The 53,484-nt window shown below is 42.6% G+C and carries 52 protein-coding genes and 1 pseudogene; 26 read left to right on the top strand and 27 right to left on the bottom strand.

From position 1 onward, the window contains the following. Positions 1–273: 273 nt before the first annotated feature. Positions 274–1,128: a phosphate/phosphite/phosphonate ABC transporter substrate-binding protein gene (locus V7K85_RS02490; protein ID WP_334811082.1), complete on the bottom strand. Its 855-nt coding sequence runs from the start codon at positions 1,126–1,128 to the stop codon at positions 274–276. A 181-nt stretch (positions 1,129–1,309) separates the two neighbouring features. Here V7K85_RS02490 and V7K85_RS02485 point away from each other — a divergent pair, with 181 nt between their 5' ends. Next, on the top strand, positions 1,310–2,224 hold the full coding sequence (locus V7K85_RS02485) for a Tll0287-like domain-containing protein (RefSeq protein WP_334811081.1): 915 nt from the start codon (positions 1,310–1,312) through the stop codon (positions 2,222–2,224). Between the two features lie 194 nt (positions 2,225–2,418). On the opposite strand, the gene V7K85_RS02480 is transcribed toward V7K85_RS02485, so the two are convergent. Then, positions 2,419–3,798, bottom strand: a complete 1,380-nt coding sequence (locus V7K85_RS02480; protein ID WP_334811080.1) for a serine/threonine-protein kinase — start codon at positions 3,796–3,798, stop codon at positions 2,419–2,421. Between the two features lie 309 nt (positions 3,799–4,107). Between V7K85_RS02480 and V7K85_RS02475 the strand changes: the two genes are divergently transcribed. Both V7K85_RS02475 and V7K85_RS02470 read left to right on the top strand, forming a co-directional pair. Next, positions 4,108–5,778, top strand: coding sequence for an ABC transporter ATP-binding protein (locus V7K85_RS02475; RefSeq protein ID WP_334811079.1), 1,671 nt, complete (start codon positions 4,108–4,110; stop codon positions 5,776–5,778). A 266-nt stretch (positions 5,779–6,044) separates the two neighbouring features. Then, positions 6,045–6,824 carry a DUF3598 family protein gene (locus tag V7K85_RS02470; RefSeq protein WP_334811078.1) on the top strand — a complete coding sequence of 260 codons (780 nt, stop codon included), beginning with the start codon at positions 6,045–6,047 and terminating at the stop codon, positions 6,822–6,824. 238 nt (positions 6,825–7,062) lie between these two features. Here V7K85_RS02470 and V7K85_RS02465 read toward each other — a convergent pair whose 3' ends face one another. The 5 genes from V7K85_RS02465 to V7K85_RS02445 form a co-directional block, all read right to left on the bottom strand. Beyond that, positions 7,063–7,440, bottom strand: coding sequence for a type II toxin-antitoxin system VapC family toxin (locus V7K85_RS02465; protein WP_334811077.1), 378 nt, complete (start codon positions 7,438–7,440; stop codon positions 7,063–7,065). A 3-nt stretch (positions 7,441–7,443) separates the two neighbouring features. Next, positions 7,444–7,698, bottom strand: a complete 255-nt coding sequence (locus V7K85_RS02460; protein WP_334811076.1) for a hypothetical protein — start codon at positions 7,696–7,698, stop codon at positions 7,444–7,446. Between the two features lie 141 nt (positions 7,699–7,839). Continuing rightward, a complete protein-coding gene (locus tag V7K85_RS02455) occupies positions 7,840–8,088 on the bottom strand; it encodes a DUF4926 domain-containing protein (RefSeq protein WP_334811075.1) in 249 nt (82 codons plus the stop codon). Positions 8,089–8,107: 19 nt separating this feature from the next. Further along, positions 8,108–8,455 carry a DUF6883 domain-containing protein gene (locus V7K85_RS02450; protein ID WP_334811074.1) on the bottom strand — a complete coding sequence of 116 codons (348 nt, stop codon included), beginning with the start codon at positions 8,453–8,455 and terminating at the stop codon, positions 8,108–8,110. Between the two features lie 205 nt (positions 8,456–8,660). After that, on the bottom strand, positions 8,661–9,176 hold the full coding sequence (locus V7K85_RS02445) for a hypothetical protein (RefSeq protein ID WP_334811073.1): 516 nt from the start codon (positions 9,174–9,176) through the stop codon (positions 8,661–8,663). Between the two features lie 239 nt (positions 9,177–9,415). Here V7K85_RS02445 and V7K85_RS02440 point away from each other — a divergent pair, with 239 nt between their 5' ends. The 11 genes from V7K85_RS02440 (at position 9,416) to V7K85_RS02390 (ending at position 19,803) form a co-directional block, all read left to right on the top strand. Further along, positions 9,416–10,267 (top strand): ABC transporter ATP-binding protein, encoded by an 852-nt coding sequence (locus tag V7K85_RS02440; RefSeq protein ID WP_334811072.1) that lies wholly within the window; start codon positions 9,416–9,418, stop codon positions 10,265–10,267. Further along, complete coding sequence (locus tag V7K85_RS02435) at positions 10,224–11,078, top strand: ABC transporter permease (protein ID WP_334811071.1); 855 nt, start codon at positions 10,224–10,226, stop codon at positions 11,076–11,078. The genes V7K85_RS02440 and V7K85_RS02435 overlap by 44 nt, the downstream gene beginning before the upstream one ends. A gap of 129 nt (positions 11,079–11,207) precedes the next feature. Next, positions 11,208–11,681: a MarR family winged helix-turn-helix transcriptional regulator gene (locus V7K85_RS02430; protein WP_334811070.1), complete on the top strand. Its 474-nt coding sequence runs from the start codon at positions 11,208–11,210 to the stop codon at positions 11,679–11,681. Further along, the gene (locus V7K85_RS02425) at positions 11,647–12,915 is read left to right on the top strand and encodes an MFS transporter (protein WP_334811069.1); all 1,269 of its coding nucleotides are present in this window, start codon (positions 11,647–11,649) and stop codon (positions 12,913–12,915) included. Before V7K85_RS02430 ends, V7K85_RS02425 begins: the two co-directional genes overlap by 35 nt. Before the next feature lie 188 nt (positions 12,916–13,103). Further along, positions 13,104–13,340 carry a hypothetical protein gene (locus V7K85_RS02420; RefSeq protein ID WP_334811068.1) on the top strand — a complete coding sequence of 79 codons (237 nt, stop codon included), beginning with the start codon at positions 13,104–13,106 and terminating at the stop codon, positions 13,338–13,340. Between the two features lie 237 nt (positions 13,341–13,577). Next, complete coding sequence (efeU, locus tag V7K85_RS02415) at positions 13,578–14,411, top strand: iron uptake transporter permease EfeU (RefSeq protein WP_334811067.1); 834 nt, start codon at positions 13,578–13,580, stop codon at positions 14,409–14,411. A 31-nt stretch (positions 14,412–14,442) separates the two neighbouring features. Then, positions 14,443–15,630 carry an iron uptake system protein EfeO gene (efeO, locus tag V7K85_RS02410; RefSeq protein WP_334811066.1) on the top strand — a complete coding sequence of 396 codons (1,188 nt, stop codon included), beginning with the start codon at positions 14,443–14,445 and terminating at the stop codon, positions 15,628–15,630. A 29-nt stretch (positions 15,631–15,659) separates the two neighbouring features. Continuing rightward, complete coding sequence (efeB, locus tag V7K85_RS02405; RefSeq protein WP_334811065.1) at positions 15,660–16,928, top strand: iron uptake transporter deferrochelatase/peroxidase subunit; 1,269 nt, start codon at positions 15,660–15,662, stop codon at positions 16,926–16,928. 779 nt (positions 16,929–17,707) lie between these two features. After that, positions 17,708–18,154, top strand: coding sequence for a hypothetical protein (locus V7K85_RS02400; RefSeq protein WP_334811064.1), 447 nt, complete (start codon positions 17,708–17,710; stop codon positions 18,152–18,154). 137 nt (positions 18,155–18,291) lie between these two features. Beyond that, complete coding sequence (locus V7K85_RS02395; RefSeq protein ID WP_334811063.1) at positions 18,292–18,426, top strand: hypothetical protein; 135 nt, start codon at positions 18,292–18,294, stop codon at positions 18,424–18,426. Between the two features lie 780 nt (positions 18,427–19,206). Continuing rightward, positions 19,207–19,803 (top strand): VOC family protein, encoded by a 597-nt coding sequence (locus V7K85_RS02390; RefSeq protein WP_334811062.1) that lies wholly within the window; start codon positions 19,207–19,209, stop codon positions 19,801–19,803. A 5-nt stretch (positions 19,804–19,808) separates the two neighbouring features. Here V7K85_RS02390 and recN read toward each other — a convergent pair whose 3' ends face one another. After that, positions 19,809–21,557 (bottom strand): DNA repair protein RecN, encoded by a 1,749-nt coding sequence (gene recN, locus V7K85_RS02385; RefSeq protein WP_334811092.1) that lies wholly within the window; start codon positions 21,555–21,557, stop codon positions 19,809–19,811. 242 nt (positions 21,558–21,799) lie between these two features. Between recN and V7K85_RS02380 the strand changes: the two genes are divergently transcribed. After that, a complete protein-coding gene (locus tag V7K85_RS02380; protein WP_334811061.1) occupies positions 21,800–23,809 on the top strand; it encodes an ABC1 kinase family protein in 2,010 nt (669 codons plus the stop codon). Positions 23,810–23,876: 67 nt separating this feature from the next. On the opposite strand, the pseudogene V7K85_RS36345 reads toward V7K85_RS02380, so the two are convergent. The 5 genes and pseudogenes from V7K85_RS36345 to V7K85_RS02360 form a co-directional block, all read right to left on the bottom strand. Then, positions 23,877–24,231: pseudogene (locus V7K85_RS36345) on the bottom strand (IS701 family transposase); the annotation flags it as partial. Positions 24,232–24,261: 30 nt separating this feature from the next. Further along, the gene (locus V7K85_RS02375; RefSeq protein WP_334811060.1) at positions 24,262–24,474 is read right to left on the bottom strand and encodes a hypothetical protein; all 213 of its coding nucleotides are present in this window, start codon (positions 24,472–24,474) and stop codon (positions 24,262–24,264) included. A 138-nt stretch (positions 24,475–24,612) separates the two neighbouring features. After that, positions 24,613–24,798, bottom strand: a complete 186-nt coding sequence (locus tag V7K85_RS02370) for a hypothetical protein (protein ID WP_334811059.1) — start codon at positions 24,796–24,798, stop codon at positions 24,613–24,615. A gap of 249 nt (positions 24,799–25,047) precedes the next feature. Beyond that, on the bottom strand, positions 25,048–25,404 hold the full coding sequence (locus V7K85_RS02365) for an alpha/beta fold hydrolase (protein ID WP_334811058.1): 357 nt from the start codon (positions 25,402–25,404) through the stop codon (positions 25,048–25,050). Between the two features lie 59 nt (positions 25,405–25,463). After that, positions 25,464–26,102: an alpha/beta hydrolase gene (locus tag V7K85_RS02360; protein WP_334811057.1), complete on the bottom strand. Its 639-nt coding sequence runs from the start codon at positions 26,100–26,102 to the stop codon at positions 25,464–25,466. Positions 26,103–26,156: 54 nt separating this feature from the next. Here V7K85_RS02360 and V7K85_RS02355 point away from each other — a divergent pair, with 54 nt between their 5' ends. Beyond that, entirely contained in the window at positions 26,157–26,453 is a 297-nt protein-coding gene (locus V7K85_RS02355) for a hypothetical protein (RefSeq protein ID WP_334811056.1), read from the top strand. 11 nt (positions 26,454–26,464) lie between these two features. Continuing rightward, positions 26,465–26,662 carry a hypothetical protein gene (locus V7K85_RS02350; RefSeq protein ID WP_334811055.1) on the top strand — a complete coding sequence of 66 codons (198 nt, stop codon included), beginning with the start codon at positions 26,465–26,467 and terminating at the stop codon, positions 26,660–26,662. A gap of 429 nt (positions 26,663–27,091) precedes the next feature. Here the strand turns inward: V7K85_RS02350 and modA are convergent, their stop codons facing one another. After that, entirely contained in the window at positions 27,092–27,976 is an 885-nt protein-coding gene (gene modA, locus V7K85_RS02340; RefSeq protein WP_334811054.1) for a molybdate ABC transporter substrate-binding protein, read from the bottom strand. Between the two features lie 738 nt (positions 27,977–28,714). Between modA and V7K85_RS02335 the strand changes: the two genes are divergently transcribed. Next, positions 28,715–28,882 (top strand): CHAT domain-containing protein, encoded by a 168-nt coding sequence (locus V7K85_RS02335; RefSeq protein ID WP_334811053.1) that lies wholly within the window; start codon positions 28,715–28,717, stop codon positions 28,880–28,882. A 90-nt stretch (positions 28,883–28,972) separates the two neighbouring features. On the opposite strand, the gene V7K85_RS02330 is transcribed toward V7K85_RS02335, so the two are convergent. The 12 genes from V7K85_RS02330 to V7K85_RS02275 form a co-directional block, all read right to left on the bottom strand. Continuing rightward, a complete protein-coding gene (locus tag V7K85_RS02330; protein ID WP_334811052.1) occupies positions 28,973–30,586 on the bottom strand; it encodes an iron uptake porin in 1,614 nt (537 codons plus the stop codon). 128 nt (positions 30,587–30,714) lie between these two features. Next, positions 30,715–31,761, bottom strand: a complete 1,047-nt coding sequence (locus tag V7K85_RS02325; RefSeq protein WP_334811051.1) for a Gfo/Idh/MocA family oxidoreductase — start codon at positions 31,759–31,761, stop codon at positions 30,715–30,717. 38 nt (positions 31,762–31,799) lie between these two features. Next, complete coding sequence (locus V7K85_RS02320) at positions 31,800–31,976, bottom strand: hypothetical protein (RefSeq protein WP_334811050.1); 177 nt, start codon at positions 31,974–31,976, stop codon at positions 31,800–31,802. A 282-nt stretch (positions 31,977–32,258) separates the two neighbouring features. After that, positions 32,259–33,656: a sugar porter family MFS transporter gene (locus V7K85_RS02315; protein ID WP_334811049.1), complete on the bottom strand. Its 1,398-nt coding sequence runs from the start codon at positions 33,654–33,656 to the stop codon at positions 32,259–32,261. Between the two features lie 141 nt (positions 33,657–33,797). Then, positions 33,798–34,868, bottom strand: a complete 1,071-nt coding sequence (locus V7K85_RS02310; protein ID WP_334811048.1) for a glucokinase — start codon at positions 34,866–34,868, stop codon at positions 33,798–33,800. 96 nt (positions 34,869–34,964) lie between these two features. After that, on the bottom strand, positions 34,965–35,963 hold the full coding sequence (locus tag V7K85_RS02305) for an ABC transporter permease subunit (protein WP_334734736.1): 999 nt from the start codon (positions 35,961–35,963) through the stop codon (positions 34,965–34,967). Beyond that, positions 35,960–37,513, bottom strand: coding sequence for a sugar ABC transporter ATP-binding protein (locus V7K85_RS02300; protein ID WP_334811047.1), 1,554 nt, complete (start codon positions 37,511–37,513; stop codon positions 35,960–35,962). Before V7K85_RS02300 ends, V7K85_RS02305 begins: the two co-directional genes overlap by 4 nt. 465 nt (positions 37,514–37,978) lie before the next feature. Further along, positions 37,979–39,031 (bottom strand): ABC transporter substrate-binding protein, encoded by a 1,053-nt coding sequence (locus tag V7K85_RS02295; RefSeq protein WP_334811046.1) that lies wholly within the window; start codon positions 39,029–39,031, stop codon positions 37,979–37,981. Between the two features lie 134 nt (positions 39,032–39,165). Then, on the bottom strand, positions 39,166–40,179 hold the full coding sequence (locus V7K85_RS02290) for an ABC transporter substrate-binding protein (RefSeq protein WP_334811045.1): 1,014 nt from the start codon (positions 40,177–40,179) through the stop codon (positions 39,166–39,168). A 1,088-nt stretch (positions 40,180–41,267) separates the two neighbouring features. Next, positions 41,268–42,164 carry an inositol oxygenase family protein gene (locus V7K85_RS02285; protein WP_334811044.1) on the bottom strand — a complete coding sequence of 299 codons (897 nt, stop codon included), beginning with the start codon at positions 42,162–42,164 and terminating at the stop codon, positions 41,268–41,270. Between the two features lie 629 nt (positions 42,165–42,793). Beyond that, complete coding sequence (locus tag V7K85_RS02280; RefSeq protein WP_334811043.1) at positions 42,794–43,132, bottom strand: DUF1815 family protein; 339 nt, start codon at positions 43,130–43,132, stop codon at positions 42,794–42,796. A gap of 137 nt (positions 43,133–43,269) precedes the next feature. After that, the gene (locus V7K85_RS02275; protein ID WP_334811091.1) at positions 43,270–43,755 is read right to left on the bottom strand and encodes a gluconokinase; all 486 of its coding nucleotides are present in this window, start codon (positions 43,753–43,755) and stop codon (positions 43,270–43,272) included. A gap of 295 nt (positions 43,756–44,050) precedes the next feature. Between V7K85_RS02275 and V7K85_RS02270 the strand changes: the two genes are divergently transcribed. Beyond that, positions 44,051–45,079 carry a LacI family DNA-binding transcriptional regulator gene (locus V7K85_RS02270; protein WP_334811042.1) on the top strand — a complete coding sequence of 343 codons (1,029 nt, stop codon included), beginning with the start codon at positions 44,051–44,053 and terminating at the stop codon, positions 45,077–45,079. Positions 45,080–45,272: 193 nt separating this feature from the next. Then, positions 45,273–46,691 (top strand): glucuronate isomerase, encoded by a 1,419-nt coding sequence (gene uxaC, locus V7K85_RS02265; RefSeq protein ID WP_334811040.1) that lies wholly within the window; start codon positions 45,273–45,275, stop codon positions 46,689–46,691. A gap of 159 nt (positions 46,692–46,850) precedes the next feature. On the opposite strand, the gene V7K85_RS02260 is transcribed toward uxaC, so the two are convergent. Then, complete coding sequence (locus V7K85_RS02260) at positions 46,851–46,976, bottom strand: hypothetical protein (RefSeq protein ID WP_334811039.1); 126 nt, start codon at positions 46,974–46,976, stop codon at positions 46,851–46,853. 77 nt (positions 46,977–47,053) lie between these two features. Between V7K85_RS02260 and V7K85_RS02255 the strand changes: the two genes are divergently transcribed. The 6 genes from V7K85_RS02255 to V7K85_RS02230 all read left to right on the top strand — a co-directional run bounded on the left by V7K85_RS02255 (position 47,054) and on the right by V7K85_RS02230 (position 53,442). Continuing rightward, positions 47,054–47,203, top strand: a complete 150-nt coding sequence (locus V7K85_RS02255) for a hypothetical protein (protein ID WP_334811038.1) — start codon at positions 47,054–47,056, stop codon at positions 47,201–47,203. Further along, a complete protein-coding gene (locus V7K85_RS02250; protein WP_334811037.1) occupies positions 47,190–48,494 on the top strand; it encodes an MFS transporter in 1,305 nt (434 codons plus the stop codon). Before V7K85_RS02255 ends, V7K85_RS02250 begins: the two co-directional genes overlap by 14 nt. Positions 48,495–48,764: 270 nt before the next feature. Then, the gene (locus tag V7K85_RS02245) at positions 48,765–49,601 is read left to right on the top strand and encodes an SDR family oxidoreductase (RefSeq protein ID WP_334811036.1); all 837 of its coding nucleotides are present in this window, start codon (positions 48,765–48,767) and stop codon (positions 49,599–49,601) included. 5 nt (positions 49,602–49,606) lie between these two features. Continuing rightward, entirely contained in the window at positions 49,607–50,878 is a 1,272-nt protein-coding gene (locus tag V7K85_RS02240; RefSeq protein ID WP_334811035.1) for a lactate racemase domain-containing protein, read from the top strand. Positions 50,879–51,224: 346 nt separating this feature from the next. Continuing rightward, on the top strand, positions 51,225–52,715 hold the full coding sequence (locus V7K85_RS02235; protein ID WP_334811034.1) for an ABC transporter permease subunit: 1,491 nt from the start codon (positions 51,225–51,227) through the stop codon (positions 52,713–52,715). Continuing rightward, the gene (locus V7K85_RS02230) at positions 52,708–53,442 is read left to right on the top strand and encodes an amino acid ABC transporter ATP-binding protein (RefSeq protein WP_334811033.1); all 735 of its coding nucleotides are present in this window, start codon (positions 52,708–52,710) and stop codon (positions 53,440–53,442) included. The genes V7K85_RS02235 and V7K85_RS02230 overlap by 8 nt, the downstream gene beginning before the upstream one ends. Positions 53,443–53,484 lie beyond the last annotated feature (42 nt).

The raw sequence follows: 53,484 nt of genomic DNA, 5'->3' as shown, positions 1-53,484 counted from the left end.
GTAAGCTAAGAACATCGGGAGCCGTGTACACGGAAACGGGTACGCACGGATCTAACTGAGAGGTGCGGGGAATAATATCCCCCATCGACTCAACCTTAATAGTGTTGGGATGGTAGAGCGGAGCCGGAGAGGCTACGCCAAGGTGAGGTACAGATAGATTATCGTAGGGGCACAACATATTGTGCCCCTACCCGTGTACTTCATTTAGCTGCAATACGCTGTATTTGAGGATTTAAACAAGAGTAAACGCTAAAAAGGTTGATTTTACGTTGATTAAAATAAACGAACAGGTTTTTTTTGTAGTTGAGAACTAATTGAGCTTATCCGATCGACCACAGAAATCATGTATTTGTAATCTGGTACTTGTCCATTGGGTACATACCCCACTTCTTCAGCTAAACCTGAAGGCGAATCACTCATCACTTTGCGGATGAACTCCTGACGGTTACGTTCTACATTAGGCCCAATCAAGACCACACCTAATGGTACATAGTGAGGGTCTTTAAATAGTACGCGGAATTCGCTTGAACCCAACTCTGAACCGTAGAGACTCAATTCAGCCTCCGAGACAGCACAGGCGATCGCTTTTCCTAGAACTACCAATTCCAGGGCGGCTTTGGGTGTGGGTGCAAACACTATGTCAGCCAGTGTTGTACCAAAAAGATTGTAAAGTGGAAAATAATATCCTGTTGCTGAACCTAACTGACCTAAAGCCACTGTTTGACCTTGTAGCTGTTTCAACTCGGTTATCGGATTGTCTTTGCGAACAACGAAAATTGAACGCAAATTATTAATACCTATTAAAGGAAATAGGGGAACATATTGGTAGCGGGCGATCGCAATAGCCGCTAAACCCGGTGGAGCAAATACCAATGACCAAGCACGAGCCTCAAGGCGCTCAACTGCTCTATTTTCATTAAAAACAGGCTCTAGCTGAATATATGCATTTGTCTTTTCACCCAAGTAACTATTAAATTTAGCATATTGGTTAATTATCTGTTCGCCTCCACCATAGTTAATAACGCCAACAGTTAAAGTGCCCTCAAACTCCTTTTGTGATTGGCAGGCAGCAAATGTAAAACCCAACAGATGAAACAGAAATAAACGACGGGGGAATCGCAAAAACATCACTAATTATGGTTAAGAAACTAACTTGGCTTTCAGGACTAATTTAGATAACTTTGACTACTGCCTAAATAGGTAATCTTTCAGCAAAAAATTAATATTTATTTAAATATTGTTGATATACTTTATAACAGGTAGAAATCAATATAAGACAAACTCAGATACCACCTTCATTATTTAGATTATGTTAAACAACATTACATTAAAAAACTTAAAAATAGGTGCTAAATTTAACTTACTTTTAATATTAGTTTTCATAGTCAGTATTGTGGGAAGTGGCGTTGCCTTATCCAGTGTACTTGAAGGGAGAGCGCAAAATGAAGTAACTTCTCAAGCACAGCTTCTCATCAAAATGGTGAACGCAGTTAGAAACTATACACAAAATCGGATAGATCCCCTATTAGAACCTAGACTAGAAACTAACCCAACGTTCATACCTGAAGTAATACCAACTTTTTCCTCTAAAGAGGTTTTTGAGAATTTTCGTAAAAACCCTGAATTTAAAAACTTTTTTCATAAAGACGCAACCCTTAATCCTAGTAATTTAGCGGATAAAGCTGATAATTTTGAAACTCAACTTGTAGAGCGTTTTCGCAACGAACCCAAGACTCTAGAAATTACAGGCTTTCGTAACTTGCCAGAAGGCGAAGTATTTTACATCGCGCTACCACTAAAAATTACACAAGAGAAATGCTTACGATGTCATTCTACACCAGAGCGGGCTCCTAAGAGTCAGTTGGCAACTTATGGCTCGGAAAATGGTTTTGGCTGGCAACTCAATCAGATTGTTTCTGCCCAAATAATCTCTGTTCCTTCTCAAGATATTTTTGCCAATGCCAAACGGAATTGGACGTTGATAATGGGACTTATAGTTACCATTTTTGCGCTCGTAGTTATCTTAATTAACTTCTTAATCAAAAAATATGTGATTCAGCGTATCAGAAGAATAGAGAAAATCGCCCAAAAAGTTAGCATTGGTGATATGAGCGCTGATTTTGAAGAAAGCTCTAATGATGAAATTGGTGGGTTAGCAGAAGCATTTAATCGGATGAAAGCTAGCTTAAAAATAGCTATGGAGATGCTGAATCACCAGAGCTAAAACTATTTTGGATTTTAGACTTCGGCTTACCTCGACTTCTCTGCGAGACGCTGCGCGTAGCTTGCTTCCCCGGAGGGGTACGCTCGATACAAATCGCTCATTCAAACGATTTTGGATTTGAGATTAGGAATCAGTTAGCGCCAAAAACCTCCAATTATCTTTAACCCAAGCCTGTTACATCATAAGTGAAAAATTCAATAAAGTAGGCGTTGCTGAAATTGCAAAGCTTTTTGAGGTTCGGGAATTTGTGATGCTAAAACTTTCACAAATTCTGCACGAGAAATTTGTCCAGAAGACCTAACAGCTTTTTGGACTAAGAACGTAGCTATTGGGCCAATTAAATCAGCCAATTCCCGCTCACACTGATGCACAAAGCTGTCGCTGATTACTTGAGGCTCTTGACTTGGTAAATTATTTGACTTAATTTCAGACTTAGTAGAAAGTTCCTGTCGGAGAGTAGGTTTCTCTAATAGAAACATTGTTTTCTTCTTAAAATCAATTTGTTGATTTCCTCGAAGATGAAGACCCAATTGATTAATTAATTCTTCGGGGTTGGGTGCTGATGCTGCAACTTGCTGTAGTAATCTTGAGGCAAGGGGGCCGACAAATTCCAAAAGAATCGTTTCCAAGCGGCTGTAATTTTCTGGAGACAGAATAAAAGCATGCGGATACCCAATTGAGTTTTGTTGAGAAAGTGAGGTTTGAGGCGGTTGTGTAAAAAATTGTGATTGAGGTAATTGTGCTTCTACTTGAGTATCAAAATGCTTAAGCACCTGTAGAACTTCAGTCGCAGACTGATAGCGCTGTTTAAAGTGGTGTAGCACCATCTTAGATAGCACAGATGCCAACTCAGAACTGACGTTAGCCTGATGCTGCCAAGAAATTTCTCCTGTATTTGGGTCTTCCTCAAAGTTTATAGGATGTAACCCCGTCAGCGATTGAATAGCAATAATGCCCAAGGAATAAATATCGCTGTTGGGGCGGGGCTTACCTTGCCCCTGTTCTGTAGACATATATCCTGGGGTGCCAATGATAATAGTAGCCCCCATGTGCCCTGCAACTGTAAGCAGTTGAGTTTGGACTTGTTTAACTGCACCAAAGTCAATCAGCACAAACTTGCCGTCTTGTTGCCGCCTGATTATATTGTCTGGCTTGATATCTCGATGGATAACGTTGTGACTGTGAATAAATTGCAGAATACCCAACACCTGTTGGAGCAGTTGAATTACTTTCTCTTCTGTCCAAGGTTGATTGGGGAACAGTTCCGCTTTCAGAGTATGCCCTTCAATCAACTCTTGCACTAAGAAGAACTCTTGGTTGTCTTCAAAATAGGCTAAAAGTCGAGGAATCTGGTCATGGTTACCCAGTTGTTCTAGTGTTTCTGCCTCACTGGTAAATAGCCGTCTAGCAGTTTCGAGAAGTTTAGGGCTACGAATAACGGGCTTAAGGTGTTTGACAACACATTTCGGGAAACCTGGCCGATGGGTATCTTGGGCTATATAGGTTTGACCAAAGCCACCTCCACCTAAGACCTGGAGGACTTGGTAACGTCCGTCTAATAATTGTCCTAACATTATGTCACTTGCCTAAGTCCTCAAATTAATCTTGGTACAACTACCAGCTTTGGGCTGGCTAGCGATACATGCATTAGGTTGATCCAACCTCAACGTCTTTATTGTAGAACTGTCCTCAATAGAGCGATGCCTTCTCTGCCAGACGCTCTTGCTAGCTTGCTTCTCCGTAGAAGTACGGCGGGCTACGCCTACGCTAAGACAATCAAAGATGTTTGCACAACGGTGGTCTGATATTTCTTAAAACTAATCTGATAGACTAGCTTAAATTTGAAATTATAAAAGCTGGTAGCTCAGGGCTGATAACTAACTATGAGTGAAGCCTTATTCTGTATCGAAAATCTGCGAGTTGCCTATCCTGGGCGGAGTGGAGAAGAAGCAAGCTGGGCGGTTGATGATGTATCTTTCAGCTTGCAACCAGGCCAAAGAATGGGATTGGTGGGAGAATCGGGTTGTGGTAAGTCAACTATCGGACGGGCAGTAATGCGTTTACTACCAGCCTCTAGTCGGGTTGAGGGAGGGGTGACATTTCAAGGAAAGTCGGTGTTTGACTTGATGCCTAACCAGTTGCGGAAGTTTCGGGGAGAGGCGATCGCATTAGTTTTTCAAGATCCCATGACACGCCTCGATCCGCTGATGACGATTGGTAAGCATTGTATCGAAACCCTTCAGGCGCACTCACCAGAATTATCAACACGCCAAGCCAAAGAAAAAGCACTTGCTACCTTGGCAAAGGTGAATATTCCAGCTAGTCGCTGGAATCAGTATCCTCATGAGTTTAGTGGTGGAATGCGCCAACGGGTAGCGATGGCCTTAGCTTTACTTCTTAGCCCCAAGTTGATTGTTGCCGATGAACCCACCACCAGTTTAGATGTGACTATCGCTGCACAGATATTGCAAGAATTAACTCGCCTGTGCAGTGAAGAAAACATGGGATTGCTGCTGATTTCTCACGATTTAGCAATGGTGGCTGAGTATTGCGATCGCATTGGCGTTATGTATAACGGCAAGATGGTGGAAATGGGTTCTACAGAAACTGTATTTAGACACCCTCAACATGAATACACGCGATCGCTCTTAAAAGCAGCTTTACATATTCAAGCAGTAAAAGATAATGGAGAATTGATAATTGCCAATGACGCAGAAAAGCAATTACCGATTATTAATCATAAATCCCCAATTTTGAGTCTTACAGAACTCAAGCAATACTACACCATAGAACCTAACTTTATCGAACGACTGTTTAACACACAAGAGCAGACAATTAAAGCAGTAGATGGGATCAACCTGGATCTTTATTCAGGAGAAATTCTCGGCTTAGTCGGAGAATCAGGTTGTGGTAAAAGTACGCTATCACGAACAATCTTGCAACTAATTCGTCCCACTAGTGGCAAAGTTGAGTTTTTAGGACAAGATTTAACTAAATTGTCGCGTCAAGAAATTCGCTCCTCACGGCGGCAAATACAAATGGTCTTTCAAGACCCTCATGCTTGTCTCAATCCAGCGATGACAGTAGGACAAAGTATTGCTGATCCTTTATTTATCCACAATCTTGCCGATCCCGTTAAGGCAAAAGAACAGGTTTTGTCGATGCTAGAGAAAGTTGGGTTAACACCGCCAAAAGTGTATTATGAGCGTTATCCATCAGATTTGTCTGGTGGACAACAGCAACGAGTTGCGATCGCTCGTGCTTTGATTACTCACCCGAAACTTTTGATCTGCGATGAACCAGTGAGTATGTTAGACGCCAGCGTCCAGTCGCAAGTGCTGGATTTAATGTTGCAATTAAAGGAAGAGTTTGATTTAACTTATCTGTTTATCACTCATGACCTTTGGTTAGCGAGGTTTTTGTGCGATCGGATTGCCGTGATGAATAGCGGTAAAATTGTCGAACTCGGTCTGACAAAAAATATTTTTGCTAATCCTCAGCACCCTTATACCAAAACCTTACTAGCTGCTGCTCCGTTACTAGCACGGGCGTGATATCATGTTCGCTAACACAACCAAGCAAGTAATAAATACTGCTTAATTGTCATGACTCGTAACCGCTGATTTACTTATATTGAATCTGCTGGAGTCTCTAGGATTTATCGTCATAACTCCTCTAATTATTGAAATACGTTGTTGTTGAATCCACGTTAAACCTGTGGTCGATTACCTTTTATAACACTAGCAATGAAAGCATAGCTTTTGCACATCAAACGACTTAATCTAGCGAAAAATTAGTTAATTAGCAGGTAAATAAGTATATGGAATTAAAAACACAAAACTGGAAAAATTTCACAGCAAACCATTTGTGCGACTGGCACGGTATTTGGACAAGATATTCCCCCCAAGGAGAAGTTACCGAGTCGTTTCGTAGTCTAAGAAGCTTTCAGAGCAATCCACAGCAGACAGAAATAGCTCACACTAATCACTATATGTATGCTGATGGCACAATCAAGGAAGAAAGTTGGGAATATAACTTGGAGTCTAATAGCTTAGTTGATGGGGTTTTTCACCCCGAAAGTCAGTGGATGAGGGGGTTATTTTTTGAATCAGGTCATGCTGCTTGGGTAACAATGCAGTTAAAAATTGACTCCTTTTTTGCTATTGAATTATTTTTTAAGGACGAGGAACTACGACATAGTGTCGGTATTGTTTACGATCAGCAAGGAGCTTTGTTCCGAACGGCGAACATTCGTGAAGATGTTACAGGTTTCCCTAGTAAACACTGGTCTAAAGAAATAGAACAGGTATCTGAGAGAAATCTGAGTGGCAATTGGCAAGGAACCTCCGTCACCATTACCCCTGATTTAAAGATTTCTGAGCCTGTACCAACTCAACTACACCCTAGTTGGGAAGAACAAAATACCTTCTTTTTACCTGACGGAGTTTCTATCAGTTGTCCAGATAAAGTGAGTGTTGGTACTCCTTTTATTCTGGCAGCGAATTGGCTGGTGACAGACTCCAAATTGCAACAATTGAGCGTCAAGTATGACGAGTCTGGCGCTTTTGCTGGACTGATCCTGGAACTCCTGCACATTTGATGCAAAGAATTGGTGGGCTTTGCCAATATTGCCAATTAAAAAATGAACTGCGAATTAGGGACTTCCAAGGAATAAATTACTCAAAAAAAATCAAGAGTTCACATTTAAGCAATTCTGAACTTTTCAAGGCAGACATCGCCTTTGCTAAACTAAATCTCTGGTTTAGGAATGATTTTAGAAATGCTATCGCTTTATACTATTTATTTTCTAATTTTAGAAATGCGATCGCACTTTTCTCTTAACTGGGTTTATCAGACTCAAACGGATTCCACAATCTCACTTGTGTAATCCAACGGAAATCATCTGTATTTCTTGTTATCAAAGTTAGTCCATAAACCAAAGCAGTGCCGGCAATAATTGCATCACCTAAAGTCATTCGTTTTTGTTGTCGCAGAATTACCGCTTGATTTAAAACATCTTGAGAGATTGGTAGAACCTGAGCAACTTGAAAAAAATCCTCAAAATACTGACGTTGTTCCTCTTTAAGCAGATGATAGCCTAACACTTCCAAATAACTGAGCGCTGATACCGCAGGTGCATATTCAGCAATTAACTCTCTCAATTTGGCGTTTTCTGATTGAGCAGAATATATTATAATATTGCTATCGAGCAGCACGTTTTATCGTCCCGGAAGTGAACGGTCTTGACGAGTTTCTTGCTGCCAAATAACTGGATCAACATCAGTCAAAGTTTGACTCACAGCAAGTTTTTCTAATATTTCAGCCATTCTTCGTCCCCGTGCTTGTTTATCTATGACTGATTCATTTTCCAGCAATGTAACATGAACTGGGATTTGTTGCTCTCCTAACGTAGGTACATCATCAATCCACTCTAAACGACTTCCTTTCAACCAAGCTCTGAATGTTTTTAGCATTATTTCGCTCTCTACTTTCTATCTATCTTGGCATCGCTCTCAAAACTACAATATACAATAAGCGATCGCCAGATTCTCTATGTTTATGTGCGTAAGGGTAGCTCATCAAAAATATCATTAGCATCTGCGTTTTTATACAGATTACACTGGCATCATTTGCGGGACTGAATCAGGGGATGCTGGCTCAAAATGTAATACCATAATTTGCTCTGGGCGTAAACCGACAGATTCGTATGTGCGCCCATTGCGATCGCTAAATTCAACCTCAAATGCAGCACCATCAGCTAATAATTCAACTACTGTGCCAACTTGACCACGGTACAAGTTGTATTCAGGTAAATCAATTGTCAGTGCTACTACATCCAGCAACTCAATTCTACTTTTATTCATCTTGTATAACTTCCAGATATTACACAGGATAGCAGGTTGTTAATCTTGGGACATCAGAACCTTCTTCAATAATCCAAGCACTGCGAATAGTTGCACTTTTATTTTGCCATTTGAGTGTGAAATCTAGTATGTAACGTTGTCCAAATTCATCACGTCGTCCCAAACTAACTTCTTGAGTCGTAACTGCTTCTAAAAGAATCTGGCGCAATTCTTCAGCGTTTTCATCCTTCATACCCAGACTTGCTGAAAAGAGACGGGCTTTATGTTTGCCTTCATCATGCTCTGGATTGAGGCAGTAGTCACGCAGTTTACGAATATCAACGACTGCATTTTCTGCATTTGGGATTAGATTGGGTAAATTAGACATAATTTTTATTTTTAGAGTAGGTATAGATTTTAGGGAATATAAACATGGAAAATGCCTGTGCAAATTAAGTTTTACAGCCAAGGGGCTATTTGGGCTTAAAATACACAGGCACTTCAATTTTATTTACTTGCTATATATTATACACTTAATTCATAGCAAGGGTATATTTATTGAATTTTATTCAACTTTTTCAACTTACTTAATGCTATTCTTTACCGCCGCCAAAAAGTTTGTATATCCCGTATCCAATAGCTGCCGCAGCAGCAACAGGTGCAGCAGCAACTATGGCAGTACCGGCGATCGCACCTCCCCCAACAACACCACCGATACCTGCAAGGGTACTCATAATTGCAGCACCAGAAGCACCAGCAGCTACTGTTACAGCACCAGCACCAGCTACACCAGCAGCAGCCCCAATATTTGTAGCTGTTCTTGCAGCTGCACGAGCTTCACGTTCTTCCTCAGACAAATCCGGTTGGTCTTTGAACAAAGTTTCATTCATTATTTTTGCTCCAGCATAAGCTGGGCCTGCTGCCAATACAGCAGGAGCAGCCGCCATACCACCACCAACCACACCACCTGCCGCAGCTAGACCGGAAGTAATTCCTGCTCCTGAAGTTGCCGCAACAGATAACCCTGTAGCAGCGCTGACAGCAGCGCCTGCGGCTGCACCAGTCTCTACAACTGCTCGTACCGTCTTTACGTCTTTATCCAAACTCATAAATCAATTTTTCCTAATCAGGTAAGCAATACAATATCACTGTGACATAATTATTACTAATTTTATAGTAGTATTAGCACTAGTTATATTAGCTACATTCTAAATCGCCAATGAAGACTAAACGTATTCATCAGCCTCAGAACCATAAAAATATATTTTCCAGAAGTCTATTGACTTCAAACAAATATATTGAGAAACTAATAGTTAGTTTAACTAATTAATGGAAGTGCATCAAACTTGTGACAATTCTGACGGGAAAAATAAATCGATCGCAACCTCCTAACGAAACAAAACCGCTGATTTTGGAAACTCAGGGACTTACACGCCGTTTTGGCAAGTTAACGGCCGTTAATAACCTGAGCATATCTGTGGAACAGGGCGAAGTCTTTGGACTGCTCGGGCCCAATGGGGCAGGAAAAAGTACAGTTATTAAGATGTTGACAACTTTGCTACCTGCCAGTGCAGGGAAAGCAACCTTAGCTGGCTATGATGTGACTCGTCAACCTAATCCTGTGAGACGGGCTATCGGCTATGTCCCCCAGGCGCTCTCTGCTGATGGTAGCCTCACGGGTTACGAAAATCTCTTAATCTTCGCCAAACTGTATGGAATACCTGCCAAAGGACGCGATCGCCGCATTTATGAGATTCTAGAATATATGGGTTTGCAAGATGCGGCGAAGCGCTTGGTACGAAACTACTCTGGTGGAATGATCCGCAAGCTGGAAATCGGCGTATCAGTTTTACATCAACCCCAAATTTTGTTTCTGGATGAGCCGACTGTTGGACTAGATCCGATCGCTCGAACTCAAGTATGGCAACTTGTGTTACAACTCTGTGCTGATTACGGCACAACTATATTTTTAACAACCCACTTTTTAGAAGAAGCGGACAGCTTATGTAACCGAGTGGCGATTATGCGACAAGGTGAAGTCGTAATTACAGGCACACCAAGCGATTTAAAAGCTTCTTTAGGTAAGCCTAACGCAACTTTGGATGATGTCTTTATTTACTATACAGGCGACCAGTTAACATCAGGAGTCAACTACCGTGACACAGCAAGAACCAGACGTACTGCTCAACGGTTGGGTTAAAACACCACCTACTCGCCGAGCCAATCTGATCTCTGCAATTAAAGAGCTAGTTACGAAAACTCTGGCGATCGCTGAATTGGAAGTGCGTAAACTCCGCCACGATCCCACTGATTTAGTAGTCAGATCAGTGCAACCGTCATTATGGTTGCTGATTTTTGGGCAAGTGTTCTCCAAACTTCGGGGAATTCCGACAGGGAACTTACCTTATTTAGACTTCATGGCTGCTGGCATTCTCGCTCAAAGCGTTTTAAATGTAGCCATTTTCACCGGTGGAATGACACTAATTTGGGAGCGAGATTTAGGGATTGTACATAAATTTCTTGCTAGTCCTACACCCCGTCTAGCAATGGTCTTGGGCAAAGCTCTAGCATGTGGGGTTCGGTGCTTATCACAGGTAGCAGTAATTTATGTATTGTCTTTTATCTTACATGTAAAATTAAATCTCCATCCTTTAGCTTTTGGGCAAGTGCTATTGATAGTGATGCTGGGGGCGGCTTGCTTTTGTCTTTTTTCATTGATTATTGGCTGTTTGGCAAAAACCAGAGAGCGAATGACCGGAATTGGACAAATGTTAACCATGCCGTTTTTTTTTGCCAGCAATGCTATTTATCCGATCTCAATAATGCCCGACTGGTTAAAGTTTATCTCCCACTTGAATCCCTTAACTTATGAGGTTGACGCCTTACGCAGCACAATGCTAGTGAATGGAATCAGCGTCTATGGCTTTGGTTGGGATTTGGCAATTCTCTTATTAACAGTAACAGTCTTGGCGATCATCGGTGGACGACTTTATCCACGGGTAGCAATGTAATCCGCAATGGAACTAGCATTTATGGCTTTGGTCTGGATTGTACAATTCTCTTATTAACACTAATAATCTTAGCCATCATTGGTGGAATTGATCCACGGGTGGCAATGTAATCAGGAGAACAACAAGCCCATGACCTTGGATAAACTTACTAAAGGTGCAACTTCCGAAGAATGTGCCGCTAGGGTAATGGACACAGTTCCATTAGTGATGCGGTTTATCCGAGCAGATATGCGTGCCCATAGCGCTGCTTTTTTATCTATACCTCAGTTGCGATCGCTAGCATTTATCAATCGCAATCCTGGTGCTTCATTATCTGATTTGGCAGAGCATTTAGGTGTTACCTCTGCCACGGCATCAGCAACCATAGAACGCTTGGTACAACGCGATTTCGTGAAACGGATCGCTCATCCTCAAGAGCGGCGGCGGGTGCTGCTCAATTTGACTGAAGATGGAAAGCACCATCTCAAGCAATCCCAAGATCAAACTCGGACTCATATTACCGACCTGCTGAAAGGTCTTACACAAGAACAAATTTCTAACATTGAAGAAGGCTTAACTCTACTAAAAAATGTCTTCGAGCAAACGGAACTCAAATCCCGATAACTCTGAGGTTGCACAGCACGATCCCTTTGCAGCCTTGAAGTTTCGAGACTATCGGCTATTTATCATTGGACGGCTGGTGCTGTCCGTGGGATCACAAATGCAAACTGTAGCTATCGGCTGGGAACTCTATGAGCGGACTAACTCAGCGATAGTTCTTGGTGGTGTGGGACTGGCGCAAGTCTTGCCGATGATTGCTCTGACCTTGATTACCGGACATGTAGCCGATCGCCGCGATCGCAAACTCATCATGTTACTGTCAGTGATGCTGCTAGCTCTCTGTTCGCTAGCTTTGGCAGTGCTTTCCTATACTAAAGGTGCAATTTTTTTAGTTTACGCCTGCTTGGTATTAACAGGTGTCGCTAGGGCGTTCTCAAGGCCTGCCAGTGATGCTCTGATGTGGCAGTTGATACCTGTGAGTGCATTTACCAATGCAGCTACTTGGAATAGTAGTAGCTTTCAGTTAGCCGCTGTGATTGGCCCTGCCTTGGGGGGATTCGGCATCGCTTGGCTAGGAAGTGCTACAGGAGTATATGTAGTAGCAGCGATCGCCGCGTTGCTGTGTTTTATTTTAACAGTACCGATTAAAGAGCAAAAAGGCATCCGCACAACTGAGCCAATCTCATTCAAAGCGTTGTCAGCTGGTGCTAAATTTGTTTGGCAGAATCAGTTGATTTTAGCAGCGATCACATTGGATATGTTTGCTGTATTGTTGGGTGGTGCGATCGCGTTGCTACCCATCTTTGCCAAAGATATTTTACATGTGGGGCCAGTGGAATTAGGATACTTACAAGCAGCCCACTCCATTGGTGCTTTGACTATGGCGATTACGCTGGTGTATTTACCACCGTTACGCAAAGCAGGCCCTGCCTTATTATGGTCAGTAGTTGGCTTTGGGGTTGTGACAATTATCTTTGGACTTTCTCATTCGTTTTGGCTGTCTATGCTGATGCTGATCCTTGGTGGCGCACTAGATAGTATTAGCGTTGTGATTCGCCATACATTAGTTCAAATCAGAACACCGGATCATTTGCGTGGTCGGGTTGCTGCTATTAATAGCGTGTTTATTAGTGCCTCGAATGAATTGGGGGGTTTTGAGTCTGGGTTGACAGCAGCTTTATTTGGCCCAGTGATTTCGGTTGTGGGTGGTGGAATTGGCACCATTGTGGTGGTGATTGCTACAGCTATGATTTGGCCGGAAATTCGGAAGTTAGGGGCTTTGCAGGAGTATAAATAGAAGCACATCGCAATTATTTTAAAAGTCAGGGTGATTTGAAATAATTTGTTTCTAGGTTCCACAACTACAAGATCATGTGGTTCAAATAAAGTAGAGACGTTGCAATGCAACGTCTCTACACACATCGAATTAAAGGTGATCGCTGAGATGAATTTCTTATACCAATTCTGTATGAAGATGCGCCATATATGAGGAACGTAGACGCGGAGCGGCTTGCCGCAGGCTACCGCAAAGAACACAAAGCACACAAAGAAAAAAATAAGAAGCCAAGAAAATTTGGTGCAGCATCACAAAGAAATGGTATTAGATATGTTGTTCAAATTATAGTTGCGTATATTTTCGTTTCTATGGCTACTATTCTTACTCAAACTCAACTTCAAGAGTTGCCTCCAGGCGATCGCATATTACGCTGTCGATTGGGATAGAGAAAATTCTGAGAGGGTGACAAAATAGACTTGCAGGAGTTGTTTGATTTATTTACGTAGTTCAATTGAGTAATAATTTACAGTCTGCAATATTTTTTTGACAGACTGTGATTTCAACGGAAAATTTATGATTTTAGGATTTTAGATATTTTTAACTCGCAGTTATATACAAATGTTCTCAAGTAAGTTATTATTCTCATGATGATTTGATAATAATTATAACTAATAAGGTTATCCATGCTTTTTCCCTTCTTGATCATGTTCCGAGAGGGCGTTGAAGCTGCACTTGTCGTGGGAATCATTGCCAGTTATCTCAAGCAAACTGGACGTACCCATTTGATGAAGTCAGTCTGGATTGGCATCGCACTAGCGACTTTTCTTTGTCTAGGTGCTGGAATTATTTTGCAAATAACCAGTCAGGAGTTTCCGCAGAAAGAACAGGAACTATTTGAAGCGGTAATTTCCATCGTCGCAGTTGGGGTTCTCACCTGGATGGTTTTCTGGATGCGCCGTGCTGCTCGTTCGATAAAAGGCGAGTTACAGTCTCAAATTGAAACTGCCATTCAGTCGGGGGATAAATGGGGTATAGCACTAGTGTGGATGGCATTCTTTGCAGTACTGCGGGAAGGTCTGGAAACAGTAGTGTTTTTGCTGGCCACGTTTCAGCAAAATTTGGGAATTCAAGCTCCTGTGGGGGCATTGTTTGGATATGCAGCCGCCCTAGCCGTCGGTGTAGGCATCTATCAAGGTGGTATCCGCATCAACTTGAAACGATTTTTTAAATGGACAGGAGCCTTCATTATCGTGGTTGCTGCTGGACTCTTAGCAAGTGGGGTGAGAGCTTTCCATGAAGCCGGAGTGTGGAATTCACTACAAACAGTGATATTCGATGCTAGCGGGGTACTTCCCAAGAACGGATTTCTCGGTTCACTTTTGACGGGATTTTTTGGATATAACGATACCCCTACTGTCAGCGAGGCGATCGCCTATTTTGGCTATCTAATTCCTACCATGTCGCTGTTCTTCTTAGGGGATAAGGCTGGACAAAAGACTACAGCAAGCCATTCTTAGCTACTTCAATAATTTTTAGGAAAATACAAGAATGAAAAATGTTTTAAAGTACTCAACAATTATCTGTCTAATTGCCTTGACAGTAGCTGCCTGTGAATCCAACAAATCAAGCGATACTTCCACGAATAATTCTCCAGAAGCTAAGGTAGCCAGTGATACCTCTACTAAAAATTCTACCGAAACTGCTTTGACTGTGACAGATAAAGGTTGTGAACCAAATCAGCTGACACTAGCATCTGGGGAAAACAACTTTGTGCTTACCAACAAAAGCAGCCAACCTTTGGAGTGGGAGATTTTGTCTGGGGTGAAAGTGATTGAGGAAAAGGAAAATATTGCTCCTGGCTTCGTTCAAAAACTCAAAACCAATCTAGAACCGGGTGAATATGACATGGCTTGCGGTTTACGCAGCAATCCAAAAGGGAAAATCACAGTCAAAGCTGGAGGAGATTCTCAAGCCAAAGGGACTGTAGATCAAGGTCAATTAGTCGGTGCGATCGCGGAATACAAAGTCTACGTCACAAAAGAAACTGACCAACTAGTGGCAGACAACAAGACCTTCACAGATGCCGTGAATGCTGGAGACGTTGCTAAAGCCCAGAAACTCTATGCCCCTACTCATGCCCACTGGGAACGTGCAGAACCGATAGCGGAACTTTTCTCCGATCTCGATAAAACGATGGATTCCCGTGCTGATGACTTTGCTAAAAAAGAGGCTGACCCAGCATTCACTGGATACCATCGTATAGAGAAAGCTTTATTTCAAGACAAAACTACAAAAGGCATGAAACCTTTTGCCGAAAAGCTACAGAAAGATGGACTAGACCTACAAAAGCGCATTGCCACCTTGACCATTGAACCAAAAAATATGGTTGGCGGTGCTGCTGACTTGATTGAAGAAGTGGGTAAAACCAAGATTTCTGGAGAAGAAGACCGTTACAGCCATACTGACCTCTGGGACTTCAGCGCTAATGTAGAGGGTTCCCAAAAGATTGTAGAGTTATTGCGCCCCGTCATCCAAAAAGCCAACCCAGATTTGCTGAAGCGTGTAGATAGCAATTTCACCAAAGTTAACCAAAAACTTGCTAAATACAAAACCCCTGATGGTGGTTTTGCTACCTATAACAAGGTGAGTGAAGCAGATAAAAAAGACATGAAAACAGCGATCGCTGCCCTTGCTGAAGATTTGTCTCAGTTGCGTGGCACTCTGGGCGTTAGCTAATTGATCAAGAATTCCTAGAGGAGTAAATTATGTCCATTACAAAGCAACCAAGTTTACGCATTACTCCCAAGCTAGGCCGTCGTGACTTGTTAATCGGCATGGCAGCAGCAGGTGGAATCGCAGCTTTGACGACTTTGGGTTATCGTACTCTTCTGGGAACACCTCTTGACCCATCTGAAGAGGTCGTGCCCTTCTTTGGGTTTCACCAAGCAGGTATTCTTACGCCTACTCCTGCTGCTGGTTTGATGGTCGCATTTGATACAAGTGCTACAAATAAAGCAGATTTAGTGCGGTTGTTCAAAACTTTAACTGAGCGCATCCAGTTTCTGATGGCAGGGGGAACACCCAAGCCGCGCGACCCCAAATTTCCCCCCAGTGATTCGGGGATTATGGGCCCGGAGATCGCTCCCAATAACCTGACAATCACCCTAGCTGTGGGTAACTCACTATTCGATAACCGTTTTGGACTAGGCAACTTGAAACCTAAGCGGTTAGATACGATGCCTAATTTTCCCAATGACCAACTTGACCCAGATTTATGTCATGGGGATATACTGTTACAATTCTGTGCGAATACTGAGGAATCGAATCTCCACGCTTTACGCGACATCATTAAGAACTTGCCAGACTTGATAACTTTGCGTTGGCAAATAGCGGGGTTTCTGCCGCCGAATACCCACAAAAAACAAGGCAAATCTACGGTGCGTAATCTGCTTGGTTTTAAAGATGGGACAGCAAATCTAAATGCTAGTGACGACAAATTGATGAACCGGATTGTCTGGGTACAGCCAAACAGTGGCGAACCAGCTTGGACAGTAGGAGGAAGCTATCAAGTGGTGCGAGTCATCCGCAACTTAGTCGAACGCTGGGATCGCACACCACTACAGGAACAAGAGACAATTATTGGACGCATTAAGGATTCTGGCGCACCTTTAGGGATGAAGTACGAGAAAGATACTCCCAATTATGATCAAGACCCTAAAGGTAAACAAATTCCTCTCAATGCTCATATCCGCCTTGCTAATCCTCGCAAATCAGAGTCGAGTTTGATTCTGCGGCGTGGTTTCAATTATTCACGCGGGTTTGACAAATCTGGACATTTAGATATGGGTTTGTTGTTTGTTTGTTTTCAAGCTGATTTAGAGAAGGGATTCGTGACAGTGCAAAATCGCTTGATTGGGGAACCTTTGGAGGAGTACATTCGCCCTATTGGTGGTGGATATTTCTTTGCTTTACCTGGTGTCAAAGCTGAAGGAGGTTATCTTGGTCAGTCATTACTAGAAGCATCAGCGGTGTAGATTTATGTTTAATTTTTAATTTTTTGGCGATCATTAGTCACTGTAAATAGTAGCGATCGCCTTTGTTGTAGGCTGATAAGAGTTTTCAATTGGTGAAGTCCAGAACATTGTAGGGACAATCCATGAATTGCCCCTACCTGAGATATCTGCTTTCACCCCTTGTAGCAGCAGGGCTGTTTCATTCCCTAAAGAGCCTTAAAAATCAACTGTTATAGCGATTAAAAATTGATTATTTTGTTACCAACGTGCCGAGAAAATGAACAATCTTACTGTTGTTTAAGTGCTTAAAAGTTCATCTTCTCGTCACCCTCACTTACAATTTTTCTCGCAAACCATCTTGACAAATTCTGTTTGAAATGGAATGAAACAGCCCTGCTTGTAGCAGGGTTAGCGCGTCTCAAACCCTATTGACAGGCGGATAATAGTATGGAATTAGAGTTTGAGACAGCCGCCGCCAACACAGAAACCATAGACTGATTGTTCATCGCGGCTCGGCGTGACTTTTGGCGAATACTGCGACGAAAAGATGTTTCTCGCTCTCAGAGGATGTTTGAAAAGTATAAAATGTGATGCCCAACGGAGCGCCAGCGTAGTGAAGCATCTCACGATTTAACGGAAAATCGGGATTTTTCACTCCACTTTGTTACGTTCAGAACGATGAATTATACTTTTCATCGACTTTTCAAACATCCTCTAATGCTTTTACAGGCAAAGGTGGGAGAGTCAATATCAAAGCGAATAGCATTTATGGTATTCAGTTCCGTGAAAGTCCAACTCTCTTGAGTGACATCACTGCTAGTTCTGAATTTGGTATCCAGGGCAATGTAGAAATCAACACCCTTGGTATCGACCCCAACAGTGGCTTAGTTGAGCTACCTACAATAGCAGTAGTCCCAGAAGTAGCGCAAGTCTGCTCCCGTCCAGGTTATGCTCAAAGCAGTTTTATTATTACCGGACGCGGCGGTTTGCCTCCCAATCCCACCAAGGATGTTCTCACTCCGGATGCAGTAGAAGTAGGTTGGGTATGGCTCGACTCTAGCAGCGATCGCAATAGTCCACCTGTTACTACTAACCCAGTTACCACCACATCAGAATCTATTGTAGAAGCAAGTAAATGGGTGGTAAACAAAAAGGGAGAGGTGGTACTTACAGGTAATGTATCTGCTGGCGATCGTGGTTCGTGGTACAAGAGTCTACCTTGCAGTGCAACTCATGCTCATCAGTAAATGGGTGTTAAGAATGCTCAAATATTGAATAATTAAGTCATATGTCTTGTAGCAATTGTGTGTATCAAAGCCAATTTCCTACTAAGATATAAGGTGTCCAGAAATAAGGACTTTTTTGTTTAGTAAATATTGACAGGATGCGCTTACGCTGTGCAGAAATCAAGGTAGTTGGTACTATAGGAATTTATGCTTTTGATGATGCTACCGTAGCTCTCAAGTTTGCTCAAGCATTTCGTCAGGAGTTAGCCGTACAAGACTTGCCTCTCGTATAGGTATTGAGGCTAATAAAGTTTTAATTTTATATTTTTCCGTTGACGGTAAAGACATTGCTGGTAACCCGGTAAACGTTGCTTCCAAAATGGCTCAAGACAAAAGGCAATTTGGCAAGTTATATCTGAGTTCCATAATCAAAGAATTGTTGGACGTGAGCGAATTTGCACAAATTACGTATACAGTTTCTGGAGTATAAATCACTATCTACGAAGGTTAATCACAAGCCTGCGATCGCATAAATATTTGCACAGGCGATCACACTATATTTTCTTGGCATCTAATTTATTTGCGATTGCTCTAATTGATAAGTTAAGACTGAAAGCAAGTGGCGGTTTCCGGCAAATTTGACTGGTACAGTACAATATAAAATCTTTAAGATCACCTGGATATAACAAATATAATTACTTACGTAATTACTTACTTGAAAAAATAGTTTCCGGAAAATCTGTGGTGAAGTATTTAATAATGCTACTGATCAACTTTGGTTCCCACAGCGGTGGTTAGCAGCTTGCAATAACAGCGAGTCAGCAAAGGCACGAGCGTCACTTGCAAATTTACCACCAGCTAACTGCACTCTTCTTGCCAGTTACCGCGCTCGCATTGCAGATGCTTGAAATTGGCTCAAAGCAGTCTTAGTATAATGGTAGACATAAGCCCTAACCCTCAATTTTGAATATTAGATCGTTTTTATAGGTAAGTATTATGAGCAATAACCTTCCAGCAGACGCAGGAAATGTTTTAACTTAGCTGACACCTTGATAAATAAGGAGTCGCCTTTTGTGGAAAGTGATGGATTGCTCTTGTTTAAAGAAGATTGCAAGACTCCAGAATTCTTAAACTCATCTTTTTGCATACATTTATTTGGTGAATTAGTTGTTGTAGATCACTATGTACTGTTGTTTCCTGATTCAGAAATTCTCACAGACTACGCTAAGACTCTGGTCAACTATGATGCCAAAATCACAGAAGGGCCAGGAAAATGGCCTGATGATTTTTGTCCAGAGCAAAACCTATTGCCCGAAGATGCTAGCATGTACTTTCTCTCAGCCTTAATGCCGTCAGGCATGATTTTGGTACTGCTTGCGCCTAACGCGCCAGATGAACAGATCGCTAGCTTATTCGAGGAGCAAGGTTCTAATACTGTCCATCACGTTGCCATTATTGTTGATGATATCTATGCAGCAGCAGAGGTGTGGCAGGAGAAGGGCTTTATTCCTCTATCTATGACTCCTCAAGAGGATGGTTCCTTGTGCCAATGGTTTTTCCGCAACTGGGCAGGCCAAATTATAGAGCTAATCTGCCGCCGATGGATCGGTAAAGAGACTTTTTCCTGCGAGAATATCGCTGGTTTACGCCTTTCAGAATTGGCAGCCTAAACTTGTCAAGTATACTCCCCACGACGGTGGTTAGCAGCTTGTAATAACAGCGATTCGGCAAAAGCGATCGCATCACTTGCAGATTTACCACCAGCTAATTGCGCTAGTTCTTCCCGGCGAGTGGTTAAATTATCCAAGGTAGTAACTCTGACAACGGTACGCTGTTCGGCGTTATCATTGTTGGCTTTTTTACCTTTGCCTTGATTGATAGTTAGCTTATCTACGCGGAAATGGCGATCGGCCATGGCCGCAACTAAAGGCTGGTGAGTAACACATAATACTTGGTTGCGTTGACTTAGCTGGTGTAATTTCTCAGCGATCGCTTGGGCGACTCTTCCCGAAACCCCGACATCAATTTCATCAAATACCATTGTTCCAGCCACATCAACTTGAGAAAAACAAGCTTTCAGAGCCAGTAAAAAGCGGCTCATTTCCCCGCCAGAGGCAATTTCCGTTAAAGGTTGCAGTGGTTCTCCAGGGTTGGGACTAAACATAAAGGTAATTTTATCTGCTCCGGTGGCAGTTGGGGAAGCAGGCACTATCTCAACCTGAAACTGCACTTTTTCCATCGCTAGGGGCTTGAGTTCAAATATCAAACGTGATTCTAAATTAGCAGCCGCCTGACTCCGCAGTTGAGTTAACTGATTACTTGCTTGGATGAGTTTCTCAAAACACGCCTTTTCTTGCTGTTCTAGGTTTTCGATAGATTGTTCGCTGTTGTTAAGTTGGGCTAATTCCTCTTGAATACGTTGATAATAAGCGATCGCTTCAGTAAGTGTCGGCCCATACTTCCGGCAAATTTGCTTTAATTCCCGAATGCGGAGTTCCACCTCTTCCAACCTGTGGGGATCGGCTTCCAAACCATCCCCATAGGTATTAATCTGCCTTCCCACTTCCATTACCGCAGCTTGCGCGTCCCGCACCAATTCCAATAGGGGTTGCAGTTGGGTGTCGTATTCCACCATGTCATTTAATGTTGCCTCACTGTTTCCCAATAAATCTGCTGCGGCTGGGATTTCATTATCGTTTTGATACAAAGCCTGATAAACTTTGTAACTCATTTGTTGCAAATCGACGACATGATTCAGACGTTCCCGTTCTTGTCCCAACTGTTCCAATTCATCAGGTTCAGTGAGATTGGCTGCTCCCAATTCTTGCACTTGATAGGTGAGCAAGTCGAATTGTTGCAACCGTTCCCGTTCTGATGTCCGGCGTTTTTCTAGTGCTAAATGCGCCTGTTGGTAAGCACTAAAACTCGTGGCGACCTTGTGACGCTGCTGCATCAAAGAGTCGCCGCCATATAAATCCAACCAGTCGCGGACTTGGGCAGATTGTCCCACTTGCACCGTTTGACCTTGGGCTGTGATTTCCACCAAGCGATCGCGCATTCCTCCCATGATCTGCCGATTTACCAACACGCCATTCACCCGCGATCGACTGCGGATATTACTAGCAGTGGCTGTGATTTCTCGGCTAATGACTACGGAATTTTCATCAAGCAAATCTATTTCCTGTTCACTCAACCAAGCGGTTAGGGGGGCGTTTGAGGTGAAAGTAGCTTCTACCATTGTCCGACTTGTCCCTGTGCGAACGACTCGACTAGAGACTTTACCGCCCAAAGCAGCATCAATGGCATCCAAGATAATAGATTTTCCAGCGCCGGTTTCACCTGTTAAGACATTTAGTCCCGCGCCAAATTCCAATTCCAGTTGGTCAATTAGGGCAAAGTTTTCAATTCGCAGGCAAAGCAACATCAAACCAAATTCTCCGTTAGGACAGATGCCGGATACTTCTAACTTACAGGACAATAAGTATTAATCTTTCAGCAACTAGCAAGACCTACTACTATTGAACTAGTATGCCCATTTAAGTGTAGCAAACCACTGGGTACTGGAAAAAATTATTCCAAAGCCCAATGCCCTGTTTGCCCAATGCCCAATCCCTGAACATATTGTTACAATACTTAATGTGATCGTTCTGACTGGTGGCCTTCTTCATGATTGTAAAGACACTTCCCCCTAGTTCCCGACCGATTCAGGAGGACAGTCGCAACGGCACAAATCGCCGAGGCGAACTGGACGTTATTGATGTAGTGCCAGAAAATGGTACACAAAGCTTGGTTGTGCCGCAGCTACGCCCGTCGCAGACATCGGCAAGCCTCTTAGCCGCCCAAAAGGTGAGGACAACTGCCCAACCTGAGATGCTTTACGATCCCCTGGGCATAGCGGCACATTACCGAAACAGACGCCTGCAAGTTCTGCGGCGAATTTTTGCCGTGTTAGGGCCGACTCTATCCTTCGCTTTTGGGTTGTGGTCAGATAGCAAACGGGGAATTGTCGTCAAAAATGACCGTCGCCGAGCCACTCAGCTACGAGTATTGCTGACCCAACTGGGGCCTGCTTACATCAAAATTGGACAAGCTTTGTCCACCAGACCGGATCTGGTTCCTCCCGTATACCTAGAAGAATTAACTAGGCTACAAGACCAATTACCACCTTTTCCCAACGAAATTGCTTACCAGTTTATCAAAGAAGAACTAGGCGCACCTCCAGAAGAGGTTTACGCCGAACTCTCGGCCCAGCCAATTGCTGCGGCTTCATTGGGACAAGTCTATAAAGGTAAACTAAAAACTGGTGAAGAAGTTGCCGTAAAAGTCCAACGCCCCGACTTAAGAGAGGGGATCACCATTGACTTGTATATCTTGCGTAACCTCGCCGCTTGGGTGCAGAAAAAGGTCAAACGGGTAAGAAGTGACTTAGTTGGGATTCTCGATGAATTAGGCGATCGCATCTTTGAAGAGATGGACTACATCCATGAGGGCGAAAATGCTGAACGATTTTTCGAGTTATACGGTCATATAAAAGACGTATATATCCCTAAAATTTACTGGGAGTACACCAACCGTCGCGTCTTGACGATGGAGTGGATTAACGGCACGAAATTAACCCAGACAGAAGAAATTAGCGCCCAAGGCATAGATGCTCGTTACTTGATTGAAGTGGGTGTGCAGTGTTCCTTGCGTCAGCTGCTAGAACATGGATTTTTCCACGCCGATCCCCATCCTGGTAATTTGTTAGCAACACCAGATGGCAAATTAGCTTATCTCGACTTTGGGATGATGAGCGAAATTAAGCCACCACAACGTTATGGTTTGATTGAAGCGATTGTTCACGTCGTCAACCGCGACTTTGAAGGATTAGCAAAAGACTACGTTAAGTTAGATTTCTTATCACCAGAAACCGATTTAACCCCAATTATCCCAGCTTTTGCGAGAGTCTTTGCTGATGCTCAAGGAGCCAGTGTTGCCGAACTTAACATTAAAAGTATCACCGATGAACTATCGGCTTTAATGTATGAGTATCCTTTCCGTGTACCGCCCTACTACGCCTTAATTATTCGCTCCCTGGTGACGCTCGAAGGTATTGCAATATTTATAGATCCCAACTTTAAAGTCCTCAGCGAAGCTTATCCCTACGTTTCTAAACGTCTGTTAACCGATCCAGCACCGCAATTAAGAGCATCATTGCAAGATTTGCTATTTAAAGATGGCAGATTTCGGTGGAATCGCTTAGAAAACTTGTTACGTAATGCGCGTAACAGTCAAGACTACGACTTCAACTTAGTGCTGAATCAGGGGATAGAATTTCTGTCATCTGAACGCGGTGCTTTTATTCGTGACAAGCTGGTAGATGAATCTGTCAACGGACTCAATGCTTTGGGTAAAAATGTTTTGCATAACTTTACCTATCTCCTACGAGAACGCGTTGGGTTGACAGCAGTTAATGAAACTCCGGCGGCGACAGTTGAGCAACAACAAACCTTGGAGCATATCAAACGTATATTAGGTATTCTTCAAGAAACAAGAGGCTTTGACCCAGTGCAACTTGCACCCCAAATTGCCCAGTTATTGGTAAATTCAGATGTACACCGTTTGGGTCAACAAATTGCCAACCGCTTCACGCAAAAGGCTGTAGCTAGGTTAATTCGGCAATTATTGGCATCCTAGTAAAAGTTATGAGTTAAAAAGCTTTTAACTCATAAATAATTCAATCTAGCAACTATATAACCTAAGCCTTCCATACTTGTTGTACAACGTCCGTATAATCTTGAGATAAATCCTTAGTAGCGATAAAATCCGTTCTGTCGGTGGAGACAGTCACTCTTGTTAAGTTTGACTTTTTTCGCTTGAGTAAACTTCTTTATTTTAACTATTTTACCTGATTTTAACTCCTGATTAATCTCAGATAATAATTCAATTCTTTTATAATCTTCTTGTTCTCCCGTGTCATCAACAAGTCAATTACGTTTCAGAGAACAATAATAATATTTACCTAAATCAGAAATATATAATATTAATTAATTTATTTGTTGCATACAACTGTCTATCAAGACGGTTTTAAAAGGTAAATCCTTATGGTATATAAGATTTTACTAAATAGCACACCCACTTTTATCAAATTACGATTCCCTTTGAAACCGCGATAATAATTCCTCACGGTCAGCTTGTAAAAGTAAGCCAAGATATTCTTCCCTAGATAACTGCATTAACTGAGGAATAATTGCCTCTAACTCAGCATCTAAATTTCCAAAACGTACTTTTAAAAGCGTTGAAATTGTTTCCCTTCTTTCGATTTCTACACCTTCTTGTTGCCAACTTGTTACAATCTGCATAACTTCCTCCTGTTGATCTAATCTTATTGTACAAATCGCCGTTTGAAAAAGTATATCTAATACGGTTCGGTTAAGATCCCCCCGCCTGCGGCGACCCCCTTAAAAAAGGGGTAAAAGAAATTCATGAGCAAGCCTTTTTTAAGGGGAGCCACTGCGGTCTTCTCCCAGGGGGAGACGCCAAGGGCGATGGGATCTCCCCAAGTGGAGCAAGTGGCGTGGGTTGGGGGGATCTTCAAAATCTGAAATTGGAACTGCGATCGCACTTGGGTCTGCGCCGCCCGTGGAGACAATCACTGGCTTAAAATTAGATGGGGTTGAGAGCAACAGATAAATTTCAACATAGCTACCTCAAGCTAGACTGCCTCCTGCCTTCTTTACTAATAACTGATTACCCGGACTTGATATTAGGAACTGACAAAAAATAGATTCTCCAAAATTATTTGTACATTTGTCAGGGCGCAAGGCCTTGCGCCCCGGAGATGGGATGTTTTTTTTAACTGCAAGTCCCTTAGACAATCGAGCTATGCTTATGTATCACGGGTTACTTTGCAAGAGCAGTCGCCGCCTGTTCGATTAGTTTGGCAACCTCGTTTGGATGAGAAATAAAAGCCCAACAACGACGACCGGACCCTTTTGGGCATCAATTACCCGCTTAGTTGTGGCAACGTCTTCGGCCAGCGATAAGAGGGGATTTTGTACACCAGTGACTGTATAGCCATCCTGTTCCAAGAGCGGGATAACGTGTTGCCATCCCGTAGCATCAGCAAAAGCACTATGAACGAGAACAATAGAAGGCTTAGAGTTCGACGTAGAGGGTAATTTCTGCGAAACTGCTGATTTTGGATGGCCGATCAATAAACTGACGACAACACTAACTGCTAGTAGCAAAACTAGCAAAAACCCTTGAACTTTTTTCCATTCAAAAGTCATAGCTGTTATAACCTCTGTGATATTTTGCTCAACTGGGAAGATATTTCTAAAATTTCAAGTCACCTAAACGTTACTTGGCAAAAATATCTCGAAGCATCGTGGTTACCTGGGCGATCAGCAGCCCGTGTCGCAGGTGTACTCGCGATCGCATTCAACATCACGAAATCATGAATCCTGCCAAGGTAGCGCGTTGCTGTGACTGTAACGCCTGCCTCCCCTAACTTCCGAGCGTATGCCTCGCCCTCGTCGCGCAGCACGTCAAACTCATCGGTGATGATCAGTGCAGGCGCCAAACCCCGCAACTGAGCGATTGATGCTCGTAGTGGAGAAGCAGTTGGTTCATTCCTCACCGATTCATCCGGTGCATACTGGTTCCAAAACCACTTCATGGCTTCTCGTGTCAGCCAGATACCTTCTGCAAATTGCGTGGATGACTCTGTATCAAAGTTTGCATCGGTGACTGGATAAAACAGCGCTTGAAAGGCGATCGCTGGAGTTTGCCGTTCCTTCGCCAGCAGAGTCACTGCCGGCGGCAACGTAGCGGCGGCACTATCTTCGGCAATGGCAAGGCGTGAGTTATCGACATTAATTGCAGTGCTATTTTCAGCAACCCATTTGATTGCCGCATACCCCTGTTCAATTGCAATTGGATAACGCGCTTGAAGAGAACTACAAAAATGGGAGGGATGAGCAGCCAATGGCTGCTCATCCCTCCCCCTAACTTGTGATAATGATTATTATTATTGTAAGTGGTGATTTTATTATTTGGAAGTCCCTTACCCAATAACGAACAGAGAGCGATGTTTTGGCAGGCGATTCATCGTCAGCCAGTCTCGATTGCAGAGATTCGTGAAAATGTTGTTGATCAAGTCTATCAGCAGAGCGTACCTAATCTAATTAACTCGCTGATCCGGCGATCGCTGCTCGAAAAAACAGCTGGGTTATTTTTCTTGCAAGCAGTTGTAATGGAATATGTCACGGAACGATTCATTCAGCAGATTTGTGGAGAATTTGAGACTTATAAGATCGACATTACTATGATTATTTAATTACGCGAGACTTGCAATTAGCGGCTGACTTGCTCAAACAAACCCATTCTCAGACCTACGGGCGAGATGCCTATGTCCAGGTTGATCTCCCTGCTGACGCGCTATTGCAACCTGAAACTGCGATCGCAGAAGCTCAAAAAATTTGGCGGCGTGTCGGGTGGCGTAACTTGATGCATTCCAGTCACTCAAACGATGCTTCCGGTGATTAAACAACTGATTAGCGATCGCAGCCCGTCCGCTAGAAGCGAGCGCTCGCTTCCACGAAACAAGCTTAATTAGTACTCACCTTCAACTCAATACGGTTCAGTTAAGCATTTCTTTCTTCTCTTTGCGTCCTTTGCGTCCTTGGCGGTTCGTTAAAAAAATTGACTTTGGCAAAGAGTTTTAGCCTTAACTGAACTGTATTGACCTTCAACTAGCCAATAAATCGATAGTGTGGGCTATTTGGGATTGCCGATAAATCCCCTGTCTGCCAGTGCATCGTTATCTACAATCCAATATTCCGGGATAATGAATTGCAACTATTGATTCAGGATAATCTGACTTTTCACGGGATGTGAAAAGTCAGGGTTATACCTGGGTTGATTCCTATTTGCAGTTGTGAGTTCAATTTTGATTGAGAATACAGCCAAAAACCTTTAATTCACTGCTGCTTTAGCTTTGGCTTTTGCCGCTACCTTTCGCTTCATCATAAGGCCGACTATACCTACTGCTATTGAGCCACCAGTAGTCATGGGTTCGGGGATAGGCGTGAATCCAGATACCTGAAACACAGATAATGCTTGAGGGCTGCGCAGAAACGAGTTGAAGTCCTTAGCTGCATCTAGGTTTTGAGTTTGTCTGAGTACAGCAGAGCCATAAACAATCGGAGAGTAAAGGTTGATAGGCGGAGTGTATGCAATTTTGACTTTATCAAGTGCTGTTAGAGCGTCTGTGGTGTAAACAATGCCTGCATCTACAGTGTTGCTTGACACTAATGATAGTACATTACGCACATCTGTGCCTAAGACAGGATTGAGTTGCCCGGATATCCCGGAATTGGCAAATAATTGCTGGGCGAATACTCCTGCTGGAACAGACGCAGGATTACCAATAGCCACTTTCAGCGGTAATAGGTCTTGAACGCTTGATATAGATGTGGTTGAATTTATCGGCGTGATTATAGCCAAGGTGTTGTTTAGTATGTCTTGCCTGGTTCCTTCTATTAGTAGGTTGTTAGATTGCAGATTATCTAACGGTGCTTGGGATACTGAGAAGAAGATATCTACTGGCTTTGGATTTGTTTTCGCTATGATTTGATTAGCCAGACCAATAGAACCCCCAAAGGTATTCATAAAGGTAACGTCGGGGTTGCTTGTTTTGTAAAGGTTCTCAACCTGGACTAGGGTTTCGGTCAAGCTGGCAGCAGCATATATGTTAATCGGACCACTAAATGTGGCAGCTTGTGCTGGTTTAGCTTGGATTACACCAAAACCCAAAGCAATGCTAGCGGTAGCCAGTGCTAATTTGTACCTTTTATTCATAAAATATTTACGGTAGATTAATGTGCGAGTTACTACAATTTTTGAAATCAAAGTTTTGCACCCAGCATTGAAAGTTTGCTTTTCACTCTAGCCATAAACTAGGGTAATAAGAAGTCGTAGCTGGGAAGCAATCTTTGGTAGTTCAGTATTTATAAGGTACTTAAATGTCCAAGAAATTACAACTATTTACCAACCATCTTTATGTAAGAAATACAGTATTCTATGTACTTGTACTGCCATAAAACCGCTTCAAATACCAGGAAAGTAGGTTAATGCATCAGTACCATAGAAAAAATTTTGTATAAAGTTATTTTAAAAATCCAATTTTTCGATTTAAAGAAGTATATGGGTCTGACTTTTCACGGCAACTCTTCAAAAGCGATCGCTCAAAGGATTCTAGATAAAGTACACCACTGATAGTACAGTAAGTAAAATCGGGTGTTCAAGGAAACGAAGCATGTCGGACTGGTGATCAAAAAATTTTGCTTTCTGTCAACTGGGCGATCGCAGCGACGACAGCAGTGAGCAACACCTCAGTCTCTTGGCAACGATTTAGTAGGGATTAACCCAGAGGTGCAATTCAATTTTCGTGATAGTGTCGAACCCATCTATCGAGAATCAGTGTAGCTGCTCTTATATAGCGGTTCTCGTACCCTGCCTTAAGCCGCTACGCGTCTATGGATGCAATAGACAATAAGGGCACAGCAATGCTGTGCCCCTACGAATTGTCTGTATTCTATGCAATTGAGAACCGCTATAATTGCTGGTAAAACGAAAGCCCAAGCGCTGCAATTCGCTCAAGTCAAGATGCTGGCAAATTCGGAATATGCTCGTCCTCTTTATTGGGCATCCTATGTGTTAGTTGGCGAATCAGTTGACCAAAGGAGATATAGCAATATTCCCTAAATTGATGAATGTAATTTATGTAGAGGCAAAGCAGCTTAAGGCAGGGTATTGCCCCTACATTTCGTAGTTGATGGATAAGTCCTAATTCAGTTAAAAATCAAAGGTTGTGCGAATCACACCCACATACTGCGTATCATTTCTGCTGTCGTTCTCCGGGTTGAGAATCACCCAAAAACCAGGAGTCACTGAGATGTTGTCGTTCAGGCGGTAACGATAGAATGCTTCGATATGGTAAGCGTTGTCTCGGTCTTGACGGACATCACTATTAGAGACACGCGGTGGTATACCAAAGAGAATTCCTGGCAAGTTACCCCTACCCCCGACATCAGGAAACGACATACCAATCGCCCCAAACCAGACATTGGCATTGTCACCATTGTTCACAAACAGAGAATCTGTTCCACCCCTACCATTGGAAATATCACTCAAACCAGAGTTCTTGGCATTTGCCCAGATATATCCACCCCAACCGTGGATTTGGAAATTCGGGGAGAAGCGATAGAATCCCTGTGCACCTACAATGTTGTTGGAAGTAGCAATGTTGTTGCCAAAGGGAGCGTTTGACAGGGCGCTACCCGTCCCAGCGGCGAGATCGACTGTTCCACCAGGGCTATAGCCATGAGAGTAGGCAACACCGATCGCTCCTTGCTTACCATAATAGGCTAAGTGCGCCAGGGCGTTGTAGCCGCCATCAAATAACCCGCTGCTAGCCGATGGGACATTGGGACTGTTTGCTAAATAGCCCAAGGTGAGAACGAAGTCTTTGCTAATGTTCCAGTTAGCAGCTGCACCGCCGCCACCTCGCCGGAATAAGGGACTGTACGATCCAAATAGTGAGGGAACCCCATTGCCGTCGTCAGCGATTGTGGCGGGAGTGACGGTGGTTGAAATGTCGGTATAACCAATGCCTGTGGGCCCAACAACGAAGTTAAGAGAATCACTGACTTGGAAGTAGTAACGGATGTGGGGAACAAAAAGTGTATCGTTGTTGTCATAATCGAAGTTCAGGCGTGTCATTCCAGTGCCTGTGGCTGCGGCAATTTGGCTTGCACCATTGGAATTCGCAAAGTTGCCAAACTCCAACCGGACTCGCAATAAATCTTTGCCTGTGAAACTACTCTCAAAGTTGAGACGACCTCGGTTTGCAAAGTAGACTTTGCTTTCATCGCGATCGCCACCCACTCTATTACCAAAGGTATCACTAACGGCGGTAATAATTTGAGCATTCAGCTTAGTAGTAGTGGAAAATTGCTGCTTCTCTAGCGTTGCGGTATGTGCCTCCAGCGTATCTACCCGCCCACGCAGAGTTGTCAATTCTGCCGCAAACTCTGTTTGCAAATTTTGCAGCACTGCCAAATCTTCTTTTTTGACTAAATCATTAGTACCCGCAGCAATTAATTGATTCACCCGGTCTAAGCAGGCATTTAAACCAGCTGCAAACTCATAACGACTCAAAGCACGGTTGCCGCGATAAGTTGCGTCAGGATAACCTGCAATACAGCCATAGCGTTCCACTAGCGATTGCAGTGCCTGAAATGCCCAATCGCTCGGTTTAATATCAGAAAACTGGGAAACAGAATTGACTTGTCCCTCCAAATTCCTATTAGCATCTGCTGCATTAGAATCATCTTCCGGAGGTGCTGCCCAAACTGCTGGAATTGCCAAAAATAGGAGAAAAAAGCTATGAAAAAGAACTTTGAGCATTGATTTATTACTTGAAAATGGTTGAATTCTGACTTTGTAACTAAAGAGATTAGACTCGAACCAAAGCTTGCAGATTATCAGCTAATCAGCATTAAATTTACATATTTTGAGTTGAGACTTTAGGTCACTTAAAGCAACGGTATGACTTTTTTCTCATTGCTGCTTTTAATAGCCGCTTCTATAATCCGCATTACATTAATTCCGTCTGAGGCAGTAACAGCAATTGGCTGATTATCAACAATTGATTTGTACACAGCATCGTAGTAACCTAAATAACTACTCTGTGAACTTATTACTTTTTCCCGAATTACTTTTGTGCCTTTTTCTGTATGAAGCAAACCATATTCACTTTTCGGCTCTGTATACCAATTAAGTGTGTTAGGCTTCATACCCGCTACTAAATACTCTTCTTGTTTATCGGCTCTGCTTTTGAGAAAAGAACCCTTAGTGCCATGTATGATATAGGCAGGCGCAGGCTCACGCACAAGGAAACTTGCTTTTAATTTTACACGCAGTTTGTCGTAGTATAATATCAATTCAAAATAATCATCTACCTGCGATCGCTGCCTAGTTATGCGGATGTCTGCAAAAATAGCATCAGGCATCCCAAATAAATGCAAAGCCTGGTCTATTAAGTGCGGGCCTAAATTGTTTAATGTTCCTGCCCCCGGACTTGGAACTTCTACGTGTTGTTTATGGCTAAGGGTTGGTTTATATTTTTGAAATTGAAATTCTGCTTCAATAATATCACCTAGCAAGCCTTCCTCTACAATTTTTTTAACTGTTTTAAAATCACTATCCCATCTGCGATTTTGATATACAGATAATTTCTTTCCCTGTTTTTGTGCCAATTCTTTCAGGTTTTCTGCTTCTGTCACCGTTGTGGTAAATGCTTTTTCTACCACTACATGTTTATCTGCAAGCAAAGCCTGTTTAGTATAATCGTAATGGGTATAAGTGGGTGTATTTACCACCACTAATATTACTTGATAATCTGCCAGCAATGCTTCAAAAGAAGGATAGCTTTTTACTTCAGGATAATGTTGCTGTATCAGCTTTTTGCTTCTTTCCCAAGAACCAACTAATTTAAATCCGGGATGCAAATCAATAAACGGCGCATGAAATACCATGCCGGACAAACCATAAGAACAAAGAGCCGTATTGATAGTTTCCATCTTTTTAGTGATTTACTGAAGCGAGAGTTTGTATTTAGTTATTGTCTGATATTTTCTCCGGGATGTAGCATCGCAGATGGGAATGCAGATTCATTAGGATAATTAGGAAAATACTGCGTTTCTAAACACACTGCTGCATATTTTTGAATTATTTTGCAGTCATCAGTTGTGAAGAAGGCAGGAGGTTGGAATTTATCTGTTGTTCTCAACCCCATCTATAGCAGTCCTAAATCATTTGTAAAAATAAATTAACCGCAGAGGCGCAGAGAGAGGAATCGGAGATTTTCACGACTCATTTAGGATTGCTATAATTCCAAGCAAATTCTTTGTGAAACTGTACAAAATCAGGCTTGGTGAGACAAGGGGCTTAAGCCCCTTGTTCTATGGAACCTCACAGGTAATCTGTATAAGGCTAAAACTATTTAACATTAATGAACCGCAGAGGAAACAGATATCTGAATTAGGAATTACGCACAGCAGTACTAGATGGATGCCAATTACATATCTTCTAACTCAATTCCTTTGGTTTCCTTGATAAAAAAGAGAATGAAAAAGAATGAGGTAGCCGCCGCAATTGTATAGAGTCCATAGGCAGAACCTAGACCGAAATATTGCAGTATGGGAGGAAATGTTGTGGAAATGACGAAATTTGCAATCCATTGCATTGCAGCAGCAACTGAAAGTGCAGCAGCTCGAATCTTGTTATTAAACATTTCTCCCAACAGTACCCAAACCACTGGCCCCCAGGAGAAACCGAAGCAAAATACATAGAGGTTGGCTGCAATGAGAGCCATAGTCCCTGCGCTTCCGGCAAGAGTGGGGTTCCCAGCAGCATCTACGGGAGCATTACTAAAAATAGAAGCCATTGTCCCTAAGGTCAAGGTCATGCCAATCGACCCTAATATAAGCAAAGGCTTGCGACCAAATTTATCCACAAAGGCGATCGCAATCAGTGTTGTAATAATGTTGACGGCTCCTGTAATCACCGTGATTGTTAGGGAATCTTTTTCGGAAAATCCGACTGCCCGCCACAAAACGCTGCTGTAATAGAAGATTACATTAATACCAACAAATTGCTGAAGTATAGATAAGCCTATTCCTATCCAAACAATGGGGAGAAGTCCACCACTTCTACCTAACAAGTCAGAAAACTTAGGCTGGCGTTCTTGAAGCACTGTCTGCCGAATTTCTTCAATTTTTGGCAGCACATCACCCCCCAAAATCTTGGCCAGAACGTTAGCAGCTTCTGGTTCTCGTCCTTTGGCAACTAAGTAACGAGGGGATTCAGGAATTGTTAAAGCTATCATCCCGTAAAATACTGCTGGCGGGACTGCTGTCCAAAACATCCACCGCCAGGCTGCAACCCCTAACAAACGCGAATCTGCTGAACCTGCTAACGTAGCGATAAAGTAGTCGCTCAATAAGGCGACGAAAATTCCCACTACAATCGCTAATTGTTGCAGAGATCCTAACCTTCCCCGCAAATGGGTGGGAGAACATTCCGCAATGTAAGCTGGGGCGATGACGCTAGCAACGCCGATGCCAATCCCACCTAATATTCGCCAAAAGATAAAATCCCAGACACTGACGGCAAGCCCAGAGCCAATGGCACTGATAGTAAATAACGTCGAAGCGACCACCATTGCCTTGACTCGACCATAACGGTCTGCAATCTGTCCAGCAAAGAAGGCTCCTACGGCAGATCCCAGTAACGCTAGGGACACTGCCAGCCCAGTCAGCCAACTACTGGTGTTAAAAGCTTTTTTTAGAGATAAAACCGCACCGTTGATTACAGCAGTATCAAAACCGAACAGAAAGCCGCCGAGGGCAGCAGCACCAGCAATCAAAATGACATAAAACGTGTTGGATTTACGACGAACAGTAGTGGGGGTCATAGTTATATCTCATATATATAATGAGAGTGTTTATTAAACTGGGTTAAAACTGAGCTAGGATTTGCCATCGCCCTTCGCTTTGGTCTCCCAGAGAAAGCGGGTGCTGTGCGCGTTGCACACCTAATCCCTAAAACGTTTTAACTAGAAGTCAGTTGGTCTGCACAAATATAGAGCAGCTCCGATTAGTCCAACTTTTGGATTTAAGATCATATGAACAGGAATCTCTTGAAGTAAATAATTCATTCGCCCTTTCTTCAAGAATGCTTGCATAAAATTTCCTTGCCGCATCAAGGATAAATTCTTAGCAGCAATACCGCCTGCTATATACAATCCACCGTATGGCATAATTTTGAGAGCTAAGTTTCCTGCTTCTGCACCATAAACCTGCACAAACAACTCCATCGTTCTTTGACAGAGGTAATCTTCCTGTTCGACGGCAGCAAAGGATATCTTTGCAGCAAGATCGACAGTTTTATGTTCCTGTCCAATTTCTTGCTCCCAAGTTTCGGAGATTTGTGCAAGGGCAGGAGATTCTTGATAACCTTGGATCTCGCGTAGAAACTGATAAATTGCCGCAATTCCCATTCCAGAAACTACCCGCTCTACAGAAACGTGGTTAATGTTGTATTTCTCCAATAAATATTGCAATAACTCAAACTCCAGTTCCGACTGAGGGGCAAAGTCTGCGTGTCCACCTTCAGTTGCAAACACTCGATATCCGTGCAATTGCGGTATTAAAAACCCTTGTCCTAGACCTGTGCCTGCCCCAATTACAGCAATCGGAGCATTTGCATCATGTCTGCCAGGTTGTAGAGTATGCAAATCTTCCTGAGGAGATAAGCCCAACACCCCATAACCAACAGCAACAAAGTCATTGATTAAACGAACTTCGCTGATCTGCAACTCATTCTCCAAAAGAGTTTTATCCAACATCCAACCTAAGTTAGTTAGTTGGGAAATATTGTTGACTACCGGACCAGCAATTCCGAAACAGGCTCTTTCTAGAGTTATCTGACTCCCAAAGTTTTGATCTGCGGCAACCAAAAATTCACGCACTATAGATACCAGATCAGAATATTCCTGACTAGCGTAGGTACACTCATATAAGGTAGTTTGGTGAGGTAACTCCTGAACTGTGTTTTGTGGTTCTGATTCAACCAACCGTAAAGTTGTATTGGTTCCGCCAATGTCTCCTACTAAGAGGATGGTCATTTTCTTGCTCTCTGCAAAATGCTGATAGTTTATAAGGGTTCAGGTCAAAGATTGAGGAAAAAGTACAGGATATATGCTCAAATGACTGCGTGCTATTTACCGTCTGGAACGTCTGCGAAGTCGATCAATCATTACCGCCAAAATAATTACTAGTCCTTTGACGACTAGTTGCCAGAAGTAAGATAGGTTCAACAGAGTTAAACCATTGTTGAGAATAGCAATGATTAATGCACCTAAAAGGGTGCCGCCAATAGTGCCAATACCACCGGTAAAGCTGGTTCCACCAAGAATAACAGCAGCGATCGCATCTAATTCGTAACCCTGACCTAATAAGCCACTAGCACTATAAAGACGGCTAGCACTCATGATGCCTGCTAAACCTGCCAGTAATCCACTAATACCATAGACAAATAGCAAGACACGATTAACTTTAATTCCAGTTAATCGAGCTGCCCGCTCGTTACCACCGACGGCATATATCTGCACTCCTAAAACAGTTTGTCGCAGCACAAACCAGCTAGCGATTACCGTCAGGAGCGCAATGATCACTAGCCAAGGAAGCGGGCCAACATAACTATTACCCACCCAAGCAAAATCGATGTCCCGGTTAATCAGCGTTGTCCCCTTAGCAATTAAATACGCCACACCCCGCAAGGCAGTCAGTGAACCCAGCGTCACAATAAAAGGTGGCACATCCAAAAAGGTGATCAGAGCGCCGTTGAGTAAGCCTAAAAACAACCCTGCCAGCAAGGCAGCAGGCACAGCCGCCCAACCTAAAGCCGGTAGTAGCGATACCAGTAAGGCAACTACGGCAGAAACAGCTAAGATTGAGCCAACCGAAAGGTCAATGCCTCCGGTGAGAATCACAAAGGTCATTCCTGTCGCCAGCACAATATTGATTGATGCCTGACGCAAGATATTAACGATATTACCGCCTGTGAGGAAGTTGGGAGAAAGGAATGCAAATAAGATGCAGATAATTACTAGGATTGGCAGAATACCCGCAACTTCCAGTAGAGTGCTAATTGATTTCTGGTTGCGGGATACGGGATTGTTGGCTGATTTATTGGCAGGCGGCCTGACTGTCTGACTCATGATGCTAATACCTCCGATGCTCCAGTTGCATAGTGCATAATTTTTTCTTGGGTGATTTCTTTACCAAGACTGCCATCCAGTTCGCCTACCATCTGCCCTTCTCGCATCACCAAGACGCGATCGCTCATGCCGACAATCTCCGGTAGTTCGCTGGAAACCATCAAAACAGCAACACCTTGTGCTGCCAACTCGCTGATAATTCGGTAAATTTCGCTTTTGGCACCGATATCTACGCCCCGTGTCGGCTCATCTAGCATTATTACTCTTGGCTTAATGGCTAGCCAACGGGCTAGTAGTAGCTTCTGCTGATTCCCACCAGAAAGATCCACCGCTCTGATTTCCAGATTGGCCAACCGAATATTAAAGCTTTCAACTGCTTGCTTCGCCAACAGATTGACTGAACCCCAATTAACAATGCCAGCCTTTGCATCCTGCTTGAGGGTGTTGATGGCAATATTCTTACGGGAACTCATTTCCAGAAATAGACCCTGGTCTTTGCGGTCTTCTGGGACGTAGCCAATGCCGGCAGTAATAGCATCACTGGGCGTATTAATATTAAGTTTCATCCCATTCAGGAATACTTCACCACTTGCCTTGCGGTCAGCACCAAAAATCAGCCGGGATACCTCTGTGCGTCCTGCACCAACCAGCCCCGCTAGACCAAGAATCTCTCCAGCACGAATTTGAAAACTAGTCGGTGTGATTTTGCGTCCGTCACTGATATTTTTGACTTCCAGCACCACCGGTCCAGGATTGGTTTGCCGTTGATGTTCGTAAAAGTCTTGCATAGAACGACCGACCATCATCTGCACTAATCGCTGTGCAGAAATTTCATCCCGTGTAAGACTGCCAATGTATTGACCATCCCGCAGCACGCTAATCCGGTCAGCTAGGGCATATATTTCTTCCATGCGGTGGCTGATGTAGATAATAGCAATGCCGTCGTCTCGTAGTCTGCGAATTACCTCAAATAAATGCTGAGTTTCACGGTCAGATAGTGCTGCTGTTGGCTCATCCATCACCAAAACGCGGCTTTTGTCTTTCAAGGCTCGCGCAATTTCTACTTGCTGCTGTTCGGCGATCGACAAGGCGCCAACTATAGTCTGGGCTGTAAAATTGGCTCCAAGGCTTTGCAGCACTTGCTCTGCTTCCAGGTGCATAGCTTGGCGGTCTAAAAACTGACCTCGCCGCAACTCGCTACCCATAAACATATTTTCGGTAACAGTTAAATTAGGTGCAACATTCAGTTCTTGATAAATGAGATTAATACCCGCCTTGCGTGCTGTCGCCGGATCGGTAATTTTCAGGGGTTGACCATTAATCCGAATTTCTCCTTCATCGGCAATGTAAGCCCCAGCCAAGATTTTCATCAATGTGCTTTTGCCTGCTCCGTTTTCACCCATGAGGGCGTGAACCTCTCCTGGATAAATTGTCAGATTGACATTTTGGAGCGCAGATACACCATGAAATCGTTTGGTAATCCCTTGCATTTCTAACACCGGAGTGGTAGTTGGTGCATTAGGAAATGAGGTTTCAATATTTGTTGTCATGGACATCTCCTGTAAAAACAATTTAAAATTCGCAATTGTGAGTTAGGAATTAATCAACTCATATCTGATCACAAAATTATGTTTTAAAAGCTGACTACTAGTTTGAAAATAGGGAGTGGGAAAGAGATATTTTCATACTTGGTTATTAACGTTAGTTGATGGAGACTGTCTGGAAAAGTCTAAGTGCTATAAATGGGCACTCAGATTTTCCGCTGATGCACATATATAGCGGTTTTCGGTTGCAGTACATAGAGTTTTGACCTCTCTCCAAACCTCTTCCCTAAAAGGGGAGAGGCTTTGAGTCTTACTCCCGTTCCCTTGTCGGGAAGGGGCTGGGGGTTAGGTTTTGTATTTAAATTAAGTTAAAACCGCCGTACATTATTCGGATGTGCAAAAACTTTACAAATGCATCAAAGGATTCACATTAGACATAATTTTCAATTGCAAATTCACAATTTTTATTATTTACCAACCTTTTTCTGTGCTGACATTATCTTTTGTGATCAACTTAACGGGAATCAAAATGGTAGGTGACTCAGGTTTTTTACCATTTAAGATGTCGTTGCCAACTTGAACTGCTTTTTGGGCCATCCCTCGCGGATTTTGAGTAGCAGTCGCCGCATATAAACTATCTTTGGCAGCGATCGCAGTGATTGCTTCTGGCGCACCATCAACTCCAACAATAAAGAAATCTTTACGTTGTGCTTGGTTAGCTGCTAGTTCTGCACCAACTCCACTCGGATCATTGATGGCAAAAACAGCATCAATTTTCGGAAAAGTTGTGAGCAAATCACTCATAACTCTGAGTCCTCCATCCCGGCTACCCTCTGCATTCTGGTTTTTGGAGAGTATTTTGATATCGGGATATTTAGACAATACATTCTCGCAGCCACTAACTCGCTGAGTCACTGAGTCCACTGGCGGGCCATTAACTATTACTACATTGCCTTTGCCCTTAAGGCGGTCTGCAATATATTTGCAACCAACTTCTCCAGCTTGGACATTATTAGTAGTAATGGTGGCGTCCACACCTCCTTCAGCACCTGTATCTACCGCAATCACAATTCTACCGGCAAGTTTTGCTTTTTCAACTGCTGGTTTAATGCCACTTTTATCAGCAGCATTCAGAATAATGATATCAGTATTTGCAGCCGTGAAATTTTCCAGTTGATTGGCTTGTTGGTTGAGGTCATAGGCACTGGAAACTACGGTAACTTTGACATCCTTACCGCCAATTCTTTTGGCTTCTGTCTCAGTTGCTTGTCCCATGAGGACGAAGAAGGGGTTACTTAAATCACCAACAGTAAAGGCAACTGATCGTAATTTTCCATTCCCAGTAGCGGTTTTAGTTTCTGCACTAGTATTGGTAGCAGTTTTGGTTTCAGTGTTAGTAGCAGTGTTGCTATCGGTAGAACCATTTGTACAGCCGACAAGACTACCACTGATAAGACCTAGTATGCTAGCTGCGATTACGCGAAGCGTAACACTAGAGGTGAACGCAATCCTTTTCACATTCATATATCTCCTAGAAGTCATTCTTCCTTACACCAAATTTGGAAACGATGTATTGTTTAAAAAACAGGGTAAAGTATTGTAACCCTCCTGTATCAAGCCTTTTTCTGTGTGTTGTAATTACGAATTACAAATTAGTATTACCAGCCTTTGTAGCTGCTGAGGTTGTCTCTAGTAACCAAGTTGACTGGAATCAGAATGTCAGGTGACTCAGGTTTTTTACCCTGGATGATATCGTTGCCAATCTCAACCGCTTTTTGCGCCATCCCTGCGGGATTTTGAGCCGCAGTTGCAGCAAATACACCATCTTTATCTTCCATTGCTTTGGTTGCATCTGGTGATCCGTCAACCCCAACAATAAAAAATTCTTTACGTCTTGCTTGTCTAGCTGCTAAATCTGCGCCCACACCGCTTTGATCGTTAGTGGCAAAAACGGCGTCAATTTTCGGAAAGGTTGTGAGCAAATCGCTCATGACTCTCAGTCCTCCATCCCTAGTCCCTTCAGCGTTTTGGTCTTTAGAGATGAGTTTGATATCTGGATATTTGGACAATGACTTCTCGCAGCCACTGACTCGCTGATTTATTGAGTCCATCGGAGTCCCGTTGAGGATAACTACACTACCTTGACCTTTGATGCGATCGGCAATATATTGGCAAGCAATTTCACCAGCTTGGGTATTGTTAGAGCTAATGATCGCATCCACATTTGCATCAACGGCTGAATCTACTGCAATCACAACCCTACCTGCAAGCCTTGCTTGGTCAATTACCGGTTTAACTCCTTTTTTGTCAACAGCGCTAAGGATAATTAAGTCAGTATTCGCAGCAGTGAAATTTTCAATTTGGTTAGTTTGTTGGTTCAAATCAAAGGCACTGGAAACCGCATTGACTCTGATATTACCGCTGATTTTCTTAGCTTCAGTCTCAGCTCCCTTCTGCACTGCATTATAGAAGGGATTGCCCAAGTCACCCAAAGCAACGCCGATTGTTTGCAATTTTCTATTTGCAGCACTAGCCTGACTCTCTGCACTTATATTGGTAGCAATGTTAGTACCAGTATTAGTAGCAGTGTTATCATTTTGAGCGCCATTTGTGCAACCAACAACAGCGAAACCTAATATGCCAACTATGAGCAAAATTCTCTTGATATTCATCTATTTATAACAACGGATTTAAATTTGAAAAATGTCAGTAGAATAGAAATTCGCCAATGTATCACAATATGAGCTAGGTCTGAACAATTCAGACATAGCTTAGCAATACTGCTGGCTTTGAGAATTTAAACTCCTTTCAAAGGTCTTAAAATGTGACCTGATTCGAGTTAGCGCTATTAATTGCCCTCAATTAGATGTTTTGTTTGTTAAACCAAAACTATGAGCACTACACTACGTCAAAAAATTACATTTTTTTGTGAAACTACATTTGTTAGTGCGGTAGCTAAAAACAGCTTTTAACTAAAATTAGTGGAACCTGATGTTATCAAAGTTGCAGATTTGTCTTTTCTTTGAGATTATTTTAGTTTAACCTGCATTGTTCCGAATATGATCCACGTTTATCGAACTTTACAAAGTAAATAAAACTATTTCATCTCTATATATTCTCAAGTTTTCCTACTGGAGTATTTGCGAAAATTAAGTAATTTTTAAATTCGGGATAGTTTAGAAAACTTAATATTTTTTACTCAAGTAGAATTGAGAAAAGTTAATACCTTAGGAGGTAAATCTTTGCTTCTAAATCTATCTGTTAGGGGTAGAAAGTTATAGACTATCACCATAGAAAAAAATCCTGTTGCTTTATTTTCAGAGTTAACTCAAATATGCATCTAAAGTGCGCTTATTTGTTATACTAAGTTGCCAGAGTTAGTCTTGTTATATCTCGACCAGAATAATTCTTTGGATAGAGGGAGAAGGAACCCTAAAAAAGTTATTCTCACCCCATTACCGCCGTTGTCAAGATGTGAAAGAACGGACGCGATAAATAGTTCGCGCCTGTTCAATCAGTCTGGGAATTAAAGAAAAGTCGAGCCAGTGGCTATAAACCTCAAGACATCTACACAGATGTTTTATACTTTTATAAGTGGCAATGTACTATTATTTATTGGAAAACATTCCACTCGTTTTAGGCTTGCGGAAGAATTGTTATTTATGATTAAGGAAAAATCATTGCAATCTCCACAAGCCCAATCAGTTATAATGTCTGTAGGGTATTTTTTAAATTCTTTGCCTTTGCTATTAGCGCAGATTTAGAATTTTAAGGTTGTGGATAAATATTTAGCCACTAAATCTTCATAGTAAGGCTTTAGTTTTTGCCAATCCGGAGGATTAGGGTTCTTTGAATACAAATCGTAGGCATTGAATAACTTCACCCATTTAAACATTTCTTTATCGTGTCTATCCATCAAATGCTCGTAAGCATTTTCGCGATGTTGAGGATAAAATGAGTGGTAGCGAAGGATGTACAATGCAGATTCAGGCAAATAGTTTTTCATCATGTAATATACATACTCATCATGTCCCCATGACATATGTACATTACTCAAGCCACAATTTGGCTCGTAAACACCATATATGGTGTTATATATAGGGTTATTGGAATCAGGGTTTTCTTTGAAAAATTCCGAGAAAACAATTTTATCAGAAAATGCACAACCCACAGGATAGGTATCGCCTACTGTGGCCCATTGGGGTTCACCAAATAAGCAAAGTACCTTCCCCATATCGTGAAACAAGCCAGTAAGTACCATCCAGTCTGGCTGACCATCAGCGCGAATGGCTTCTGATGTTTGCAATAGGTGCTGTAACTGATCTAAGTCTGTATCAGGATCTGAATCATCAACCAATTGATTCAAAAATTCCAATGCATCCCAGACAGACATTGCTTTCTTATCCAACTTCCGAAAGTGTTCTTTTTTCTCTAATACAAAATCATACGTCTGATTGATATGATTTAACCGATAGAACTCTTTCACCGTGTCTCTAGTAGGCGCTTCGTAATTTCTGTACTCTTCGGTGGTTTTACCTTCTTTAACTATGCTGTCCGGATCAGGATAGCGATTAAGTAAGTCTTCTTCCCATTCTTCTAACGAATGTAAGGGGTTGTTTTGAGCTTGGTCGATGATATTATTTAGAGTTTGAGACATATCTTTTTACTTATCGATATTGATTTGTTAAATGGTACTTTCGCACTCCATCTTATGCACAGGTGTGCAAAACCTGTGTTGGACTTATGATTTATTTTTGCACACGTGTGCAAAAAGTGATGTTAAGTTTCTTTTCGTCTTTGGATACCTGTAGATGATTTACTCCCTCAAGTATTTTGTCCGCTCAGAATCAATAGACATCTGGGAAAATTAATTATGCGTTCACTCAAACCCTTGTAGAGACGCGAAATTTCGCGTCTCTACATTCTTTTCTGGAGATGTCTAATTAGGAATTAGGCAAAACATTGACAAAGTAGATAAAATGTGGATTAGAGTTAAGACGAAGCACTTATGCGATCGCTAATTCTCAGAGATTTTGATGCCTCTAATTGACTTTTGACTTCCCCGTACTCCTACGGAGAAGCAAGCTACACGTAGCGTCTCGCAGAAAAAGGGCTGACCCATGCTTCTAAAGCTTGATTGCTAGCTGACCATTGCGGCAGATATGTCTTCTTTGTTAATTCGTTAAATGGTACTTTGAATGTTTTATGCACACGTGTGCATAAAACATTCAAATGAACTTTAATTCTATACACGTGTGCCAAATCTATGTTAACTTTTTATCGAACTCAGCCAAGGGAGTGACAATTTGTCAATTCTATGGTATTAGAATACTTGACAATATTAGCCAACTCTTGTAGCTGGTTTATTGCTTCTGCACCCTCCAACTTCATTAATTCGCGATCGTCCCACAATTCCATCCAAGTAATCCCGTAATCAGATACTAAAAACCGAATTAGGTGCTTTTCTCCCAAGCTAACCATAAATGAAGCACTGTTCATTTGGTCGCCGCATGTATAACAAGAGGCAGTATAACCACGCCGCTCGAGTATAATTGTCAAGGCTTGCAGGTTCATTACCAAGTCTTGGATGAATTCCTGATGTTGTTGCGCTAATCTTAGAAACACTAGTTTTCTCCCACTACTCCAGTTATGTGGTTGCTTTGATATTTCTTTAGACTGACATCTGATGTAATTTAGTTGCCAAAAGTTCGTGTTTTTTTAGAGACGTGATTAATCTTAATCTTGCGGTTGTCACCAATAAGCTAAATACCCAAAGCCGTTCTAATGTTTTGGACAATTACCTGGGGTGGCTGTGCAACATCTATAGATATGGTATCTAATGGCTCTTCAAGAGTATAAAACTGGCTGTTGAGCAGTTTTTCGCTCATGTAATGATTGTGACGCTCTTGCAACCGCTTTTGAATCAACTCATAAGACCCTTTGAGGTAAACTAGCTTGATGCGTTCGCTATTCAATACCAGAAATTGCCGATAGCTGTCTTTTAGAGCCGAACACGCTAGCACCACATTTTTATTTTCTTGCAGCCAATGTTTTATGGCTGTTTGCAAATTTTGCAACCAAGGCGTCCTGTCAGCTTCACTCAGAGCGATACCGCGTCGCATTTTCTCAACACTCTCTGGCGAGTGGAAAGCATCAGCGTCGCTAAACTCCCATTCTAACGAGTCTGCTAGCAGTTTTCCGATGGTGGTCTTGCCAGAACCGGATACACCCATTACCAGAATAATCATCGACTGCTTAATCATATTTTTCTTAAGAAAAGTTAAGTTATTCAAATGGAGATAGAAATCAGGACTCCTGACTCTTTTCCATGCAAAATGTGAGTTGTAAGCTGTTCCACATCTAGTTTGCATATCTAAATTTCATGAAAGTATTGTGGGGTGGGCATCTTGCCCGCCATAATTATGCAATTTAAGTGTGGAACAGCTTATTAAAATCTCTTGACAAATAACGATTATTTTCTATAGTATTTATAATATTATATATTTAATGCACACGTGTGCAATTAAAAAGCTCAGATAAAAAATGAATAAACGAAGAATCTCAATTGAAGATATTGCTCAAAGGGCAGGCGTTTCTCACTCCACAGTTTCACGCGCTTTGCAAGATAACGCTCTAATTAGCCCGAAAGTGCGAGAAGAAATTAAGCGGCTGGCGCAGGAGATGAGCTATGTGCCGAATGCTATTGCTCAAAGCTTGCAAAATAAACGCACTAATACCATTGGTGTAGTAGTAACTTCAATCGCAGATCCCTTTTTTGCTGAAGTAGTAGAGGGAATTGAGGAGATAGCCAGACCGGCAGGCTTGAGTGTTTTGTTGAGTGCTTCACACCGAAATTTTGAGCAGGAAATAGCAGCTATTGATACTTTTCATCGCCGCCGAGTGGACGGGATCTTAGTAGCCGACTCACGAATTAGTAAACAGCATACCAAACAACTAACGCAATTTGCTGTGCCAACAGTTCTGATTAACAGCCAGACCGAAGATGAATGCGAAATATTTCACTCAGTGGCAATAGACGATCGCTTAGGTGCTAGATTAGCCACAGAGCATCTAATAAGTCTGGGACACACCGCTATTGGTTATCTGGGTGTAGGCGATCGCAGCAGGTCGAACCAGCAGCGCTTAGAAGGATATCAAATGGCTCTTGCTGAAGCTGGTCTACCACAAAATACTGATTGGGTTGCAATTAGTGATGAAGATGATACCAGAACAAGCGATGTTACTACTGGACAACAGATGCTATCTAAACTATTGATGGCTGAGGTGACAGGCATCTTTTGTTACAACGATATGGTGGCAATTGGCGCTCTGCTGGTCTGCCAAGAACTAGGTATTTTAGTGCCGCGAAATTTAAGTCTGGTTGGATTTGATGGTATTGCCTTGGGGCGTTACGTTACGCCTGCACTCACGACAGTCAGCCAGCCAATGTTAGAAATTGGTGGTTATGCCATGCAAATGTTACTCGATTTATTAGAGGAAAAAACTGTAGAAAACCGAGTTTTATCTCCTTTTTTAGTACAGCGTGGTAGTAGTGCAGCATTAAGAAAATAATCTCAAAGCCTGTCTATCTTGAAAATTGTAGTTTTTTTGTAATCAGAGTCAAGCTCATCTTCAAGCCACAACCAAAAATATCCTCTGATTAAAAACTCCAGGTTTCAAAATGGACGGGGTTTATCTGCGTCTGAGCGTGAGGCAAATTCTTATTTTCATGCAGCAGTACTAAAAATTTTAACCAAACAAAAATATGTTAACCAAAAAATCGAGTTTATCTCCCGATCGCTGCTTTTCTCCAGAACCAGTGCAAAGACGACTAGCCCATGAATTTTTTGATAGCATATCTGCGCTACCTCTGGTCTGCCCACACGGCCACGTAGATCCAGCCTTGTTAGCTAATCCCGCAGCCCGTTTTGGTACACCGACCGAATTATTTATTATCCCTGACCACTACCTTTTGCGGATGCTCTACAGTCGAGGCGTACCTCTACAAGCTTTGGGCATACCTACTAGTGATGCACCAGCAGAAACCGACCACCGCAAAATCTGGCAATTGTTCGCCGAACATTTTTATCTATTCCAGGGTACTCCGTCCGGGTTATGGCTGAAAGAGGAACTAACTAACGTCTTTGGCGTAGATGAACCTTTAAATTCTCGCAATGCCGGACATATCTATGATTACCTGGAAGGTCTGTTAGCCTTGCCTGAGTTTTCCCCTCGTGCTTTATTCAAACGCTTTCACATCGAAGTGCTTTGTACAACCGATGCAGCCAGTGATACCCTAGAGAATCAGCGATCGCTCCACCAACAAGGTTTTACTCAAATCAGACCAACTTTTCGACCAGATGCAGTAGTTAACCTGGATGCTTTTGGTTGGCGGGAAAATCTTACCAAATTGGAAAGCACTCTCGGTAGAGAAATTAACACTTACGCTACTTTTGTGCAAGCTGTAGAAGAACGTCGGGCTTTCTTTAAAAAAATGGGCGCGACAGCTACCGATCAAGGTGCAGCTACACCTTATACCACACGCCTTTCTGACCAGGAAGCAGAAGCTATCTTTGCTAGAGCATTAGCCGACAAGCTGAATCCAGGTGATGTAGAACAGTTTACCGGTCATATGTTCATGGAAATGGCGCGGATGAGTGTAGAAGATGGCTTGGTGATGCAAATGCATTGTGGTGTTATGCGTAACCATAACGCCGCTTTATTTGAGAGATTTGGAGCTGATAAAGGTGCTGATATTCCGCTAAAAATAGAATGGACTCAAAATCTGCGCCCGTTGTTATCAGCCTACGGTAATGATCAGCGCTTCCGCTTAATTATTTTTGGCATGGATGAAAGCACCCTCAGCCGAGAGATGGCTCCGCTAGCCGGTCATTATCCCACTATATTGCTCGGGCCGCCTTGGTGGTTTCACGACAGCGTAAATGGCATGGAGCGCTACTTCAATCAGGTAATGGAAACTGCCGGAATTTATAATACTGCTGGGTTTAATGATGATACCCGCGCTTTCGTTTCTATTCCGGCTCGTCACAATGTCTGGCGGCGGGTAGCTTGTAACTGGTTAGCCGGATTAGTAACACGGGGATTGGTTGAGGAAGAGGAAGGGTATGATATGGCTCACGCTTTAGCTTACGACCTGGCTAAGGTTGCTTACAAATTGGACTAATACCAATTCTCCAAAATCAAGCTATTAGGACTAGTACCGCAAGGCGGAAGTCAAAAGTCACTCATTCAAAAGTATTATGGAATGGGCTTTTTAGGGATTTTAAATAGTTGCTCGTCTTGCAAAGTTCTGATCGGCGGGAACCGCCGCTCAGACTTTGCGCTATTTACGCCGTGGTGTACTAGTACCGTGAGCATCTCGGCTTCGCCCTTCGACGTCGCTCAGGCTAAACTCGATGGAACCGTAGCCGTTGGCGCAGCCCAAGGTAGAGAAGTAAAAGTCACTCATTCAAAAGAATTATATTTCTTGCTCTTGCGCCATTTTGAATGGTTGGTTTAGTTATGCGCCATTCGTGACAGGTTAAGATGAAATCAGTTTTGTCAATAGTAATAACACTGCTAATTAAGCCAATATCTCTCAACCCCAAGAATCGCTGGGTCTACGTGCGATCGCTTGGCTTTGAAACAATAGCAACTGCTTGGATAAAATGGGACAACTTAGATGACATCAGATGAAGCCCTCAAACGAAAGGTATTAAACAAGGTAACTCGGCGGCTGATTCCCTTGTTGTTAGTACTTTATATAATTGCTTATTTGGATCGGATTAATGTCGGGTTTGCAGCCTTGCAAATGAATCATGATTTGGGCTTTAGTTCCACAATTTACGGTTTCGGATCGGGTGTCTTTTTCCTGGGCTACTTTTTGTTTGAAATTCCCAGTAACCTCATCTTAGAAAGAATTGGTGCTAGGGTTTGGATTGCCCGTATTGCCATAACTTGGGGAGTAATTGCCACAGGAATGATGTTTGTCAAAAGCCCTTTTAGCTTTTACTTATTGCGTTTTTTCTTAGGAATTGCAGAAGCTGGATTTTTTCCTGGAATTATTCTTTACCTCACATATTGGTTCCCAACAATTCAACGCGCGAAAACCGTAGCTTTATTTATGACAGCAACTGCGATAGCTGGGGTTGTGGGAGGGCCCCTTTCTGGTCTGCTGCTGACTCTGCATGGAATTGCGGGATTAGCGGGTTGGCAGTGGTTATTTCTAGTAGAGGGTTTACCCGCGATCGTTATGGGTTTTGTGGTGCTGAATTATCTGTGCGAACGTCCAGAGCAAGCTGAATGGTTGAAAGTAGAGGAGCGTTTCTGGCTTCAAGAGAGATTGCAGCTAGAATCCGAACACAAACAACGCCACAACAGCTACACTTTACTCCAAGCTCTTGTCAATCCTAAAGTTTGGTTACTGAGCCTGATTTATTTCACTCTAGTAATCGGTCTTTATGGTATAAGTTTCTGGCTACCACAAATTATTAAAGGTTTTTCTGGATTAAGTGATTTATCGGTGGGATTTTTGTCAGTTATTCCCTATCTAGTAGGTGCGATTGGAATGGTCTTTGTTGGTAGCCACTCAGACCAAACTAGAGAACGCCGCGCTCATGTTGCGATTCCAGCTTTTATTGGGGCATTTGGTCTAGTTTTGAGTGCTTACTCTCATCAGCCTGTGACTGCTCTAGCATCCCTTTCGTTGGCAGCACTGGGAATTTGGGGGGCTTTAGGACCATTTTGGGCTTTACCCACTGGCTTTTTAAGCGGTACAGCAGCAGCAGGCTCCTTAGCGTTGATTAACTCTGTGGGCAACTTGGGAGGATTTGTTGCTCCCTACGTTATTGGCTTAATTAAGGATGCAACTAATAGTTTTACCGGAGGGCTGCTTGTAATGGCAGCAGGACTGTTAGTTGGTGGGATTCTCACTCTGGTAGTGCATCATGACTCTTTTCTAGAGCAACTGGATACTATCCGAAGCTGACTCTATGTAGTTGCTACAAAAGTTATATAGCACGCTTGTCAGACGAGGGCAACTGGCTAGAATTACAACTAAAATGCATCTTACGTAAGGGTTTATAACTAAAATCTCAAGACCGATTAGAACAGGGATGAGTTAAATATTTTCCAATGCTCCCTCTATTTTAATTACGTTAGCGAGTCTGCTTACTCCTGTGGAGAAGCAAGCTAGCAAGAGCGTCTCGTAGAGAGCGTCATTACAAATTCTGAATTGGAATAAGCAGAGGAATCATTGATGCCAGACTTGATTTTAAATAAACTTTTTAGCCTAAAAGAGCAGGTAATAGTAGTCACAGGCGGTTCTGGTGTGCTTGGTGGGGCTATGGCAAAGGGTTTGACCCTTGCTGGAGCGCGAGTCGCGGTTTTGGGTCGCAATCAAGCACGAGCGAGTGCGGTAGTGGCTGAAATTACCGCTAACGGTGGAGAAAGCATAGCTGTGATCGCAGATGTTAGCGATCGCTCCCAATTAGAAATAGCCAGGGGTGTTATTATACAGCGTTGGGGTCAGATAGACATCCTGGTAAACATGGCTGGTGGTAATATTCCGGCTGCCACAATTACCCCTGATGCGACTATTTTTGATATGCCACACGCAGCTTTTGAGGAAGTAGTTAGCCTCAACTTAGTCGGTACTCTACTCCCCAGCCAAGTTTTTGGTCAAGCGATGGTGGAAAAAAATCAGCCCCACGGTTGTATTGTGAATATTTCTTCTATGTCTGCCATCCGAGTGATTAGCCGTGTGGTTGGCTACTCAGCCGCTAAAGCCGGGATAGATAACTTTACTCGCTGGCTAGCGGTAGAACTCGCCCAAAAGTATGGAGATGGATTAAGAGTAAATGCGATCGCGCCAGGTTTCTTTATTGGGGAACAAAATCGAGATTTACTGTTAAATGCAGATGGCAGTTTGACTATACGCGGGCAAAAAATTATCGACCATACCCCCGCCGGACGTTTCGGAAAACCGGATGAATTACTCAGCACCTTGATTTGGTTATGCAGTTCTGGTTCTAGTTTCGTCAACGGAGTAGTCGTACCTGTAGACGGTGGGTTTAGTATCTACAGCGGAGTTTAATAAAAATGTATTCACTAACCGTAACTAACGGAACACTTTCAGATCAGCAGGTTTCCGATTTGGTTCATCAAGCTTTAGCAGACCCTAAGTTGGATGGACAGAGCATCTTGGTATTAATTCCAGATAGCACCCGCACTGCTCCCATACCTCAAATGTTTCGATTGCTTCATCAGGAGTTGGGTAAGAGGGTTGCGGCTCTGGATTTTTTAATTGCTCTGGGTACACATAATCCCATGAGTGAAGAACAGATCAATCGCTTGGTGGGGGTAACACACCAGGAGCGAGAGACAACTTTTAAAAAGGTTCAAATTTTTAACCACCTTTGGAATATACCAGATACTTTTATTTCTTGTGGAGTAATTTCGGCAGATGAGATAGCAGAGATCAGCCGGGGAATGCTACATCAAGCAGTTGAAGTAAGTGTTAACAAGCTTGTAACAGAGTACGATCTAATAATGATTTGCGGCCCGGTCTTTCCCCACGAAGTTGTCGGTTTTTCTGGTGGAAATAAATACTTTTTTCCCGGCATTGGTGGTCAGGAAGTAATTGATCTATCACACTGGTTAGGTGCTTTAATCAGCTGTTATGAAATTATTGGTACACCGGGAATAACACCAGTTCGGCGCTTGATTAACCGAGCCGCTAGCCTAATTTCTACCCCAAAGCTTTGCTTGGCGATGGTGGTTGCACCCAAAACGAATCAGCTAGCTGGACTTTATATAGATAAACCAGAATCAGCCTGGGAAGCTGCTGCAAAATTATCAGCCAAACTGCATATTAAATATCTAGATCAGCCTTTTAAACAAGTGCTTTCAGTCATGCCCCAAATGTATGACGACATTTGGACAGCAGCTAAAGGAATGTACAAGCTAGAGCCAGTAGTAGCCGACGGAGGTGAGCTAATTATATATGCCCCTCACATTACTGAATTTAGCTATACGCACGGCGAAATCCTGTCCCAAATTGGCTATCATGTGCGGGATTACTTCCTCAAACAGTGGGATAAATTTCAAGCATATCCCGGTGGAGTGCTGGCTCATAGTACTCATTTAAAAGGTATGGGTACTTTTGATCCCATAGAAGGGGAACAAGCGCGGATTCGCGTCACTTTAGCTACTGGTATTTCTGCTGAACGCTGTGCTGCTCATAACTTGAACTATCGTGATCCGGCTACCATTCGACCCATAGAATGGGCTAACCGTGAGGATGAAGGTATCTTGCTTGTTCCAAAGGCTGGCGAGATACTATACCGTCTAATATCAAGTCCAGATAATTAGTTATCGTAAATTAAAGGGTTTAGAGGTCATCTATAAAGTAAAAATAAAATTACTGTAGGGTGTGTTAGGCGCATGTTTCGATATGATTTTTCACGAGAAACATAACTCTCGCGCCTAACGCACCATGTTATAAGCCAATATGGTTCAGTTAGCGCCAAAGACCTTTCAGTACTTACCCAAAAACTCTCTGGAACTCTTATTCCTTTGTGTCCTTCTCTACGAGACGCTACGCGAATGCGCCCTTTGTGGTTCGTTTTTTGTTAATTTTGGGTAAGTCCTATCCTTAAAGTCCTGTCCTTAACTGAATAAGAGTTATACACTGTTTATCTAAATAATTATCAAGTTCATGAATCAAATAAAAATATGGTTATTAACGATGCTATTTGTCACAATGGTATTGATTAGCATCATCACAGGTTCTAGCCATTCTCTAAAAGCAGCCTCATCTATAGGCAAAGATACGCTGACGATGATTACTTCCCCAGATTATCCACCTTATGAGTTTTATGATACTAAAGGATCTGAGAGACAAATTGTTGGCTTTGATGTAGATGTTGCCAAGACTGTTGCTCAAGAGCTAGGATTTCAACTAAAAATAATAGAATCAGATTTTAATGGATTAATTCCTGCACTGCAAGCGAAGCGGGCTGACTTTGTTATGGCGGGGATGACTCCCACTCCAGAACGTCAGAAAAATGTTGATTTTTCAATTATTTATTACCAAGCAAAAGATACGATTGTCGCTCTCAAAAATAGCAATATCAAACAGACTCAAGACCTAGCTCTTAAAAAAGTCGGGGTACAATTGGGGACTATCCAAGAGCAAAATGCTAAAAAAATTGCTCAAAAAGTTACAGGGATTCAGCTAAAACAACTCAATAAAGTACCAGAAATAATTCAGGAACTCAAATCGGGGCGAATTGATGCAGCAATTGTTGAGGACACCGTTGCTAGAGGATTTGCCCAAGCCAACACAGATTTAGAGTTTAACGTTATTCCCTCAGATGACGTGAGTGGCTCGGCGATCGCTTTTCCGAAAGGTTCGGGCTTAGTAGAACCTTTTAATAAAGTCCTGCAACAAATGAAGGACAAAAAAGAACTAGAAAAATTAGTCACCAAATGGTTTTCGCAAACTACCTCAACCGCTACTGTATCTAAATCTCCTGCTAAAGGCGGGCTGAATCTAGACTTTACCAGAATTATCCCAGACATTCCCTTTATCCTCAAAGGCATCCCTTTGACATTGTTGTTTACGCTCTTGTCAGTATTTCTCGGGTTAATTTGGGGTACAGTTCTTTCTTTGTGCAAAATCACTAATATCAAGCCCTTCACCTGGCTTGCCAACGCCTACACCTCTGTATTTCGAGGTACACCCCTGCTATTACAGTTGGCTTTGGTTTACTATGCGACACCCCAACTCACAGGTTATGATATCTCGGCTTTAGAAGCAGGGGTGCTAACTTTTACCCTCAACTCTGGGGCTTATATGTCAGAAACCATCCGGGGTGGAATTCAAGCAGTAGATAAAGGACAAACTGAGGCGGCGATGTCTATGGGTGTTCCTTATCGGTTGATGATGTGGGACATAATTTTGCCCCAAGCATTGAAGAACATTTTACCTGCATTGGTGAATGAAACTATTGGACTGTTGAAAGACTCAGCTTTGGTATCAACAATTGGTGTAGTGGAAATATTACGCAGTGCCCAAATTGTTGGTGCAAATAAGTATATTTATTTTGAACCTCTACTGTTTGCGGGGTTAATCTACTATGTTTTAGTTATGGGTCTGACTAAGAGTGCATCCGTTTTAGAAAGGAAGTTAAGACAAAGTGAGTAAAGTCGTAATTCGGACAGAATTCTTGTGTAAATCCTTTGGCAAACTCGACGTACTCAAAGATATTTCTACGAAGATTCACCAAGGGGAAATTGTTGCTATTCTTGGGCCTTCTGGTTCGGGTAAATCTACCTTTCTGCGGTGCCTGAACTTGCTAGAACGCCCCACTAAAGGCAGAATCTATTTTCAAGAGCAAGAAATCACTCATCCCAAGGTAAACATTGCCAAGGTTCGTCAACAGCTGGTGATGGTGTTTCAACACTTTAATCTATTTCCCCATATGACAGTATTGCAAAATGTCACCTATGCTCCGATTAAGGTGAAAGGAATAAATCGGCAGTTAGCCCAAAATCAAGGGATGGAGTTATTGACAAAGGTGGGTTTAGAGGAAAAAGCAGATGTCTTTCCATCCAAACTATCAGGGGGACAGAAACAAAGGGTAGCTATAGCCCGCACTTTGGCAATGTCACCAGAGATGATTTTATTTGATGAACCCACCTCTGCTTTAGATCCAGAAATGGTCAAAGATGTGCTCCAAGTGATCCAAGATTTAGCTCAAACAGGGATAACAATGGCGATTGTTACCCATGAAATAGGATTTGCTAGAGTTGTGGCTAGTCGAATTATGTTTCTCGATCAAGGGACTTTAGCAGAAGATACCACTCCTAAGAAGTTTTTTGAAAATCCTCAGTCCCAAAGGGCCAAGCAATTCTTAGAAAAAATGCTTTAGTTCACTTTTAATTAGGACTTACGCACAAGCAACGGAAAATCG

The sequence above is a fragment of the Nostoc sp. genome (assembly GCF_036917615.1).
Classification (GTDB): domain Bacteria; phylum Cyanobacteriota; class Cyanobacteriia; order Cyanobacteriales; family Nostocaceae; genus Nostoc.
Note: the sequence above shows the minus strand (reverse complement) of the source record. Positions and strands in the feature narration are given on the sequence as shown.

Excerpts from the sequence above, each read along its gene's own strand:
- V7K85_RS02420 (WP_334811068.1), top strand. The coding sequence starts at position 13,104 with ATGAGGAACGTAGACGCGGAGCGGCTTGCCGCAGGCTACCGCAAAGAA.
- efeB (WP_334811065.1), top strand. The coding sequence starts at position 15,660 with ATGTCCATTACAAAGCAACCAAGTTTACGCATTACTCCCAAGCTAGGC.
- efeO (WP_334811066.1), top strand. The coding sequence starts at position 14,443 with ATGAAAAATGTTTTAAAGTACTCAACAATTATCTGTCTAATTGCCTTG.
- V7K85_RS02335 (WP_334811053.1), top strand. The coding sequence starts at position 28,715 with ATGCAATTGAGAACCGCTATAATTGCTGGTAAAACGAAAGCCCAAGCG.
- V7K85_RS02260 (WP_334811039.1), bottom strand. The coding sequence starts at position 46,976 with ATGAGTGACTTTTACTTCTCTACCTTGGGCTGCGCCAACGGCTACGGT.
- V7K85_RS02455 (WP_334811075.1), bottom strand. The coding sequence starts at position 8,088 with ATGAATAAAAGTAGAATTGAGTTGCTGGATGTAGTAGCACTGACAATT.
- V7K85_RS02485 (WP_334811081.1), top strand. The coding sequence starts at position 1,310 with ATGTTAAACAACATTACATTAAAAAACTTAAAAATAGGTGCTAAATTT.
- V7K85_RS02330 (WP_334811052.1), bottom strand. The coding sequence starts at position 30,586 with ATGCTCAAAGTTCTTTTTCATAGCTTTTTTCTCCTATTTTTGGCAATT.
- V7K85_RS02305 (WP_334734736.1), bottom strand. The coding sequence starts at position 35,963 with ATGAGTCAGACAGTCAGGCCGCCTGCCAATAAATCAGCCAACAATCCC.
- V7K85_RS02285 (WP_334811044.1), bottom strand. The coding sequence starts at position 42,164 with ATGTCTCAAACTCTAAATAATATCATCGACCAAGCTCAAAACAACCCC.
- V7K85_RS02380 (WP_334811061.1), top strand. The coding sequence starts at position 21,800 with ATGATTGTAAAGACACTTCCCCCTAGTTCCCGACCGATTCAGGAGGAC.
- uxaC (WP_334811040.1), top strand. The coding sequence starts at position 45,273 with ATGTTAACCAAAAAATCGAGTTTATCTCCCGATCGCTGCTTTTCTCCA.
- V7K85_RS02365 (WP_334811058.1), bottom strand. The coding sequence starts at position 25,404 with ATGACTTTTGAATGGAAAAAAGTTCAAGGGTTTTTGCTAGTTTTGCTA.
- V7K85_RS02290 (WP_334811045.1), bottom strand. The coding sequence starts at position 40,179 with ATGAATATCAAGAGAATTTTGCTCATAGTTGGCATATTAGGTTTCGCT.
- V7K85_RS02395 (WP_334811063.1), top strand. The coding sequence starts at position 18,292 with ATGCGCTTACGCTGTGCAGAAATCAAGGTAGTTGGTACTATAGGAATT.
- V7K85_RS02460 (WP_334811076.1), bottom strand. The coding sequence starts at position 7,698 with ATGCTAAAAACATTCAGAGCTTGGTTGAAAGGAAGTCGTTTAGAGTGG.
- V7K85_RS02245 (WP_334811036.1), top strand. The coding sequence starts at position 48,765 with ATGCCAGACTTGATTTTAAATAAACTTTTTAGCCTAAAAGAGCAGGTA.
- V7K85_RS02300 (WP_334811047.1), bottom strand. The coding sequence starts at position 37,513 with ATGACAACAAATATTGAAACCTCATTTCCTAATGCACCAACTACCACT.
- V7K85_RS02250 (WP_334811037.1), top strand. The coding sequence starts at position 47,190 with ATGACATCAGATGAAGCCCTCAAACGAAAGGTATTAAACAAGGTAACT.
- V7K85_RS02295 (WP_334811046.1), bottom strand. The coding sequence starts at position 39,031 with ATGAATGTGAAAAGGATTGCGTTCACCTCTAGTGTTACGCTTCGCGTA.
- efeU (WP_334811067.1), top strand. The coding sequence starts at position 13,578 with ATGCTTTTTCCCTTCTTGATCATGTTCCGAGAGGGCGTTGAAGCTGCA.
- V7K85_RS02315 (WP_334811049.1), bottom strand. The coding sequence starts at position 33,656 with ATGACCCCCACTACTGTTCGTCGTAAATCCAACACGTTTTATGTCATT.
- V7K85_RS02310 (WP_334811048.1), bottom strand. The coding sequence starts at position 34,868 with ATGACCATCCTCTTAGTAGGAGACATTGGCGGAACCAATACAACTTTA.
- V7K85_RS02325 (WP_334811051.1), bottom strand. The coding sequence starts at position 31,761 with ATGGAAACTATCAATACGGCTCTTTGTTCTTATGGTTTGTCCGGCATG.
- V7K85_RS02480 (WP_334811080.1), bottom strand. The coding sequence starts at position 3,798 with ATGTTAGGACAATTATTAGACGGACGTTACCAAGTCCTCCAGGTCTTA.
- V7K85_RS02450 (WP_334811074.1), bottom strand. The coding sequence starts at position 8,455 with ATGTCTAATTTACCCAATCTAATCCCAAATGCAGAAAATGCAGTCGTT.
- V7K85_RS02255 (WP_334811038.1), top strand. The coding sequence starts at position 47,054 with ATGAAATCAGTTTTGTCAATAGTAATAACACTGCTAATTAAGCCAATA.
- V7K85_RS02235 (WP_334811034.1), top strand. The coding sequence starts at position 51,225 with ATGAATCAAATAAAAATATGGTTATTAACGATGCTATTTGTCACAATG.
- V7K85_RS02490 (WP_334811082.1), bottom strand. The coding sequence starts at position 1,128 with ATGTTTTTGCGATTCCCCCGTCGTTTATTTCTGTTTCATCTGTTGGGT.
- V7K85_RS02270 (WP_334811042.1), top strand. The coding sequence starts at position 44,051 with ATGAATAAACGAAGAATCTCAATTGAAGATATTGCTCAAAGGGCAGGC.
- V7K85_RS02475 (WP_334811079.1), top strand. The coding sequence starts at position 4,108 with ATGAGTGAAGCCTTATTCTGTATCGAAAATCTGCGAGTTGCCTATCCT.
- V7K85_RS02240 (WP_334811035.1), top strand. The coding sequence starts at position 49,607 with ATGTATTCACTAACCGTAACTAACGGAACACTTTCAGATCAGCAGGTT.
- V7K85_RS02470 (WP_334811078.1), top strand. The coding sequence starts at position 6,045 with ATGGAATTAAAAACACAAAACTGGAAAAATTTCACAGCAAACCATTTG.
- V7K85_RS02275 (WP_334811091.1), bottom strand. The coding sequence starts at position 43,755 with ATGATTATTCTGGTAATGGGTGTATCCGGTTCTGGCAAGACCACCATC.
- V7K85_RS02445 (WP_334811073.1), bottom strand. The coding sequence starts at position 9,176 with ATGAGTTTGGATAAAGACGTAAAGACGGTACGAGCAGTTGTAGAGACT.
- recN (WP_334811092.1), bottom strand. The coding sequence starts at position 21,557 with ATGTTGCTTTGCCTGCGAATTGAAAACTTTGCCCTAATTGACCAACTG.
- V7K85_RS02430 (WP_334811070.1), top strand. The coding sequence starts at position 11,208 with ATGACCTTGGATAAACTTACTAAAGGTGCAACTTCCGAAGAATGTGCC.
- V7K85_RS02425 (WP_334811069.1), top strand. The coding sequence starts at position 11,647 with ATGTCTTCGAGCAAACGGAACTCAAATCCCGATAACTCTGAGGTTGCA.
- V7K85_RS02375 (WP_334811060.1), bottom strand. The coding sequence starts at position 24,474 with ATGCAGATTGTAACAAGTTGGCAACAAGAAGGTGTAGAAATCGAAAGA.
- modA (WP_334811054.1), bottom strand. The coding sequence starts at position 27,976 with ATGAATAAAAGGTACAAATTAGCACTGGCTACCGCTAGCATTGCTTTG.
- V7K85_RS02320 (WP_334811050.1), bottom strand. The coding sequence starts at position 31,976 with ATGGGGTTGAGAACAACAGATAAATTCCAACCTCCTGCCTTCTTCACA.